Source organism: Pantoea ananatis PA13, from assembly GCF_000233595.1.
GTDB classification, from domain to species: Bacteria; Pseudomonadota; Gammaproteobacteria; order Enterobacterales; family Enterobacteriaceae; genus Pantoea; species Pantoea ananatis.
On the sequence record NC_017554.1, the window covers coordinates 3,614,278 to 3,671,948 of the forward strand.

Genomic DNA, 57,671 nt, shown 5'->3' on the forward strand with positions numbered 1-57,671 from the left:
ATCACCGATGCCGCGGTGGCGCGTGGCGTTGTCCAGAAGCTGGGCGACCGCATCCAGATATCTTCCACGACGCTCATCTATCCCGTATTAAACGGTTTCGGCGTGAAGAAGGACAATACGGAGGTGAAACAGGCCCTGGTTGCGGCGCTGGAAGCCTACAGTAAAACGCCAGAGTATGCCGCACTGCTCAAAAAATACCATTTTGAAGCGCCGACGGCGGACGATCTCAAGACCTTGATGCCTAAGCCTTAATCTCAAACGCGTGCCGGGCACGCGTTCATTTTCTGGAGGTAATATGGCGCTTTCTTTCGAAGAACAAACGCGTATCGATCTGGCGGCAGCCTTCCGCATTATTGCCCACCTGGGCATGCATGAGGCGGTAGCGAATCATTTCAGTGCCGCTGTCTCACCGGATGGTAAGCAGTTTCTGATGAACCCAAAGTGGAAACACTTTTCACGCCTTCGCGCCAGCGATTTACTGCTGCTCAATGCTGAGGATGCATCCTGTGCAGAGTGGGATGATGTTGATGCCACCGCCTGGTCCATTCATGGGCAAATTCATCAGCGGCTGCCAGAAACCCGGGTCGTGATGCATCTGCATCCGGTTTACACCACCAGCGTTGCCTGCCTGGCGCAGCCGCACATTCCGCCTGTCGATCAAAACAGCGCGCGCTACTTCAACCGCATCGCGGTAGATACGTTATACGGTGGCATGGCCGATACGAAAGAGGAAGGCGCACGTCTGGCCAGCCTGCTGACCGATAAGCGTCGCCTGTTAATGGGCAATCACGGCGTCATGGTTACCGCCCAGACCATTGGCGAGGCCTTTGATGACATCTGGACGCTGGAGCGCGCCTGCCAGATTTTGGTCACCGCCTGGTCTACCGGGCAACCCTTGAAAGTCCTGAGCGATGAGGTTGCGGAAAAAACGGCCCGCAACTGGGAAGGTATTCCCGACTTCTCTCTGCGGCATTTCGAGGAGATGAAGAAGTTGATGATTGAGGCCGATCCCGCCCTGTGCGACTGAGCGCTTCCACGCACGGCCGTCACGCAGGTGACAGCAACAGAGACAGCACGTGGCGACAGCCTTTTGCCGCCACGCGCTTGCCGCCCGAAAGCGATTACGCTTCTGAAGCGGGATGCGTTTTTATCCAGTGCTCGGCAATCTGCTGCCGGGTACAGATCCACACATCCTTATGCTGCTGAATGTGGTCAAGGAAGTTTTGTAGCGCGCGGAATTTTCCCGGGCGCCCTAACAGGCGGCAGTGCATCCCCACCGACATCATTTTGGGCGCGGTCTCGCCTTCTTCATACAGCACGTCGAACGTATCGCGCAAATACGTGAAGAACTGCTCTGCGGTGTTAAAGCCCTGGGGCGATGCAAAGCGCATATCGTTACATTCGAGCGTATAGGGAATGATCAGATGCGGTTTTACCGTACCATCCTGACAGGTAACCTGCGTCCAGAAGGGCAGATCGTCGCCATAATAGTCGCTGTCGTAACTGAATCCGCCCTGTTCGACCACCAGACGACGCGTATTCGGGCTGTCGCGTCCGGTGTACCAGCCCGTCGGCGCCTGACCAAACAGATCCGTTAACACATCCACCGCCTGCTGCATGTGCTGACGCTCGGTTTTAGCATCGATGCCCTGATAGTGGATCCAGCGCCAGCCGTGACTGACCACGTCGTACTTCGCCTGTTTAATGGCGTCTACGATTTCCGGATGACGCGCCAGGGCCATCGCCACACCGAACACGGTGAGGGGCAATCCCCGTTTCTGAAACTCGTTATGAATGCGCCAGAAACCGGCTCGGGAACCGTATTCATACAGCGATTCCATCGACATGTGACGATCGGGATAGCTGGCGGCACCAATGATGTCAGACAGGAACTGCTCTGAACCCGTGTCGCCATGTAACACGCTGTTCTCGGCCCCCTCCTCGTAGTTGAGCACAAACTGCACCGCCACCCGCGCTTTTTTGGGCCACGCCGCATGAGGAGGATTCGCGCCGTAACCGATTAGATCGCGCGGGTAATTTTTATTGAAGCTGTAGGTTTTCTTATCCTGGCTTTCAGTCATAACTTGCATCCTGTCGGTGAACGGGAACATCTGCTTAGTTTAGGTGCTGAAAGGCACCCGAGAGGGGTTTATGTAAAGGATAAGCCAAATCGCCCTGTTTGCTGGTGCCAAATCCCAGCGCCACCAGCGATTCCACCATTTTTACCGCCGCACTGACGCCATCAATCACCGGCATCTCCAGCTCCTGTGTGAGCGACGCCGCCAACGTTGCCATGCCGCCGCAGCCTAAAACAATCGCCCCACAGCCATCTTCCCGTTTTGCCTGTATACAGCGCTGGCGCACTTTCTCCTGTGCCAGCCCGCTGCCATCCTCCAGCGCCAGCACGGGTAAATCGATAGCATGTAAGGCCGCACAATGGTGGGTAAAGCCATACTGCTGAAGTAAATGTCGTGCGATGACCAGCGTGCGCGGCAACGTGGTGACGATCGAGAAACGCGTTGCCACCAGTGTGGCCGTATGCATGGCCGCTTCTGCGATGCCGATGACCGGACCGCTGGCCAGTTCACGTGCCGCCAGCAGTCCCGGATCGCCAAAACAGGCAATCACGTGGCCACTGACGCCCTGTGCTCTGCCAAGTTTCACCTGCTCCAGTACGCCTATCGCCGCAATCGCCTCATCGAAATGCCCTTCAATGGAGGGCACGCCCTGCGAAGGGCACACGGCGAGGATGTCCGTACCGGGCGCGGCAACGGCGCGGGCGGCCTGACCGATGGTTTCCGTCATCGCCTGGCTGGTATTAGGATTGATAACCTGAATCAGGCTCATGATACGGCTCCTTTGTGACCCGAAAATAGCCGGGTGAAATCGGGCAAGGTTTCGCCGCCGCGTTCGAAATGCAGGCTGGAAACAATGTGTTCAAAGTGGTGCTGCAGTGAGTCAGTGAGCGGCACCAAGGCCTTTTCACGTAGCAGCTGTAACAAACGATCGTGATCATCACAGCGACAACCGCGTTGCCACGGCGCGCCCCATGCGGCAATCACCAGAGACGATCGCTGCGCCAGGCGCGTAACAAGATCGGTTAACACCTGATTGCCGGAAATCGCCTGCAGCTGAATATGAAATGCCGCCGAGAGACGAATCGCCGCAGGGCCATCGTGATGTTCGATGGCCGCCTTTTCCTGGGCGACCAGCGCAGCCAGCCCGGCAAGGTGAGGCGGCTGCATATGTTCCAGCACAGCGGGAAGGTTGGCGCACTCGAGTAAACTGCGGGTACGAAAAATATCACGGGCTTCATCAACGCCGGGCGTAGCAACATGTGCACCACGTTTGGGCGTAAGCGTAACCATTTGCACCGCAGCAAGGCGCTGCAACACTTTACGGATGCCCGTGCGGCTGACGCCAAAGACCTCTGAAAGCGCCTCTTCCGGCAATTTGCTGCCGGGCGGCAGTTGGTGTTCAACAATGGCGTTCATTAACGCCTGATAGATAGGTTCATCTTTATCATGCAGATCGGCCGCCGTTCTCTGGCCCTTTTCACTCTTCATTACCTGCTCCGGTAAACAGCGTTGCGTCACTTATCGTATACGTTAAAAATAAATTTTGTATACAAAAAACAAATTTGGCCTGGATCCTGCAAAGTCATTTCACAAGGTTATTTTATTCATGTCTTTGAGAGGAGCAGGTTTCATGCCAAATCATTCAACGGTGAGTAGCACATCGGCCTCTGAAGCCGGGAAAGCATACAGTCCAAAGCTATGTAATGAAGACCTGGCGCCTACGCGCCATCAAAACTGGTCCTGGTACAACATCTTTTCTTTCTGGATGTCGGACGTACACAGCATGGGCGGCTATGTGGTAGCGGCGAGCTTCTTCACGTTGGGCCTGGCGAGCTGGCAGGTGCTGCTCTGCCTGTTGGCGGGGATCTGCATTGTTCAGCTCTGCGCCAACCTGGTCGCTAAACCGAGCCAGATGGCCGGTGTGCCTTATGCGGTTATTTGTCGTCAGGCATTCGGTGTTTTCGGGGCTAATATTCCGGCGGTAATCCGCGGCCTGATTGCATTTGCCTGGTACGGTATTCAGACCTGGCTGGCGGCAAACGCGCTGATGCTGGTGCTGCTGAAGTTTTACCCGTCGCTTGAAAGCCTGACCCACAGCCACTGGCTTGGTTTATCGCAGCTGGGCTGGTACTGCTTTGGCGTGATGTGGGTTCTGCAGGCAATGGTGTTCTGGCATGGCATGAGTGCGATTAAGCGCTTTATCGATATCGCAGGCCCCGCAGTGTATGTGGTGATGCTGGCACTGGCGGGCTGGATTGTATACAAAACCGGTTTCGACGGTATCTCCTTTACGCTGGCCAGCAAGTCGCTGTCGGCAGGCGAACAAACCTGGCAGATGATTACGGCAACGGCATTAGTGGTGTCTTACTTCTCAGGCCCGCTGCTGAACTTTGGTGACTTTTCCCGCTATGGCAAAAGCATGGGCGAGATCCGCCGGGGTAACCGCTGGGGACTGCCGTTCAACTTTCTGCTGTTCTCCATCGTGACCGTTGTCATTGTATCGGGCACTCAATCCCTGTTTGGCAAAATGATTACCGATCCTATTGAAACCGTCAGCATGGTCGGCAGCGATTTAGCCGTGGCGATTGGCTTACTGACCATGATCACCGCAACGATCGGTATCAACATCGTGGCGAACTTTGTCTCGCCTGCTTTCGATTTTTCAAACTGTTCGCCGCAGAAAATCAGTTTCCGCACCGGTGGCATGATTGCGGCAGTCGGATCGGTCCTGCTCACACCGTGGAATCTGTTTCAGTCTCCTGAACTGATTCACTACACGCTCGACGTACTGGGTTCGTTTATCGGCCCGCTGTTTGGCATTCTGTTAGCCGATTTTTATCTGATTAAGGGCGGCCGTATTTCAGTAGACGATCTGTTTGATGCCACACCGCAGGGGCGCTACTGGTATCGCGGTGGATTTAACCCGAAGGCCATTATCGCTTTGCTGCCCTCAGTCGCTATCTGTCTGGTGATCAGTTTTATCCCTTCCCTGCATCAGGTGGCCAACTTTAGCTGGTTTATCGGCGTGGCGCTGGCGGCAAGCTGCTACTGGTTAGTGGCGCGAGAAAAGCAGACCGAGCAGAAAGACCTCACTATGCCTGCCGGCACGGTGGTCATGCAGAAGGAATAACGCCCTGTTCAGACGCAGTATGACTGTACAATAACCATATAAACGACTCTGACTGGAGTCGTTTTTTTTAATAGCCGAACACCGGATCGCCTTGATGGCGAATACTGCCGACTGTTTGGCGCGCCAGCCCTGACCGCCCCAGATAATGTTCGTGGGTGAATACGCGCTCATCCTGTTTGCCCCCCTCTCCCTTTCGTGCAAAAGCGCCGTGTGCCCGTTACCCCCTGTCTTGACCTGCTAGAAATTTGCAGTGACAAGGCATTTAAAATCAGCGAGATAAGTCATTAAACCCTCTGCGTATCCCGGCGTCGCGGTAACGAAAGAACGCGGGATTCCCACACCCGATAACATTCATTTCAAAATAAAAAAGATTCAAAATGAAAGTTAAATGATTTATTTGTGATCTATATAAAATATTTATGCTTTTTAAACGACTATATTTTCTGCGTGTTAAGACCTAACCAACGTGAAAATCCGGGCAACCTTAAAAGGAGCGGCACATGATTGATGCAATCACCTTTGGTGCGGAATGGTTTATTGGACTGTTCCAGAAAGGAGGTGAAGTTTTTGTCGGCATGGTGACAGGAATTTTACCTTTGTTAATTAGTTTATTAGTCGTAATGAACGCGTTAATCCGATTCGTAGGGCAACATCGAATTGAACGGCTGGCACAGAAATGTGCGGGAAATTCTGTATCACGCTATTTGCTTTTACCGCTTATTGGCACCTTTGTTTTTTGTAACCCGATGACACTCAGCCTGGGGCGATTTATGCCCGAGAAATATAAGCCAGGATATTACGCGGCCTCGTCATACAGTTGCCATTCAATGAATGGGTTATTTCCGCACGTGAATCCGGGTGAACTCTTCGTTTATTTAGGGGTTGCCAGTGGCCTGACAACCCTGGGCTTACCCCTGGGCCCTCTTGCTGTCAGCTATTTTCTGGTTGGGCTTTTTACTAACTTTTTTCGCGGCTGGATTACCGATCTCACCACCAGCCTGTTTGAAAAAAAGATGGGCATCAAACTCGATAAAAACGTTCAGCTCTAATAAAGGCGGAAAATAAAATGACGACACAAATCCGTATCGAAAAAGGAAGCAGCGGTTGGGGCGGCCCTTTACAACTTGATATAACACCCGGGAAAAAAATTGTTTACATCACCGCCGGCGCCCGACCGTCAATCGTGGACAGGATTAGTGAAATCACCCATTGGGAAGCCGTAGATGGTTTCAAACAAGGGGAACCGCCAGCCGATGAAATTGGTCTGGCCATCATCGATTGTGGTGGCACGCTGCGTTGTGGTCTTTATCCCAAACGCGGTATCCCCACCGTGAATATCCATGCGACAGGAAAGTCCGGACCGCTGGCACAATATATCCTGGAAGACATTTATGTCTCTGGCGTTAAGCCTGAGAATATCAGCATCGTCAATCGCGAGGATCACGGCAGTAAAGACGTCATTCACACCCATGACGAAAAACGTGCTGCCCCCGCGCCCCGTGGCGCGGGCGCGGGCGCGGGGAAAGATTATGACTCGAGTAAAAAAATTACCGAGCAAAGCGACGGTTTACTGGCAAAAATTGGCACAGGAATGGGGACCGTCGTTGCCGAATTTTTCCAGGCCGGGCGGGATACTATTGATACCGTACTCAAGACCATCCTCCCTTTTATGGCATTTGTGGCGGCCATCATTGGCATCATCATGGCCTCAGGTTTGGGCGATATGATTGCCCACGGGCTGACGCCACTCGCCACCAATCCTCTTGGCTTAATCACGCTGGCCTTAATCTGTTCCTTTCCGCTCCTGTCGCCGTTCTTGGGGCCGGGCGCCGTGATAGCCCAGGTTATTGGTGTACTGATCGGCGTTCAAATCGGACTGGGTCATATTCCGCCCCATCTTGCCCTGCCAGCCCTGTTTGCCATCAATGCACAAGCCGCTGCAGATTTTATTCCTGTGGGTTTATCGCTGGCGGAGGCGAAACAGGACACCGTGCGCGTGGGGGTTCCTTCCGTTCTGGTCGGCCGCTTCCTGACCGGTGCCCCTACCGTGCTGATTGCCTGGGCAGTCTCTGCCTTTATTTATCACTAAACGCCCCCCTTCTGGAGAAAAGTCATGACGCACTTTGAAACCGAAATAATCAAAGTGGGCATAAACGCCCACGATGCGCTGCTTGAAAACATGATGATTTTATTTCGGGAAGGCGCACCCGCCGATATTCAGGATTATTGCTTTATCCACCAGCATGGCACGCTGACGGGGCATCCTGTCACGGGTTCAACCCTGCAGCTGGGAGAACGGTGTTATGCCGTGACGGCCATCGGTGAGGTCGCGATCGAAAACTTGCGCGAACTGGGCCATATCACCGTTGTTTTCGACGGGCAGCCAACCGCGCAACTGCCTGGTTCAATCCATGTTAGTGGAAAAGCGCCCGACAGAATTACGACGGAAACATCCGTAAAACTCTTTGCATAGGAGCGAGTTATGTCTGAAGTTGCTGTGGTTATCGGTGGTGGGCAAACGCTGGGGGCATTTCTGGCAAAAGGGCTGGCCGAAGCAGGTTACCGCGTTGCCGTCGCGGATTTGAAAGGGGAAAACGCCCGAAAGGTCGCCTCAGAAATTAACGCCGAATATGGCGCCGATCGGGCCGTGGGTTTTGAGGTTGATGCAACAGATGAGGCGAGTGTTATTGCGCTTGCTGGCAATATCGATAAGGTCTTTAAACAGGTCAATGTGATGATTTACAGTGCCGGCATGGCAAAAGCGTCCTTTGTCACTGATTTCGCCTTAAAAGATTTTGAAATATCTTTGCAGGTCAATCTGGTTGGGTATTTTCTCTGTGCACGTGAATTTTCCCGACTGATGATTCGCGATAATATTCCGGGCCGCATTATTCAGATCAATTCGAAGTCGGGAAAAACAGGCAGTAAACATAATTCGGGCTACAGCGCGGCTAAATTTGGCGGCGTGGGATTAACACAGTCACTGGCCCTCGATTTAGCGGATTATGGCATCAGAGTACATTCGCTGATGCTGGGTAATTTGCTCAAATCGCCGATGTTTCAGTCTCTGCTTCCTCAGTATGCAAAAAAACTGGGCATCTCGCCCGAGGAAGTTGAAGCCAGCTATATTGCAAAAGTGCCACTCAAGCGCGGTTGTGAATACCAGGATGTGCTGAACGTCTTGTTGTTTTATGCAAGTGACAAGGCCTCATATTGCACCGGGCAGTCTATCAATATCACGGGCGGCCAGGTGATGTTCTGATTGCCCCCTTCAATATCGCTGGCCTGGTATGTTGGCCTTGCTCAGGAGACGAAGATGAGTAGCGGGATAATTGCTGTAGCACTGTTGGCATGGCTGGCCCATTCGTTGTTTGGCTGGTATCAGTTACGACGCTTTAACCATATGCTGGAGGGGTTATTTCAGCAAGGTCGGGTTGGCATCGGGCGATCGGCTTCAAACCGCTTCAACGTTAAACCCCGCGTAATTATCGCAGTCGCGGTCAATTCCGAAGGACGAATCCTGGCGGCTGTCATTATGAAAGGCTTCACCGTTTTTGCGCGTCCACATGCTTTGCCTTTGTTAACCGACTGTTATCTTGATGATATCGATGCGAAAAAAATTTTTCCCGAACGTGAAACGTGTCAAAAAGCCTTACTTTCCGCCATATCAATGAAAGAGTGATGTGTTAAATTGAAAGCAGGATGAAAATTTTAGCGCTGCTTTAATTTTGACAAAACCCCTTTCAGATAAGGCGTTACTGATGAAACCGCAACAAAGACAGGAAGCTATCCTTGCCTATCTCCAAAAAAATGGCAAAACCACCATTGGCGATCTGATCGACTATTTCAAAGCAACAGGCACGACGATTCGCAAAGATCTGACCGAAATGGAAAAGCGCAGCGAGGTGATTCGTATTCACGGTGGCGTCATTCTGAGCCATGAAGAAGGCGATCAACCTATCGACCATAAAACGCATATCAACAGTGACAGAAAAAGGCACATTGCTGAATCGGCCATACAGCTGGTTAACGATGGTGATTCGCTAATCCTGGATACCGGCAGCACCGTGCTTCAAATGGTCAGGCATCTCAAACCCTTCAATAACATTACCGTCATGACAAACAGCCTGCACATTGTGAATGCGTTAATGGAATTAGATGGCGATCAGACCATTTTAATGCCCGGCGGAACGTTACGAAAAAAGTCCGCCTCATTTCATGGCGGACTTGCCGAGTCAGCCTTCCGCTCTTTTAACTTCGATAAGTTATTTATTGGCGCCGATGGTATTGATTTGGATATGGGGATCACCACCTTTAACGAAGTTCATGCCGTCAGCACGTCGATGTGCGCGGCGGCTGACAGGATTATTGTTCTTGCTGATTCATCCAAGTTTGGTCGTAAAAGCCCAAATGTGGTGTGTAGTCTGGATAAGGTGGATACCATTATCACGGATGCCGGTATTACGCCTCATTACCTTCAGCGACTCGTGGACAAAAAAATCAACGTCATTGTCGCAGGAGGGGAGGATGAAGAATAAAGAGGTGCTGCTCGAGTATGCCAGAGAGGCGCTGTCGCTTGAAATTGCCGAGGCTCAGAATCTGTTTCACAGCTTAGATGACGCGTTTATCAATGCGTGTGAATTAATTCTGCAATGTCAGGGCAAAACGATTGTTTCTGGCATCGGTAAATCTGGCCATATTGGAAAAAAAATCGCCGCTTCGCTGGCCAGTACCGGCACTCCCGCTTTTTTTGTGCATCCTGCTGAAGCCTTGCATGGCGATCTGGGCATGATCACTTCGCAGGACGTGTTTATTTTTATCTCGAATTCCGGCAGCGCGGCTGAATTACAGATTATTGTTCCTGCCCTTAAGGCGCTCAACGTTCCCATTATTGCGATCACTAATGTCGCCCACTCCTTTCTGGCCCAGCAGGCCAACCACGTACTGCATCTTGCTGTTAATCGGGAAGCCTGCCCGATGGGGCTTGCGCCCACGTCGAGCGCCGTGAATACCCTGTTATTGGGTGACGCTTTGGCAATGGCGCTGATGCGTTCACGTAATTTTAATGAGGAGCAATTTGCCCGCTCCCATCCCGGAGGCAGCCTGGGCGCTGGCCTGCTTAATTCGGTTGCGCAATGTATGCGAAAAGGCGAACGCATTCCTCGCGTAAATAAAAACGCCTCCGTGTTAGATGCCATGGAAGAACTGACCCGTACCGGTATGGGGATTGTGATTGCCTGTGATGACGACAACGCTATCGAGGGTATTTTTACTGACGGCGATCTGCGCCGCGCGCTGTTAGCTGGTAAAAAGCTGGACGATCGGCTTGATCCTCTCCTGACGCGCCCCGGCTACAAACTGGCCGAACACCTTAGCGTTGCGGCCGCTACGCAGAAATTATATGACCGACGCATTAGCGCGGCGCCAGTCGTCAATCAACAGGGTCAGTTAGTTGGAGCCATCAATCTCTATGATTTGCATAAATAACATTTATTTAGCCCGTTTTTAATCTATCAGCCACCTGGGAGGGAATATGGAATTGTATATCGATAGTGCAGATACGTTAGCTATTCACGATCTGGTCAACGTTTTACCCGTTAATGGCGTGACCACCAACCCTTCGCTCGTCGCCAAATCTGGCGTCGAACTGACGAAGTTAATCAGCGAGCTACGCACGATTTTAGGGGAAGAGAAGCTTATCTTTGCTCAGGTTCTGGCAAAGGATACACCAACGATTATTCGCGAGGCGCAGTACCTCCATGAGCTGTGCGCCAATATGGTCGTGAAAATCCCCGTCGACCGGGCCGGACTCGCCGCGATTACCCAGTTGAAACAACGTAACATTCCTACTTTAGGCACGGCGATTTACTCTACCTCACAGGCGATGTTGGCGGCCTTTGCTGGCGCTGATTATATTGCGCCCTATTTCAACCGTATGGAAAATAATAATATCAATGCAAAGCAGGCCGTTTCAGATATGCAGCAATTTATTCAACTGCATAAGATGGAGTGCAAGATATTAGCAGCCAGCTTTAAAAACACGACGCAGGTAGCGGACTGCATGCTCTCTGGCGCGGCGGCTGTCACCTTACCTGTCGATGTGATGTGCGAAATGTTTAACTCCCCTCTGGCAAAGCATGCCATTGATGATTTCAGTCATGACTGGAATCGGGCGTTCAACCGTTTGCAGTTAATGATTTAGTGGTGCGAAGATGTTAATCGTGCTGGCGTGAGACAACGTTTTTATTTGGCAGCATTAATACTTTGGTTGCCTGAATGAAAGGAAATTGTTTCGGAGTTTTCGACGCTAGAAAACTAAAAACGCCATGCTGATAACCAGCATGGCGTCGAAATTTGGCGGAACGGACGGGGCTCGAACCCGCGACCCCCTGCGTGACAGGCAGGTATTCTAACCAACTGAACTACCGCTCCGCGCTTTGTTCCCCGTCGGGAACGAGGCGAATATTAATCACAACAAGAGTACGCGTCAACGCTTTTCCCCGTGCAATATTCTGTTTGCTGCTATTTTCGCCCCAATGTTGATTTTACACACAAATCTTTGCGACTCAGGCGCGCCACAGACAGCTGCCGCCCTTCTTCATAATGAGATCTAACCGGGACTCATGCTGGTTAACTTCCTCATCGCTGGCGGTAACCACACGCAATCCCGAGCTGGGGCGAGCAATACGCTGAATACCTTCGCTCTGCTGCTGACGTGCTCGTTCCTCTTCCGATGAGAACGACAGCGAAGTTTGCCCGCCGGTCATCGTTAAGAAAACTTCGGCCAGTATCTCGGCATCCAGCAGTGCGCCGTGCAGCGTACGCTTGCTGTTATCTATTTCGTAACGTGAGCACAGCGCATCAAGGCTGTTGCGCTTGCCGGGAAACATGCGGCGCGCCATTGCCAGGCTGTCGGTAATCTTGCAGAAGGTTTCGGTTTTCTCAATACCGCGCTGCAGTTTACCGAATTCGTAATCCATAAAGCCGATATCAAACGACGCGTTATGAATCACCAACTCCGCACCGCGGATGTAATCGAGAAACTCATCGGCAATATCGCTGAAGGTCGGCTTATCCAGCAGGAATTCATCGGCGATACCGTGAACGCCAAACGCTTCAGGATCCACCAGCCTGTCGGGCTTGAGATACATATGGAAGTTATTGCCCGTCAGGCGGCGGTTAATGACTTCGACGGCACCAATCTCAATGATGCGGTGACCTTCATAATGTACCCCGATCATATTCATACCGGTGGTTTCAGTATCGAGAACAATTTGACGGTTATTTGCAGTGCTCATAGGCCTCGTTTTATGTCAGACTTGGCGTTTTGTCAGAAGGAAGTCTACCAGAGATGCGTAAACAGGTAGAGATTTTCACCGATGGATCTTGTCTCGGCAACCCGGGCCCCGGTGGTTATGGCGCAATTTTGCGTTACGGGCAGCATGAAAAAACCTTCAGTGCGGGTTATCGCCTGACGACCAATAATCGCATGGAGTTAATGGCGGCCATCGTGTCACTGGAAGCCCTGACGCAACCCTGCGATGTGGTGTTAAGTACCGACAGTCAGTATGTGCGCCAGGGTATTACACAATGGATACACAACTGGAAAAAGCGTGGCTGGAAAACAGCTGAGAAGAAGCCGGTTAAGAACGTCGATTTGTGGCAACGGCTGGATACCGCGCTCAGCACACACCAGATTCAGTGGGAATGGGTTAAAGGTCATGCCGGCCATCCCGAAAACGAACGTTGTGATGAACTGGCGCGCAGCGCAGCGAACAACCCGGCCTTTGATGATATTGGCTATCAGCCAGAATCCTGATCTTTGACGTGTCGGAACTGGCGCGTCGCGTTGACCGTCTGGGGCAATTGTCTTTTGCTCAGGCTCATCCGCGCCTTGGTGGGCGTAAGGGGAAAACTTCGTTTACGCGCCACAACAATGTTCAGGCAACCTAACGCGGGAAGATGGGCGCTGATCATTTTCCCCCCCTGCCGATGCCAGGGCAGCACCTGGAAACGCGTGCGGTAAACCACTTCGTAATTCAGTAAGCCCAGCCAGTCCAGTAATCGCATCTGACTAAACATCCGGCTGCTCCAGGGCGCTTTACGCTGGATGCCCGGCACCATCTTACTGATGCCCAGCAGACTGAACGGATTAAAGCCACTGATGATCATCCAGCCGTCATCGATCAGAACGCGATCAACCTCGCGCAATATCCGGTGCGGATCCTGACTCCAGGATAACGTGTGGGCCAGTAAACAGGCATCAACAGACTTCGATTCAAACGGCAGCTGTGCCGGATTTGCCAGCACCTGTAGCTGTTCCCCTTCAGTGCCTACACTGACCTGATGTGAGATAGCACAATTTTCTGTATTGATTTCTGCGCTGAGGTTGCCAAGCTTAAGCATATGAAAGCCGTACAGCTTTCCCAGGTAAGGCTGAAGCTGCTGTGTAAGCGCATCGCGGAAATAGACGCCCCAGGGCATATCGTGCCATGAGCGTGGCGCGTTCAGGATTTGGCGTGTTTTAGCGGGCTTCATGCTTTACCATTTTCCTTTTTATACGGCCAGCGAGAGGTATCTATGAATCTTACCAGTATTCCTGCATTACAAGATAACTACATCTGGACGTTAACAGATGACAACGGAAAATGCCTGATTGTCGATCCCGGTGAAGCTCAGCCGGTACTGGAGAAGATCAAAGCTAACGGCTGGCAGCCTGAAGCGATTTTGTTAACCCATCATCATAATGACCACACAGGCGGTGTTAAAACCCTCTGCGAACATTTTCCTGACATTGCCGTTTATGGTCCGCAAGAAACAGCGGACAAAGGTGCAACCATTCGGGTCAGCGAAGGGGATAAATTCAACGTTCTGGGTCTGTCTTTCGAGGTTATCGCTACGCCAGGACACACTTTAGGACATATCTCATATTACAGTTCGCCTTATCTTTTCTGCGGTGACACTCTGTTTTCGGGCGGCTGCGGTAGATTATTTGAAGGTACGCCAGAGCAAATGTTTGAGTCTTTTCAAAAGCTTAACCAACTCCCAGAGGATACCCTGGTGTGCTGTGCACATGAATACACTTTATCCAATCTGAAGTTTGCTGCTGCAATTTTACCCCACGATCCGCAAATAACGGCTGAATACCATAAAATTAAGGACTTACGGGCCGAAAATCGCATTACTTTACCTACAAAACTGGCTCACGAGCGTGTGATAAATTTATTTCTCAGAACGCAAGATCCTGATTTACAACATGCTTTGAGCGTTGATTCAGAGGTAGAGCCTGTATGGAAGACATTTGCCGTTCTACGCGAGAAGAAAGACCGTTTTTGATTTTTCAGGTTGTGTTGTGAAGGACCGTCACGTATAGTTGCTCGTCTTTTAAGCGAACTATTGACACACACATGAAGGCTAAAGCGATATTACTCGCCTCGGTCTTGCTGGTAGGATGTCAGGCATCACGGAATGACGCCAATATCCCCGAACAGCATGCACAGAGTCTGTCTTCAGCTGGTCAAAGTGAAAATGGAAAGTACGGTGATCGACTTTTATCGCCGCGATGGCAGGAAGATGGAACTGGCCTCGCAGAAGATAGTGATCTCTGGAGTTTCATTAGTGACGAGTTGAAGATGGGGATTCCGGAAAACCCCCGGATCCGCGAACAGAAATTAAAGTTTTTAAAAAATAAGAGCTATCTCCACGATGTAACATTACGGGCAGAGCCGTACATGTACTGGATAGTCGAGCAGATTAAGAAACGTAAGATGCCGATGGAACTAGTACTGCTACCCATAGTGGAGAGCGCTTTTGATCCTCACGCAACGTCATCTGCAAATGCCGCTGGCATCTGGCAGATTGTTGGCAGTACGGGTCGAAACTATGGTTTAAAACAAAACCGTTACTACGATGGTCGTCGCGATGTTGTCGCTTCAACCAAAGTAGCGCTGGATATGATGCAGCGTCTAAATACCATGTTCGGTGGTGACTGGCTTCTGACAGTTGCGGCCTACAACAGTGGCGAAGGACGTGTGCTCAAAGCGATTAAGCAGAACAAGGCACGCGGTAAGCCTACCGACTTCTGGCATCTTTCGCTTCCACGTGAAACGACGGTTTATGTTCCAAAAATGTTGGCCTTGAGCGAGTTGCTTAAGAACAACAAGCGTTACGGTATCAAACTGCCGACACCTAACGAAAACCGTGCACTGGCACGTGTTGAAGTGGGTCAGCAGATAAAACTGACGCAAGCCGCTGAAATGGCCGGTATGTCGCTCACAAAGTTGAAGAGCTTCAATACCGGGTATAAAGGCGGTGCGACAGCACCTAATGGGCCACACTACATTATGGTGCCGAAAGCTAACGTCGCACAGTTGCGGGATTCACTGGCTTCCGGTGATATCTCTGCAGTGCAGCCCACCCAACTGGCAAAGGCCAGTAATGATGGTGGCTACAAAGTGCGAAGCGGCGATACCCTGTCGGGCATTGCCAATAAGTTAGGCGTCAGCGTTGCAACACTGAAGCAGCAAAATAACCTGCGCAGTGCCAGCATTCGTCCGGGCCAGATACTGACCGTCGGATCGAGCGGCACGAGCCTGGCGGATAATGGCAACAGCATCACCTATCGTGTTCGTAAGGGTGATTCTCTTGACAGTATCGCCCGTCGTCACGGCGTGAATATTAAAGACGTGATGCGCTGGAACAGTGTTGTGAGTAATGCAAAAGATATTCAGCCTGGCGATGAGCTAACGTTGTTTGTTAAGAATAACGCAACGCCAGATACCTGATACGTTGAAAAGGCTGACAAATGTCAGCCTTTTTTCTTATTCGATTCTTCTGCACTTTGCATGATCTCCCGGCGTTTCGCCCTCTCCTCCTGACAGAACGCCTCTCCGCGATTCTCCTCACCGACTGGCGTTAAATTCGACCAGTAAGGGATTATGATCGGATGCGCGCGTCACCAGCACTGACGCCTCACTAACGTGCATGTCGCGATAGAAGACGAAATCTAACGGCCGGCCAAAGGCTTTACGTCGATGATCCGCGGTGAACATCACCTCTTCCAGCTGCATCTGATGAGCAAACCGGTAAAGCGCGTTAATCCGTTGACGACTCCACGCATTGAAATCGCCAGCCATGATAACCGGACCACGGTGGTGAACGATCTGTTCGCCAATAGGCCCAAGTTGTTTACTGTAGACATCCACGCCCAGACTAAAGTTTACGGCATGAATGTTGACTACCATAAGCGTTTCACCCGTGGGTAACGGATAGGCCGTGACTAAAGCCGATTTAGAGAGCCTCAGAAGCGGCTCTCGCTCACGCAAAGGGCAACAGTAGACTGGGTGAGCGGAAGCCAGTGTCATCACGCCAGAGGGATGCTGAGGCAACACGAATGCCGGAACCTGATCGGCCGCCAGATAGTTGCTGGTCGCAAACCGGATAAGCTCTGGCGTGGTTTGCGCTTCCTGGAGCAGAACCAGATGCGCATCTTTACCAAAGCCTTCCAGTACGGACATCCAGTCGGCACGCTGCTGTTTAAAGATATTCCATACCAGCACTTTAAGATTGGGGTGAGCGGGGAGCGGCGCGCCGGGAGGCAGCGCCTGGCCGAGATGAAACATTGCACCCGGGGGAAAGATCCTCTCCGCTGGCTGTCCGGCTACATATCTCATCGCGTAGGTTTTTTTGCGCACTTTCCCGCCTGGCTAATCGTTCAAAAAGTCGTATGACTTATCTGTTATAGGGATTTTAGTACGCGGTTTCAATAGATGCTGCCGATTGTTCCAAACCCACTCTGTTTATTTTAATCATAACGGGCTGTATTGATACGCTGTCTTGTGGGCCGGTCTGCTCAAGCGCGGCATAATTTATCATCTGTCTTATCGGGAAAAAGCCTTTCGCGCCAAGGGGCCAGGTCAGTGCTGTGCTTTAATAACAGTTCTATCGGCCTACAGGCTATTTGGCGTGAAGAGACACCATGAAGGCATCGTCTGAAGAACTGAAAGTATTTGTGAGCGTGGTTGAAAGTGGAAGCTTCAGCCGGGCTGCCGAGACGTTAGAGATGGCCAACTCTGCCGTAAGCCGTACGATTAAGAAGCTGGAAACTAAGCTGGGGCTGGCCTTACTTACGCGAACGACCCGCAATCTTGCATTAACGCAGGAAGGGGAACGTTATTTTCAGCAGGTCCAACATTTTCTTCAGGTGATGACCGCGGCGGAAAACGAGTTGATGGAAAGCCGTGATGTGCCCAAAGGGCTGTTGCGGATAGACGCAGCTACGCCAGTCATATTGCATCTCATCATGCCGATGATAAAGTCCTTTCGGGAACGCTATCCGGACATCGCGCTTTCGCTGATTTCTTCTGAAAACTTTATCAACCTGATTGAGCGAAAAGTCGATGTGGCAATTCGGGCAGGCAGCCTGACGGATTCTGGCCTCAGAGCGCGACTGCTTTTTATTAGCTATCGCCGTCTCATTGCCTCTCCCGACTATTTGAAAAAACACGGTATACCTTTGCGGGCGGCCGATCTGGATAATCATCAGTGTCTTGGTTTTATTGATGCACCGCGCCTTAATCGTTGGCCTGTGGCCTGTGAAGGCGGCGAACTTTATGGCATTCGTTCTGAGCTCGATTCAAATAGCGGAGAGACCATCAAGCAGCTTTGCCTGGAAGGGAATGGTATCGCCTGTCTGTCAGATTACATGGTGCATAAAGAAATTGAAGAAGGCAGCCTGGTGGAGATCATGGCCGATCAGCGTTTGCCGGTTGAGATGCCCTTTAACGCCGTGTATTACAGCGATCTCGGCGTAACCCAGCGCGTGCGTGCCTTTATTGATTTTCTCAGTGAGTGGGTGGTCAGACAGCCCTGGCATGTGCAAAACGATTTGCAGCAACACCTCTCTATAAAGCCCTGAAGGGCTGTGCTCGCTACAGCCTGTGAGACGTTGCCGTGTGGAAGAGTAATGGCAATTATTTTGGCTCAGAAATGGAAAAAGCCCTGACCGTTAAGTCAGGGCTTTCCAATTAAGTGGCGGAACGGACGGGGCTCGAACCCGCGACCCCCTGCGTGACAGGCAGGTATTCTAACCAACTGAACTACCGCTCCACCGATTCTGTACTGACGTCAGAAAAACGTTCTGATATCAGGTATATCGCCCTTCCGCGTCACCGGTAAGGTCACGACCAGCGTGCTGGTCTTAATTTGATGCCTGGCAGTTTATGAATCATGCTGTGATTCACCCTTCGGGCCGCTGCCTCGCAGCGTTCAAAAGCGTTCGCTTTTGTCCTACTCTACCGAGTAGTGAACTGCCCGAGGTTACGTGCAGGTCCTTCAATTTGATGCCTGGCAGTTCCCTACTCTCGCATGGGGAGACCCCACACTACCATCGGCGCTACGGCGTTTCACTTCTGAGTTCGGCATGGGGTCAGGTGGGACCACCGCGCTAAAGCCGCCAGGCAAATTCTTTGTGCTCCGTCCTGCGTCTTTCACGCTGCTGCCGCGTTGGCTTCCCTCGCGCCGCTCAGTCACATACCTCAGTATGCTCCTTCACCCCGTCTCGGTTGCCGCCTTGCACTCAGCGCAAAATCCTTCGGACTCACGTCCGCAGAACAGAACTAAATTCTTTATCCGGTAAACAATGCTGAAAATTTAAATCGTCTCTCAACCAAAACGCCTCTGGCGTTGTAAGGTTAAGCCTCACGGGTCATTAGTACCGGTAAGCTCAACGCATCGCTGCGCTTACACACCCGGCCTATCAACGTCGTCGTCTTCAACGTCCCTTCAGGAGCCTTAAAGGCTCAGGGAGAACTCATCTCGGGGCAAGTTTCGTGCTTAGATGCTTTCAGCACTTATCTTTTCCGCACTTAGCTACCGGGCAGTGCCACTGGCGTGACAACCCGGACACCAGCGGTGCGTTCACTCCGGTCCTCTCGTACTAGGAGCAACCCCCCTCAATTCTCCAGCGCCCACGGCAGATAGGGACCGAACTGTCTCACGACGTTCTAAACCCAGCTCGCGTACCACTTTAAACGGCGAACAGCCGTACCCTTGGGACCTACTTCAGCCCCAGGATGTGATGAGCCGACATCGAGGTGCCAAACACCGCCGTCGATATGAACTCTTGGGCGGTATCAGCCTGTTATCCCCGGAGTACCTTTTATCCGTTGAGCGATGGCCCTTCCATTCAGAACCACCGGATCACTATGACCTGCTTTCGCACCTGCTCGAGCCGTCACTCTCGCAGTCAAGCTGGCTTATGCCATTGCACTAACCTCCTGATGTCCGACCAGGATTAGCCAACCTTCGTGCTCCTCCGTTACGCTTTGGGAGGAGACCGCCCCAGTCAAACTACCCACCAGACACTGTCCGCAGCCCGGATTACGGGCCTACGTTAGAACACCAAACATTAAAGGGTGGTATTTCAAGGCCGGCTCCACGCAGACTGGCGTCCACGCTTCAAAGCCTCCCACCTATCCTACACATCAAGGCTCAGTGTTCAGTGTCAAGCTGTAGTAAAGGTTCACGGGGTCTTTCCGTCTTGCCGCGGGTACACTGCATCTTCACAGCGATTTCAATTTCACTGAGTCTCGGGTGGAGACAGCCTGGCCATCATTACGCCATTCGTGCAGGTCGGAACTTACCCGACAAGGAATTTCGCTACCTTAGGACCGTTATAGTTACGGCCGCCGTTTACCGGGGCTTCGATCAAGAGCTTCTCCTTGCGGATAACCCCATCAATTAACCTTCCGGCACCGGGCAGGCGTCACACCGTATACGTCCACTTTCGTGTTTGCACAGTGCTGTGTTTTTAATAAACAGTTGCAGCCAGCTGGTATCTTCGACTGGCTTCAGCTCCGGGAGCAAGTCCCTTCACCTACGCGCCAGCGTGCCTTCTCCCGAAGTTACAGCACCATTTTGCCTAGTTCCTTCACCCGAGTTCTCTCAAGCGCCTTGGTATTCTCTACCTGACCACCTGTGTCGGTTTGGGGTACGATTTTGTGTTACCTGATGCTTAGAGGCTTTTCCTGGAAGCAGGGCATTTATCACTTCAGCACCGTAGTGCCTCGTCGTCACGCCTCAGTGTAAAGTGAACCGGATTTGCCTGGAACACACACCTACACGCTTAAACCGGGACAACCGTCGCCCGGCTGATATAGCCTTCTCCGTCCCCCCTTCGCAGTAACACCAAGTACAGGAATATTAACCTGTTTCCCATCGACTACGCCTTTCGGCCTCGCCTTAGGGGTCGACTCACCCTGCTCCGATTAACGTTGAACAGGAACCCTTGGTCTTCCGGCGACAAGGTTTTTCACCTTGTTTATCGTTACTTATGTCAGCATTCGCACTTCTGATACCTCCAGCATGCCTCACAGCACACCTTCGACGGCTTACAGAACGCTCCCCTACCCAACAACACATAGTGTCGCTGCCGCAGCTTCGGTGCATGGTTTAGCCCCGTTACATCTTCCGCGCAGGCCGACTCGACCAGTGAGCTATTACGCTTTCTTTAAATGATGGCTGCTTCTAAGCCAACATCCTGGCTGTCTGGGCCTTCCCACATCGTTTCCCACTTAACCATGACTTTGGGACCTTAGCTGGCGGTCTGGGTTGTTTCCCTCTTCACGACGGACGTTAGCACCCGCCGTGTGTCTCCCGTGATAACATTCTCCGGTATTCGCAGTTTGCATCGGGTTGGTAAGCCGGGATGGCCCCCTAGCCGAAACAGTGCTCTACCCCCGGAGATGAGTTCACGAGGCGCTACCTAAATAGCTTTCGGGGAGAACCAGCTATCTCCCGGTTTGATTGGCCTTTCACCCCCAGCCACAGGTCATCCGCTAATTTTTCAACATTAGTCGGTTCGGTCCTCCAGTTAGTGTTACCCAACCTTCAACCTGCCCATGGCTAGATCACCGGGTTTCGGGTCTATACCCTGCAACTTAACGCCCAGTTAAGACTCGGTTTCCCTGCGGCTCCCCTATACGGTTAACCTTGCTACAGAATATAAGTCGCTGACCCATTATACAAAAGGTACGCAGTCACCCCCATAAAGAAGGCTCCCACTGCTTGTACGTACACGGTTTCAGGTTCTGTTTCACTCCCCTCGCCGGGGTTCTTTTCGCCTTTCCCTCACGGTACTGGTTCACTATCGGTCAGTCAGGAGTATTTAGCCTTGGAGGATGGTCCCCCCATATTCAGACAGGATACCACGTGTCCCGCCTTACTCATCGAACTCACAGCCTGTGCACCTTTGTGTACGGGAGTATCACCCTGTACCCTGCGACTTTCCAGACGCTTCCACTGATGCACAAGCTGGTGATGGTTCTGGGCTCCTCCCCGTTCGCTCGCCGCTACTGGGGGAATCTCGGTTGATTTCTTTTCCTCGGGGTACTTAGATGTTTCAGTTCCCCCGGTTCGCCTCATACAGCTATGTATTCACTGCATGATAGTGTGTCGGAACACACTGGGTTTCCCCATTCGGGTATCGCCGGTTGTAGCGGTTCATATCACCTTACCGGCGCTTATCGCAGATTAGCACGCCCTTCATCGCCTCTGACTGCCAGGGCATCCACCGTGTACGCTTAGTCGCTTAACCTCACAACCCACAGGCGTTTATCTGTTTTACCGTAACGGCTTCACAGTTAGCTTGTAAGCTGTAAGCTTTTGAGAGACTCGAACGCGTTGTACTGTGTTCCTTATTACGGAGGAACACGACAATGCGTCGTTTCAAATTTTCAGCTTGTTCCGGATTGTTAAAGAGCAGAATACTTCGCAGCACACCGTTGCCGGTACGCTCTGAAGTATTTTCAGAAAAAATACAGTAGTGAGTATGGTGGAGCTAAGCGGGATCGAACCGCTGACCTCCTGCGTGCAAGGCAGGCGCTCTCCCAGCTGAGCTATAGCCCCATACAGTTACTGCAGAGACCACTACTACCACTCAACCGAGTAAACATCCTTCATCAAGAAGGATGCCATTTCGTCTCAGGCAAGGCATGCGGAAGGGACGTTTACGTCTGTAAACGACCGCGCGCATAACGCAGCATAAGAAGAAATTTGGTAGGCCTGAGTGGACTTGAACCACCGACCTCACCCTTATCAGGGGTGCGCTCTAACCACCTGAGCTACAAGCCTGTAGAGGTTTTTTCTGCTCGTGACTTTCTATCAGACAATCTGTGTGAGCACTTCGCGGGAAAGTATCTTCAGGTAAGGAGGTGATCCAACCGCAGGTTCCCCTACGGTTACCTTGTTACGACTTCACCCCAGTCATGAATCACAAAGTGGTAAGCGCCCTCCCGAAGGTTAAGCTACCTACTTCTTTTGCAACCCACTCCCATGGTGTGACGGGCGGTGTGTACAAGGCCCGGGAACGTATTCACCGTGGCATTCTGATCCACGATTACTAGCGATTCCGACTTCACGGAGTCGAGTTGCAGACTCCGATCCGGACTACGACGCACTTTATGAGGTCCGCTTGCTCTCGCGAGGTCGCTTCTCTTTGTATGCGCCATTGTAGCACGTGTGTAGCCCTACTCGTAAGGGCCATGATGACTTGACGTCATCCCCACCTTCCTCCGGTTTATCACCGGCAGTCTCCTTTGAGTTCCCGACCGAATCGCTGGCAACAAAGGATAAGGGTTGCGCTCGTTGCGGGACTTAACCCAACATTTCACAACACGAGCTGACGACAGCCATGCAGCACCTGTCTCACGGTTCCCGAAGGCACTAAGGCATCTCTGCCAAATTCCGTGGATGTCAAGAGTAGGTAAGGTTCTTCGCGTTGCATCGAATTAAACCACATGCTCCACCGCTTGTGCGGGCCCCCGTCAATTCATTTGAGTTTTAACCTTGCGGCCGTACTCCCCAGGCGGTCGACTTAACGCGTTAGCTCCGGAAGCCACTCCTCAAGGGAACAACCTCCAAGTCGACATCGTTTACGGCGTGGACTACCAGGGTATCTAATCCTGTTTGCTCCCCACGCTTTCGCACCTGAGCGTCAGTCTTCGTCCAGGGGGCCGCCTTCGCCACCGGTATTCCTCCAGATCTCTACGCATTTCACCGCTACACCTGGAATTCTACCCCCCTCTACGAGACTCAAGCCTGCCAGTTTCAAATGCAGTTCCCAGGTTAAGCCCGGGGATTTCACATCTGACTTAACAGACCGCCTGCGTGCGCTTTACGCCCAGTAATTCCGATTAACGCTTGCACCCTCCGTATTACCGCGGCTGCTGGCACGGAGTTAGCCGGTGCTTCTTCTGCGGGTAACGTCAATCGACGCGGTTATTAACCACATCGCCTTCCTCCCCGCTGAAAGTACTTTACAACCCGAAGGCCTTCTTCATACACGCGGCATGGCTGCATCAGGCTTGCGCCCATTGTGCAATATTCCCCACTGCTGCCTCCCGTAGGAGTCTGGACCGTGTCTCAGTTCCAGTGTGGCTGGTCATCCTCTCAGACCAGCTAGGGATCGTCGCCTAGGTGGGCCGTTACCCCGCCTACTAGCTAATCCCATCTGGGTTCATCCGATAGTGAGAGGCCCGAAGGTCCCCCTCTTTGGTCTTGCGACGTTATGCGGTATTAGCCACCGTTTCCAGTGGTTATCCCCCTCTATCGGGCAGATCCCCAGACATTACTCACCCGTCCGCCACTCGTCACCCGAGAGCAAGCTCTCTGTGCTACCGTCCGACTTGCATGTGTTAGGCCTGCCGCCAGCGTTCAATCTGAGCCATGATCAAACTCTTCAATTTAAGTTTGATTTGCTGAAACAAGTCCAGCGGTGCTCATCTGTAAAACGTCATAATGAATTTCATTATGTGTTCACTCGTGAGGCTTTGATATTTTTTACGTCCGGAGACGCTGATATCAATCCTGCGAGTGCCCACACAGATTGTCTGATAAATTGTTAAAGAGCAGTGCGAACAGCGGGTTAACCGTCTGTCGCGAGGTGGCGTATATTACGCTTTCCTCCTTCAGAGTCAACCTCTTTTTCAGAAGTTTTTCTCCGGCGGAAACTCCTGGGAGCCTCCTGCTGAACACCGCGTTACGTAAGCCGTTGTGCCGTGTCAGTGGAGGCGCATTATAGGGAAGCTTTCACAGAGCGCAAGTGCAAATTTGAACTTTTTTGCTGTTCGTCTGAAATTTGCACAAAGGGGCTGTTTTACGCGCTTTTAATACGGGCAGGTAACTCGGCAAGACTCTTTATTACCCAGTCAGCCAGCGCTTCACCTTCAGCCGTGACCGGCTTACCGCTGCGCACGAGGACTTTCTTACCTACGCCGGCTGCCTCGGCGGCCTGCATATCTTCCAGTTTGTCACCCACCATATAAGAGGCCGCCATATCGATGTGCAACTCTTGTTGCGCGGACAGTAACATCCCGGGCTGAGGCTTACGGCAGTCACACTGCTGGCGATATTCTTCAATCGTCGCGTCGGGAAGGTGCGGGCAGAAATAGATCCCATCAAGGTCAATATCCCGATCGGCCAGCGACCAGTCCATCCACTCGGTAAGCCGCATAAACTGATCTTCGCTAAACATACCGCGAGCAATACCAGACTGGTTAGTCACGACAACCAACGCAAAGCCCATCTTCTTTAATTGTTGCAATGCTTCAATGACGCCATCAATAAACTGGAAATTATCGATTTCGTGGACGTAGCCGTGATCAACATTGAGGGTGCCATCGCGATCGAGAAAAATGGCCGGGACTTTATTCGTCACGTAAAAACTCCTGCTATAAAAATTGCCGATCAGTATCGCACGATTGCGATTAAAGGGAGAATGTCTGATTGAATCACTTCCATTGATTTAGACGTCTGGATGCCTTACCATCCATCCAGCTTATGCATGCTTTCAGTGATGAGAGCACACCAGACCACGGACAATGCAAGACGATAATAAATAACGTAATGATTAAATTAGAAAATATTACCAAAGTGTTCCAGCAAGGTTCGCGATCGATACAGGCATTATCGAATGTCAGCCTGCACGTACCTGCCGGGCAAATCTATGGCGTCATCGGTGCATCCGGTGCCGGTAAAAGCACGCTCATTCGTTGCGTGAATCTGCTTGAACGCCCGACTTCCGGCCGCGTGCTGGTTGACGGTGCAGACTTAACGGCGCTGGGCGAACGGCAACTGACTCAAGCCCGCCGTCAGATCGGCATGATTTTCCAGCACTTTAACCTGATGAACTCACGCACGGTTGCGGGCAACGTTGCGCTGCCGTTAGAGCTGGGTCAGCTCTCTCGTGAGGAAATTAAAAAGCGTGTGACCGAGCTGCTGGATCTGGTCGGCCTGGCTGATAAACACGACGCCTGGCCAGCCAATCTTTCCGGTGGTCAGAAACAGCGCGTCGCTATCGCGCGTGCGCTGGCAAGCAACCCTAAAGTCCTTTTGTGTGATGAAGCCACCAGCGCGCTCGATCCGGCAACAACCCGTTCGATTCTTGAATTGCTCAAAGATATTAACCGTCGTCTTGGCCTGACCATTCTGCTGATTACGCATGAGATGGATGTCGTAAAACGCATCTGCGATCAGGTCGCAGTGATAAGCCAGGGCGAGTTAATTGAAAAGGACAGCGTGAGCGAAGTCTTCTCGCATCCTAAAACGCCGCTGGCACAACAGTTTATCCAGTCAACGCTGCATCTGGATATTCCGGACGATTATCAACAGCGCCTGTCACCTGAAGCAGGCCCAGAGAGCATGCCCTTACTGCGTATGGAATTCACCGGGCAGTCTGTCGATGCACCTTTACTGTCTGAAGCCGCGCGTCGTTTCAATATCAACAACAACATTATTAGTGCGCAGATGGATTATGCCGGCGGTGTGAAGTTCGGCATCATGCTGGCGGAAATTCACGGCAGCGAAAGCGATACACAGGCCGCGATTCAGTGGCTGCAGGAACATCACGTAAAAGTAGAGGTACTAGGTTATGTCTGAAGCGATGATTGCGTTGCTGGGGCGCGGCGTGTGGGAAACGTTGATGATGACCTTTGTCTCTGGCTTTTTCGGTTTCGTACTGGGATTACCGGTAGGCGTCCTGCTCTATGTGACCCGTCCGGGTCAGATTCTGGAAAACAAAGGTTTGTATCGGGTGCTGTCGGCGCTGGTCAACATCTTCCGCTCTATTCCCTTTATTATCCTGCTGGTCTGGATGATTCCGTTTACCCGCATCATTGTTGGCACCTCTATTGGCTTGCAGGCCGCCATTGTGCCACTGACCGTGGGTGCGGCGCCCTTTATTGCCCGTATGGTTGAGAACGCCCTGCTGGAACTGCCAACCGGACTGATCGAAGCGTCACGCGCCATGGGTGCCACACCGATGCAAATCGTGCGAAAAGTGCTGCTGCCCGAAGCCCTGCCCGGCCTCGTCAATGCGGCCACCATCACGTTGATTACGCTGGTCGGCTACTCTGCAATGGGCGGAGCCGTGGGCGCGGGCGGTCTGGGACAGATTGGCTACCAATACGGTTATATCGGATATAACGCGACAGTGATGAATACGGTATTAGTGTTATTAGTCGTTTTGGTGTATCTCATACAATTCTGTGGCGACCGCATCGTGCGTGCTGTGTCCCATAAATAAGCAAGCAATATCACTATTAAGGAAAGGATATGTCTTTCAAATTTAAAAAAATTGCCGCTGTGGGTGCATTAATTGGCGCGATTGCGCTGGCAGGATGCGATCAAAAAGCCAAAGATCCAAACCACATTAAAGTGGGCGTGATTGTCGGCGCAGAACAGCAGGTTGCGGAAGCGGCGGCTAAAGTCGCTAAAGACAAGTATGGCCTGGATGTTGAGCTGGTCACCTTTAACGACTACGTGCTGCCTAACGAAGCACTGAGCAAAGGTGATATTGATGTGAATGCCTTCCAGCATAAACCGTATCTGGATCAACAAATCAAAGATCGTGGTTACAAGCTGGTATCCGTTGGTAACTCTTTCGTTTATCCGATTGCGGGCTACTCGAAAAAGATCAAATCACTCGACCAACTGCAGGACGGCGCGCAGGTTGCCATTCCTAATGACCCAACTAACCTTGGTCGTTCGCTGCTGCTGCTGCAGAAAGTGGGCCTGATTAAGCTGAAAGACGGTGTGGGCCTGCTGCCAACCTCACTGGATATCGTTGAGAATCCAAAACATCTGAAGATTGTTGAGCTGGAAGCGCCACAGCTGCCACGTTCACTGGACGATCAGCAAATCGCACTGGCGGTCATCAACACGACTTACGCCAGCCAGATCGGCCTGACACCGGCGAAAGATGGCATCTTTGTTGAAGATAAAGACTCACCGTACGTGAACCTGATTGTTGCGCGTGAGGACAATAAAGACGCAGAAAACGTGAAAAAATTCGTGCAGGCTTATCAGTCTGACGAGGTCGCGGATGCGGCGAACAAAGTCTTTAACGGTGGTGCAGTTAAAGGCTGGTAATTCAGCCTCCCATCTCTCCTCAGGGCGGCTTATAGCCGCCCTTTCTGATATTGCGCTTTGCTGACTTGTTATTTATCCGTGTCCTTGTTTCAATAACGCCACTTTTTGAAACTTGAGGATGTTGCCATGCGTTTTTTACCGCTCTGCTTGTTAGCATTGATGCTGACAGGGTGTGTTCGAGAGTACCACCCAATAAGCAGCGCACCTTCTCATCCGCAGCAATCCAGCGAACCGACACGTAAGCCAACGTATCGTCCCGCGCCTGTTAAGGTTTACACCGATGCGGCCGATCTGGTGAGCAAACCCTTCCGCGATTTAGGCGAAGTGTCCGCTGAAGATTGCCAGGTGAGCAATCAGAGCTCCCCCCCAAATATCGCTACCGCACGTAAACGTATGCAGATTAAAGCGTCACAGATGAAAGCCAATGCTGTGCTGCTGCATAAATGTGAAATCGTCAGCAGCACGCCGGGCTGCTACCGTCAGGCTGTTTGTCAGGGATCGGCGTTGAAAGTCACCAGTCAATGAGTGAATTCGCCTTTGCGCAAATCGGCGTGATCCGTTCACCCTGGAAAGAGAAGTTCGCCGTGCCGCGTCAGCCTGGGCTGGTACAGGACGGCGGCGGCGAACTGCATCTTTTGCCGCCTTATAACCAGGCGGATGCCGTGCGCGGCCTGGAAGACTTCAGCCACCTCTGGATTCTGTTTGTTTTTCATCAGACCATGGAAGGCGGCTGGCGCCCTACCGTACGGCCTCCACGGCTGGGCGGTAACGCGCGCATGGGCGTTTTTGCCACCCGCTCCACCTTTCGCCCCAATCCCGTCGGCATGTCGCTGGTTGAGCTCAAAGGCATTCGCTGCGAGAAGCAGCAGGTCATTCTGCAACTGGGCAGCCTGGATTTAGTGGACGGTACGCCGGTTGTCGATATTAAACCTTACCTGCCTTTTGCCGAGGCCCTGCCCGAAGCGCGCGCCGGTTTCGCGCAGGCCGCGCCGGAAAGCACTATGCCGGTCCGGTTTTCAGCGCTTGCCCAACAGCAGTTGCAACAGCACGCCCGCTATCCGCATCTGGCACGCTTTATCAGCGACGTTCTCGCTCAGGATCCGCGGCCCGCTTACCGTAAAGGTGAAATCCAGGACAGGGAATATGCCGCCTGGCTAATGGAGTTTAACGTGCGCTGGCGCATTGATGACGCAGGGACGGAAGTGGTGGCTATCGATCCGCGTTAAAACCCGCTTTTTAGCCAGTGATCTCACTGGTACACTAGCCGCCAGCAAATTTTGTCTGTGAATTTCCGATCAACTGGAATCGTAATCAATGCGTACTACTCAATATCTGCTCTCTACTCAGAAAGAGACACCTTCTGACGCGGAAGTGATCAGCCACCAGCTGATGCTGCGTGCCGGGATGATCCGTAAACTGGCTTCAGGCTTATATACCTGGCTGCCAACCGGACTGCGCGTATTAAAAAAGGTCGAAAACATCGTCCGTGAAGAAATGAACAATGCCGGTGCCATTGAGATTTCAATGCCTGTGGTGCAACCCGCCGATCTGTGGCAGGAGAGCGGTCGCTGGGAACAGTACGGTCCAGAGCTATTGCGTGTTGCCGATCGCCATGAGCGCCCGTTTGTGCTCGGTCCGACGCACGAAGAAGTGATCACCGATCTGATTCGTAATGAGCTGAGCTCCTACAAACAGCTGCCGCTGAATCTGTATCAAATCCAGACTAAATTCCGTGATGAAGTGCGCCCGCGCTTTGGCGTAATGCGTTCGCGTGAATTCATTATGAAGGATGCTTACTCCTTCCATACTTCTCAGGAATCGCTGCAGGAAACCTATGACGCGATGTATCGCGCCTACAGCCAGATTTTCAATCGTATGGGGCTGGATTTCCGTGCAGTGCAGGCTGATACCGGCTCAATTGGTGGTAGCGCATCTCACGAATTCCAGGTGCTGGCGCAGAGCGGTGAGGATGACGTGATTTTCTCAACGGCGTCTGACTTCGCCGCCAACATTGAATTTGCTGAAGCCGTCGCGCCCGCGGGCGATCGTCCTGCGCCTGCAGAAGAGATGCGTGAGGTGGATACGCCGAATACCAAAACCATCGCAGAACTGGTGAGCCAGTTCCAGCAGCCGATTGAGAAAACCGTGAAAACCCTGATGGTGAAGGGCGCAGAAGAAAGCGGTCACGCGTTGGTGGCGTTGCTGGTTCGCGGCGATCACGAACTGAACGAAATCAAGGCAGAGAAATCGCCTCTGGTTGCTTCTCCGCTGACCTTTGCCACCGAAGAAGAGATCCGCGCAGCGGTTGGTGCGGGTCCTGGTTCGCTCGGCCCAGTGGGGCTGAATATGCCAGTTATCGCAGACCGTACCGTGGCGAAGATGAGCGATTTTAGTGCCGGTGCCAACATTGAGGGTAAACACTATTTCGGCATCAACTGGGAACGCGATCTGCCAATGGCGCAGGTAGCCGATCTGCGTAACGTCGTGGAAGGTGACCTGAGCCCGGATGGCAAAGGTACGTTGCAGATTAAACGTGGTATCGAAGTCGGCCACATTTTCCAGCTGGGCACCAAATACTCTGAAGCGATGAAAGCCTCCGTACAGGGCGAAGACGGTCGTAACCAGATCATGACCATGGGCTGCTACGGCATCGGCATTACCCGCGTGGTTGCGGCGGCCATCGAGCAGAACCATGACGACCGCGGCATCATCTGGCCTGCTGCGCTGGCGCCGTTCGAAGTGGCGATTCTGCCGATGAACATGCAGAAATCGTTCCGCGTGAAAGAGTTAGCGGAAGAGCTTTACAACACGCTGCGCGCCAAAGGCGTAGAGGTGATTCTGGACGATCGTAAAGAGCGTCCGGGCGTGATGTTTGCGGATATGGAGCTGATTGGCGTACCGCACACCATCGTGATTGGCGATCGCAATCTTGATAATCAGGAGATTGAGTATAAAGCCCGTCGTGCCGGTGAGAAGCAGATGATCAAGCAGGATGAGATTGTCGAATTTCTGCTTAACGCGCTTAACAAGTAACCGCACTATAACGCCCCTTAAGGGGCGTTTTTTTTGCTGAATAACGCGCGGCTATCAGGCTTGTTCCCGCATTCTGTTCCTGTCTGACTTGTCATAACGCCCCATGTACATACCCCTTATTGCACCTTACCGCGCAGCGCTTTGGTATTGCTGCGCCGTGACTTGCCTTCCAGCCTGCGCTCTTTCGAGGCGCGCGTAGGTCGTGTTGAGCGCCGGACTTTCTCTACCGTAGTAAGTTCGCGGATCAGGTTGACCAGCCGCTGCAGTGCCGCCTCCCTGTTCATCTCCTGACTTCGGTACTCCTGCGCCTTGATGATCACGGTTCCGTCACCGGTAATTAAGTGGTGGCTGGCATTTAGCAGTCGCTCTTTATAGAACGGTGGCAAGGACGAGGCGGCAATGTCGAAACGTAGATGAATGGCTGTGCTGGTTTTATTCACATGCTGACCGCCAGAACCCTGCGCCCGAATAGCCGTCAGTTCAATTTCACTGTCCGGCAGCTCAACGTTGCGTGACAGCATAATCATCTGTCACCTGCCTGCGTGCAGTACGCGTTTTTTTGTATCGGGCTATCCATTCACTGAACCTTTCGTGCTTTATCCTGAGTCGTCTTAGACGGCGTAGCCAGCTACTTTAGCAGTGATTTGCGCGCGGTTCCTGTTTTTGCCTGGCTGATTTTCTGGAAATGCCTGTGATATAGTCGCTAATCAACCAGAGTGTTTCTGCTCTGCTGAGGAGGTGCCTGTGCAAAAATATTGTGAGTTAGTTCGCCAAAAATATGCCGAAATCGGCAGCGGAGATCTGGGATATGTACCCGATGCCATTGGCTGCGCCTTAAAAGCGCTGGATGATATTGCCGCGAATGTTGCGCTAAACGCTTCTCTCAGGGAACAGGCGGCCTATGCCGCCGCAAACTTATTGGTGAGCGACTATGTTGATGAATGAAGCTTATAAACCCATCAATTGCGATGACTACGATAATCTGGAACTCGCCTGCCAAAAAAACTGGATGCTGTCGCTGGAGTTAAAAGACGGTGAACAGCTTAAGGCCAAAGCCAAAGATATTCTTTCACGTAAAAACGTTGAATATCTGGCGATTGACCTTTCCGGTGAAACGCGCGAGTTACGCCTCGATCACATTGCCAGCTTCAGCCATCCTGAACTCGGCACCGTTGTTGTCAGCGAAGAGTAATTCACTTCCCGTCGGGCGGGATGCACTCCCGCCCACCTCATTCAGGTTTCAACGAACTGTAATAGGCGGCTAAATTCGCCATATCCTCATCATTTAAGCCTGCCACAAATGCCTTCATGACTTCAGCCTGTCCCCCGCTTCGTTCCCCTTTCTTATAGGCATGTAATGCCTGGTTAAGATAGGCCGCATTTTGGCCAGCCAGATTGGGATAGAGAGGCGTGGTTGCTTTACCCTGTGCCCCGTGGCAGGCCATACAGGCGGCCGCGCGTTGCTCACCCGCTTTCACATCGCCTGCGGCGTGGACCGGTAAAACAGTTATCAGCAGCAAGGCTGCTATGCGTTGCATTATTCCGGCTCTCCCGTCGTTTTCTGCCAGTTGACTTGCCAGCCAGCGGCATCCTCGCTGGCACCTTCGCGGGTAACAAACAGCCCGGGCGCGCAAATCAACGTCTGATTAAAATAAATTAATGGAATGCGCGCGCGTTGCCAGGGCGGGATATTCAGCCTCTGCCAGATTTTTTTTATGTCTCGTCCGCCTGGGCGATTCACGATATGCACATAGCCTGTTGCGTGAAACCGCACGAATACCTGCTCCTGCGGTTGTGGGCAGCGAAGCGTACTCGTGCTTTTTTCGGCCGTCAGTACGCCCAGGTTTTGTGGCAAATGCAGAGGTTGTTCGACGTCATTCCAGGCGATTTCACAGTCAGCTAAAGAGGCGCTGAGCGGCAAGTGGTAAAGCTGCTGCCGGTAGCGACGGATCTCGTGGTTGCCCAGCTTCAGGCGCGGCTGCGCATCTTCACGGCACAACATGATCTCCTGACGGATTCGACGTAATGCTTCGCGCGACGGCATTTTCTCGCCCTGAGCGGCCAGCCAGCGGCGCAGCAGGGCGTTGCCTTTTACCTCACTCATGGTCAGCAAAGGTGTGAAGCACAGGCTACCGTCGGGTTGAATAAGCTCGCTAAGCGGCTCAGCCAGTAACTCATCCAGCAGTTGCTCCTGCTCGCCACACAAGGCGGCACTGCGCGCCGACGCCTCGGCAAAATGCGGCCAGCGGCGCAGAACCGTCGGCAACAGCTGCTGACGCAGAAAGTTTCGGTCATAGCGCTGATCCTGATTGCTTTCATCTTCAACCCAGACCAGTTGATGCGCCTCGGCATACTGCTCCAGGCTCAGGCGGGAATGGTTTAACAAGGGTCTGAGTAAGGCATGTCCGGCAAACGTCGTCGCCGCCGGCATGGCCGCCAGGCCTGCCGGTCCACTGCCGCGCTTCAGCGCCAGGAGCAGCGTTTCACACTGATCGTCCAGATGTTGCGCGGTTAGCAGCTTTTCATCCGCGCACAGTGCCTGCCCCAGAGCCTGATAGCGCACCTGCCGCGCTGCCGCTTCAATGCCTTGTCCCTGATCCGTTACCTGCACACGCAGGACTTCACAAGGAATCTGCCACCGTTCGCACAGGCACAGGCAGTGCGCTGCCCAGCTATCGGCATTCGGGCTGAGGCCATGATGCACATGCAGCGCACGCAGCCGTGACTGCGGGCGCGCTTGCTGCCAGGCCCGCAGTTGATGAAGCAGAACGGTAGAATCCAGACCACCGCTGAACGCCACGACCAGCGCGTCATTTTCCTTTAACAGTGCGTCAAAATCAGACATGTTCTCAATCCATACCGCGGCCAGTGGAGTCGCCCAAAGCCGCCATTTTACGCCTGATAGAGTTCCAGCGGCAAACCATCCGGATCGGCAAAGAACGTGCAGGGCTTTCCGGTTAGCTCATCGATGCGGATCGCTTCACATATCACGCCCTGCGTTGCCAGATAGCGCATCGCCGCTTCAACGTCCGGCACGCTGAAGGCCAGATGACGCAGGCCACAGGCTTCCGGTTGACTGACGCGTGCGGGCGGTTTGGGAAACGAAAACAGCTCAATCGTATACTGACCGTTCAGTGCCAGATCCCCTTTCCACGAATCACGCGCTTCACGATAGTGTTCGCTTTGCAGTTCAAACCCCAGAATGTCGCAGTAAAACGCTTTGCTGCGCGAATAGTCTGATGCAATGATCGCGATATGATGGATGTGCGTTAGCTGTAGCATCGTTGCTTCCTGTTAAACATGACGTCCTGTTAGCCGGCCTGTTTCAGCACACGTACCCGATATTCCCCCTCTTCGGTGAGGATCGCGCCGTGAATATCCGTCTCAAAGCCAGGATAGTGGCGTCCAATGCTACACAGCATTAACAGGAAGTCGAGTACGGCGCGGCTTTGTTCTGTGATCATTTCACCAGGCATCACCAGAGGAACGCCCGGAGGATAAGGCAGGATCATGTTGGCAGAGATGCGGCCCACCAGCTCATTGATGTTCACGGTTTCAATATTGCCCTTCACCTGTTGCTGAAAAGCCTGATGCGGCGTCATTTTCATCTCGGGCAACACGTCAAACGCCTTCAACATGAGCTGCGGTAAATCATGTTGCTGGATAAGACGGTGGATCCCCTGCGCCAGCGTCTGAATACGCATGTTGCGATAAAAATCGGGATCCTCCGCATAGAGATCCGGCAACATATTTTTGACCCGGAGATTGAGATCGTAGGCGCGCTTAAATTCCGTTAACCCTCGCAGCACGCTCATCGCTTTGGTTTTATCAATGCCGATACTAAACAGGAATAACAGATTGTAAGGGCCGGTTTTTTCAACCACGATGCCGCGCTCATCCAGGAACTTCGCCACCAGCGCCGCCGGAATGCCCTCTTCCGCCATCACGCCCAGCTCGCTCATGCCGGGTGTCAGGATCGTTACCTTGATCGGATCAAGATACATGTGGTCGCGATCGGCCTGGGTGAATCCGTGCCAGTCCTCTTCCCCCGGCTGTATCGGCCAGCACTGGGCTTCATCAACGTGTTCAGGCTGCCAGATATCAAAAAACCAGCTGTCGCACTCTTCTCGCAACCGCTGTATCTCACGACGGAAATGCAGGGCGCGTTCCACTGACCGGTTAATGAGCCTTTTGCCCGGATTTCCCCGCAGCATCGCCGCCGCTGTCTCAATGGATGAGACGATGGCATAGTTCGGTGAGGTGGTGGTGTGCATCATGTAGGCTTCATTAAACGTCTGCTCGTCATAGTCGCCTTTAATATGAATCAGCGAAGCCTGGGAAAAAGCCGCCAGCAGTTTATGGGTGGACTGCGTTTCATAGAAGACTTTACCCGGCACCCGCTCACCGCTCATGCCGCTTTTCCCCTCATAGATGGGATGAAAGTTGGTATAGGGAACCCAGGCAGAATCAAAGTGGATCGACGGCACCTCAAGGGTTTGCTTGATGTACTGAGTGTTGTAGAGCAAACCGTCGTAGGTCGAATTGGTAATCACCGCATGTACCGGCCAACTGGCGCGCGGCGTGACCGCCACTTTTTGCTCGATGCTGGCACGGGTGAACTCTTTTTGCGGAATACCGCCCAAAATACCCAATGCGTTGCGTGTTGGCTTGAGCCAGATGGGGATCAAATCGCTCATCATCAACAGATGCGTGAGCGACTTATGGCAGTTGCGGTCCACCAGAATCGTGCTGCCTGCCGGGGCAGCATACATTCCGACGATTTTATTCGAGGTCGAGGTGCCGTTGGTCACCATGTAGCTCTGTTCCGCACCAAAAGTGCGGGCGATATACTCCTCGGCTTCCAGATGCGGCCCTGTGTGGTCCAGCAGCGATCCCAGTTCCGTTACCGAAATCGAGATATCCGACTTCAGCGTATTGGCACCAAAAAAGTCATAGAACAAGCAGCCGACCGGGCTTTTCTGGAAGGCCGTACCGGCCATATGGCCTGGGGTACAGAAGGTGTATTTCCCCTCTTTCACATAGGTAAACAACGCTTTGGTCAACGGCGGCGTGATGTTGTCGAGGTAGTCATCTGTGTACTGTCGGATGTGAAGAGCAATATCGTCGGCGGCATTCAGCGCATATTCAAAGAAATGCAGCGGCATACGCATTTCATTGATACTGATATCCATCTGGGAATGGGTATTGATAAAGGCATACAGCGGCAGGTATTCATTAAGCTGATTGATTTCACCACACAGCTCCGGGCTGTTGTGTTCATCCCAGTCAAAAATGACGCCGCTGATACGGGGATTGTGTTCAATGAGTTTTAGCAGATCGTCATTGTTTTTCGGCCGGATGAGTTGAAAACCTTGCTGACTCAGCGCGACTTCCAGTTCGCGCAAGGGTTCATCTTTGTAAAACACGCCATGCGCGCCCATGATCGCCAGAATATTCAATGCACATCTCCCTGATAGTTGAGGCATTAAGTAAGCATAGCGAATGATGCCACTCAACTGCAGTCAGATTAATGGCATAAAAAAAGCGGACCGAAGTCCGCTTTATCGTCATGAAGCACAATCAGGCGTAGCCGTAGCTCATCAGACGTTGATAACGGCGATCGAGCAGTTCTTCGGTGCTGAGCCCTTCCAGATCGGCCAGATCGGCCAGCAGTTGCTGTTTCAGCGACTGCGCCATTTCGACAGGATGACGATGCGCCCCGCCCAGTGGCTCAGGGATAACCGAGTCAATCAGCTTCAGCTCTTTCAGACGCGGCGCGGTAATACCCATCGCTTCGGCTGCCAGAGGCGCTTTATCGGCGCTTTTCCACAGAATAGAGGCACAGCCTTCCGGAGAGATAACAGAGTAAGTGCTGTACTGCAGCATGTTAACTTTATCACCCACACCAATGGCCAGCGCACCACCGGAACCGCCTTCACCGATGACCGTACAGATCACAGGCACCTTCAGACCGGACATTTCCCGCAGATTACGGGCAATAGCCTCAGACTGACCACGCTCTTCCGCACCAACGCCAGGATAAGCGCCAGGCGTGTCGATAAAGGTCAGGATTGGCATCTTGAAACGCTCAGCCATTTCCATCAGGCGCAGCGCTTTGCGATAGCCTTCTGGTGCTGGCATGCCAAAATTACGGCGAATCTTCTCTTTGGTTTCACGTCCTTTCTGGTGACCAATGATCATGACCGGGCGACCATCAAGGCGCGCAATCCCGCCCACAATGGCTTTGTCATCCGCATAAGCACGGTCACCCGCCAGCTCATCGAAATCGTCAAAGGCATTGCGCACGTAATCAAAGGTATAAGGACGTAGCGGATGGCGTGCCAGTTGTGCAATTTGCCATGCGCCCAAATCGGCGAAGATTTTACGGGTCAGCTCAACGCTTTTCTCGCGCAGTCGCTTCACTTCTTCGTCGAGATTGACGTGTTTATCGTCCTGACGACCAATCGAGGTTAGCGAATCAATCTTCGCTTCCAGTTCTGCAATTGGCTGTTCAAAATCCAGGTAATTAAGACTCATAATGTTCCTGTTTTAGTCAAACTCCAGTTCCACCTGCTCCGATCCAATTAACGACCGCAAATCGTTGAGTAAACGATCGCTGGGCGAAATTCGCCACGCTGCACCAAAGCGTAGCTTCGCTCGCGCGTCGGCTCTCTGATAGTAGAGATGCACCGGAATTGTCCCTGAACGATGAGGTTCCAGGGACTGACGGAGTCGGTTTAATAGCTGGTCATCAATTTGCCTGTCCGTCAGCGAGATAGCAAGTCCACGGGCGTATTTTTCGCGCGCTTCGTCGATGTCCATGACTTCCCGGGCGGTCATTTTAAGCCCACCACTGAAGTCATCAAAGCTGACCTGTCCGCTGACGATCAGGATACGGTCTTTCTCCAGCAGTTGCTGGTATTTATCTAACGCATCGGTAAATAACATGACTTCGAGACGGCCGGAACGATCGTCAAGTGTACAAATACCAATTCGGTTGCCGCGTTTGGTCACCATTACACGCGCAGCAATCACCAGACCTGCCGCAACGGTAATCTTACCACGATCGGTAGGATGCATATCTTTCAAACGCATCCCGCCAACGTAACGCTCAATTTCTTTTAAATACTGATTAATAGGATGGCCGGTAAGATACAACCCAAGGGTTTCGCGTTCACCATCCAACTGCACCTGTTCCGGCCAGGGCGTCACGCTGGCATAGGACTGTTCTACCTGTTCAGGCTCGTCGGCCAGTACGCCAAACATGTCCGCCTGGCCGATCGCTTCGGCTTTCGCATGCTGATCCGCCGCCTTCAGCGCATCGTTAAGGGCACTCATTAAGGCAGCGCGATGCGGGCCGAGACGATCAAAGGCACCTGACATGATCAGTTTTTCCATGACCCGACGGTTGATCTTTTTGGTATCGGTGCGCGCACAGAGATCGAACAGCTCCCGGAAATAACCGCCCTCGTTACGCGCATCGATGATCGCTTCGATCGGCCCTTCACCGACGCCTTTAATGGCGCCGATGCCGTAAACGATCTCGCCCTCATCATTGACGTGGAACTGATACAGGCCCGAGTTAATATCCGGCGGCAGGACCTTTAGCCCCATGCGCCAGCACTCATCCACCAGGCCAACCACTTTTTCCGTGTTATCCATATCCGCCGTCATGACCGCAGCCATAAATTCGGCCGGATAATGCGCTTTCAGCCACAGCGTTTGATAGGACACCAGCGCATAAGCCGCAGAGTGCGATTTGTTAAAACCGTATCCGGCAAATTTCTCTACCAGATCGAAGATTTTCATCGACAGTTCGCCGTCGATGCCCATGCTTTCAGCGCCGTCTTTAAAAACGGAGCGCTGCTTGGCCATCTCTTCGGGTTTCTTTTTACCCATGGCGCGACGCAGCATATCCGCCCCGCCGAGCGTATAGCCAGACAGGACCTGGGCGATCTGCATCACCTGTTCCTGATACAGGATAATGCCGTAGGTCGGCTCGAGAACAGGCTTCAGGCTTTCATGCTGCCACTGGATATCAGGATAGGAGATGGCTTCCCGACCGTGCTTACGGTCGATAAAGTTATCCACCATGCCCGACTGCAACGGGCCAGGGCGGAACAGCGCCACGAGGGCGATCATGTCTTCAAAGCAGTCAGGTTTCAGACGCTTGATCAGATCTTTCATGCCGCGCGATTCAAGCTGGAAAACCGCCGTGGTTTCCGCGCGCTGCAGCATATCAAAGCTTTTCTTGTCTTCAAGCGGAATGGTGGCGATATCGATCGGCGGCAACCCCTGCTTTTCACGGCGCGGGTTAATCATCTTCAGTGCCCAGTCGATAATGGTCAGCGTACGCAGCCCCAGGAAGTCAAACTTCACCAGGCCGGCATATTCCACATCATTTTTATCAAACTGCGTCACCGGATACTGGCCGTTTTCGTCACAGTACAGTGGCGCAAAATCGGTAATTTTGGTGGGCGCGATCACTACCCCACCCGCGTGCTTACCGGCGTTTCGCGTAACACCTTCCAGCTTGCGCGCCATATCAATTAGCGCTTTGACTTCCTCATCGGCCTCATAAATTTCCGGCAGTTGCGGTTCTGCAGCAAAGGCTTTTTCCAGCGTCATGCCCGGATCGGGCGGCACCAGCTTTGAAATACGATCGACAAAACCATAGGGATGGCCCAGAACGCGTCCCACGTCACGAATGACCGCCTTAGCCGCCATCGTACCGAAAGTAATAATCTGAGACACCGCTTCGCGGCCGTACATGTCGGCCACGTGTTCAATCACCTGGTCACGTTTCTCCATGCAGAAATCGACGTCGAAGTCGGGCATGGAAACACGTTCTGGGTTCAGGAAACGTTCGAACAGCAGGTCGAACTCGAGCGGATCAAGGTCAGTGATCTTGAGCGCATAGGCGACTAAGGATCCCGCACCAGAACCACGGCCCGGCCCAACCGGCACGCCGTTATCTTTCGACCACTGGATAAACTCCATCACGATCAGGAAGTAGCCAGGGAACCCCATCTGGTTAATAACGTTGAGTTCCACTTCCAGACGTTCATCGTATTCCGGCCGCTTTTCGGCCCGTACGGCTTCGTCCGGAAACAGCATCGCGAGGCGCTCTTCCAGCCCCTCGCGGGATTTCATCACCAAAAAGTCTTCTGTGGTCATATCCCCTGTCGGGAACTGGGGCAGAAAGTACTCACCCAGCCGGACCGTGACGTTACAGCGCTTAGCAATCTCTACGCTGTTTTCCAGCGCTTCCGGGATGTCCGCGAACAGCTCGCACATCTCCTCTTCGCTGCGCATGTATTGCTGAGGACTGTAATGACGGGGACGTTTCGGATCGTCGAGCGTGTAACCATCATGAATGGCAACGCGGATTTCGTGGGCGTCGAAATCTTCTTCATTGATGAAGCAGACTTCATTCGTGGCAACAACGGGGATCCCTTCTGCAATCGCCAGCTCAACCGCCGCATGCAGATAGCTCTCCTCATCAGGACGACCGGTACGGACCAGCTCCAGGAAGTAGCGATCGGCGAAATGCTGTTGATAGAAAGCCAGGCAGTCAGACACCAGCGCGCTGTTACCTCGTAGCAGGCTGCGGCCAACATCCCCTCGACGGCCCCCGGACAGCAGAATCAGCCCTTCCTGCAGTTCGGCCAGCCAGTCGCGATCGATAATCGGGCCAGCAATACCGTAACCCCGTTGGTAAGCACGGGAAATCAGCAGTGTCAGATTCTGATAGCCGGTATTATTTGCCGCCAGCACGGTAATCTGGGTCAGTTCATCGCCCATCAACTCGCTGGCAACGTTAAAATCTGCCCCGATAATCGGTTTAACCCCTGCCCCGTGCGCACTACCGTAAAATTTCACCAGCCCGCAAAGGTTGGTGAAGTCGGTAATCGCGATGGCTGGCATACCCAGCGCAGCCGCTTTCTTGATCAACGGGCCGGTTTTCGCCAGGCCGTCGACCATGGAATAGTCGCTGTGTACGCGCAGATGTATAAAACGGGGTTCGGCCATATCAGTTTCCGGTTAAAACAGGTTCGGATTAGCGCAGCGTGGTCAGGCTGCTCGCCAGTACATCGGCATCAATCAGCGCATTACGCACCGGCGCAAAGCTGCGGCGGTGATGAGGGGTTGCTCCGTACTGCGTCAATTTTTCCATGTGTAACGCCGTAGGATAACCTTTATGCTGCGCAAAACCATACTGCGGAAACAACAAATCCAGCTCTGCCATTTCACGATCGCGCGTGACCTTGGCGATGATGGAGGCGGCACTGATTTCGGCGACCAGGCTGTCGCCCTTCACCACCGCCAGAGAAGGCATCGGCAACGCCGGACAGCGATTGCCGTCAATCAGCACAAAGTCTGGCGTGATGGACAGGCCAGCGACCGCGCGCTGCATCGCCAGCATCGTGGCGTGCAGGATATTAAGATTGTCGATCTCGTCCGGTTCTGCGCGCCCCAGGCTCCAGGCGAGCGCTTTCTCTTTGATTTGATCAAACAGCGCGAGACGGCGTTTTTCTGACAGTTTTTTGGAGTCTGCTAGGCCGGGAACAGGATTCGCGGGATCGAGGATCACGGCGGCGGTCACAACGGCCCCGACTAATGGCCCGCGCCCGACTTCGTCCACCCCGGCAATACAACCGGCGGCAGGATAGATAAAATCAGCCATTGGCAAGCTCCAGCACCGCATCTGCGGCTTGTTCGTCAGCGTTCCAGCGGATCTGCTGGTGCAGTTCATAAAAGGTGTTCAGCAGCGTTTCACGTTCACGACTGGCATGCAGCAACGGATCCAGCGCCGCGGCCAGCGCCTCAGGCTGACATTCATCCTGCAACAGCTCTTTGACCAGTTCGCGCCCGGCCAGCAGATTCGGCAAAGAGACGTAATCCGTTTTGACCAGTCGTTTAGCCAGCCAGAAGGTAAACGGCTTCATGCGGTAGCCAACCACCATCGGGCATTTTGCCAGCATGCACTCCAGCGCCGCCGTTCCCGAAGCCAGTAGCGCAGCATCACTTGCCACCATGGCTTCCCTGCCCTGACCATCCAGCAGGTGCATCGGCAGCTCAGGCGCGACCTCCGCTTTAATTTTTTCAAACTGTTCGCGGCGCTTAGCGTTAACCAGGGGCACGACAATTTCCAGCGCCGGATAGTGCGTACGCAGACGCTGTGCGGTTTTAAGGAAATCCGCACTCAGCATTTCGACTTCGGCACCCCGGCTGCCGGGAAGCAGTGCCAGACAGAGCGCGTGCTCGTCTATGCCAAGATGGCGGCGAGCGGCGGCCTTATCGGGCTGTAACGGCATGGCATCCGCCATGGTATGACCAATAAAGCGACAGGGAACGTTGAAACGGTCGTAGAAGGCTTTTTCAAACGGCAGAAACGCCAATACCAGATCGGTATTGCGGCCGATTTTAAAGACGCGCTTTTGTCGCCAGGCCCAGACAGAGGGGCTGACGTAATGAATGGTGCGAATGCCTGCGCGTTTGAGATGGCCTTCCAGCGTGATGTTGAAATCCGGCGCATCAATACCGACAAAGACGTCAGGCTGAAGCGCGGTAAAGCGCTGCGTAAGATCGCGACGAATACTTAATAAACGCCGTAACCGCCCCAGCACCTCCACAATGCCCATCACCGCCAGCTCTTCCATCTCGTACCAGGCTTCGCAACCTTCGGCCTGCATTAGCGGACCCGCGACGCCAACAAAACGGGCATCAGGATGACGCGCTTTTAATGCCCGAATCAGGCCTGCGCCAAGGATATCGCCAGAGGTTTCTCCGGCGACCAGGGCAATCGTAAGGGGACGCGCTGACATGAATTAGCGAATTAATCCACGAGTTGAACGAGCAAAGAAATCAAAGAAAGGCTGCACTTCGCTGTGCTGCTGAGCAATCGCCTCGATTTCCGGTTTGACTTCATCCAGCGTTCTGCCGCTGCGATAAAGTAACTTGTAGGCGTTGCGGATAGCGTGCAGTGCTTCTTTGCTGAAGCCACGGCGCTTCAGGCCTTCAATGTTGATACCGAATGGCGTGGCATGGTTGCCTTGCGCAATGACATAGGGCGGCACATCCTGAGCCACGCCTGAACAACCACCAACCATCACATGTGCGCCAATGGTGCACCACTGGTGCACGGCCGTCATGCCGCCAATAATGGCGAAATCGTCGACAGTGACATGGCCGCCTAGTGTCGCATTGTTGGCCATAATGCAGCGGTTGCCAATGACACAGTCATGCGCGATATGGACGTTAACCATCAACAGATTGTCACTGCCGACAACCGTGACATTTGTGCCCTGAGTCGTGCCACGATGAATGGTCACGCTTTCACGAATACGGTTACGATCGCCAATGTCAACACGGGTGGGTTCACCCGCGTATTTCAGATCCTGATTCACTTCACCGATAGAAGCAAACTGATAGATCTGGTTGTCTTTACCGATACGCGTATGGCCGTTTACCACCACGTGTGACTTAAGGACGGTTCCCTCACCAATCTCGACATTCGCCCCGACAAAACAGAAAGGACCAATATGAACGCCGGGGCCGATAACAGCCCCGTCTTCGATGACTGAACTGGGATGGATGTTGGCGGTTGGATCAATCACGAGTTATGCCTCCCGGCTACGGGCACACATCATGGTCGCTTCACAGACGATTTTACCGTCGACAGTCGCTACGCCATTGAAGCGAGTCAGACCACGGCGGGTTTTCTCGAAGGTCACTTCCATAATCATTTGATCGCCCGGTACGACCGGACGCTTGAAACGGGCATTATCAATGCCAGCAAAATAATAAAGCTCGCCTGGCTCCAGTTTACCCACGCTTTTAAATGCCAGAATGCCGGTGGCCTGTGCCATCGCTTCCAGAATCAGAACGCCGGGAAAAATCGGTTTACCAGGGAAATGCCCCTGGAAAAACGGCTCGTTAAAGGAGACATTCTTTACGGCGCGCAGATATTTGTTTTCTTCAAAATCCAGCACGCGATCTACCAGCAGAAACGGATAACGGTGCGGCAGCAGCTCTAAAATCTCTTCAATTTGCAGAGTATGAGTTTCAGTAGTCAAAATACTCTTCCTGTCCTAAAAATCTGATGACATCAATAACACGGCCTGCACCGATCATCATGATCGTTGGCAGGCCGCAAATAGGTTCCGTGGCGCCTGGCTTCCCTGCTTAACACTGTTATTATGAAAGCCGGTCTGTCATGGGATGGCGTCTAGTCGTCTTTGCCGACTTTCCGCTCGATTGCTTTTAAGCGTTTGCTTAGTTCATCGATATTCATCACCAACGCTGCAGTTTTGCGCCAGGTTTTGTTGGGCTGTAATGGAATGCCTGAGGAGTATACACCAGGTTCTGTTATCGGACGCATAACCATGCCCATGCCGGTTACGGTTACTTTGTCACAGATTTCCATATGGCCATTAATGACGCTGGCACCGCCAATCATACAATAACGACCAATTTTCAAACTACCCGCCATGATCACACCGCCAGCAACCGCAGTATTGTCGCCAATAACCACGTTGTGAGCAATCTGACATTGGTTATCTATGATAACACCATTGCCGATCAGAGTGTTATCCAGCGCACCACGATCGATGGTGGTACAGGCACCGATTTCGACCCGATCGCCAATGATGACCGAACCCAACTGCGGGATTTTCACCCAGTTGCCACGATCGTTAGCATAACCGAACCCATCTGAACCTATCACTGTGCCGGACTGAATCAGACAATCCTGACCAATCTGCACCTCATGGTAAACCGAGACGTTAGCCCATAAACGCGAGCCGTTGCCGATACGGGTTTTTTTGCCCACAAAACAGCCTGGGCCGATGACCACGTTGTCACCGAGTACCACGTCGGACTCAATAACGGCATTGGCGCCGATGGACACATTCTCACCCAGTCTGGCGCTGGAATCGATCACGGCGCTCGGCGCAATGTGCTGCGCAGGCTGCGGCGTCGTATCCAGTAACTGCGCCATTCGCGCATAGGTAAGATAGGGGTTTTTAACAACCAGCGCGGCGGTTTTACACCACTCCAGATCCGCTTCCGTCAGCACCACGGCTGAAGCCTGGATCAGGGCGAGCTGCTCGCGGTAACGGCTGTTGGCAAGAAACGTGATTTGACCAGTGGTGGCGGATTGCATAGAAGCAATGCCGGAGATGACGATATCGCCATCTCCGTGCAATTCTGCATCCAACTGCTGGGCTAAATCAGCCAGTCGAATTGATGACATCGATTATTTAACCTGCTTCGCAACTTCATCGGTGATGTCTTTAACATCAGAACCCGAATACAGCACAGCCTGAGAATTCAGCACCAGGTCATAGCCGCCGCTCTTGGCAACCGACTGAACAGCAGTCTGGATTTTTTCCAGCAGCTTGTTACGCTCCTGAACCTGGCGGGTCTGGTTGTCTTTCTCAAACGCGTCGGCTTTTGCCTGGAAAGCATTACGCTCAGAGTCAATCTGCTTCTCTTTCTTGCTGCGCTCGCTCGCCTTCATGGTTGGCGCATTACGCTGCAGATCCTGCATTTCCTGCTGGATTTTGTCGTGCTGAGAACGGAGTTCTGCCGCGCGTCCCTGGAATTCACTCTCGAGCTGCTTGGTGATAGTCGCGCGCTGAGGTGATTTCTGGAAAACCTGGCTCAGATCCACAGTTGCGACTTTATCCGCCGCCTGTGCGCCAGCAGAAGCAGCCAATGCAACACCCAGAGTAACTGCACATAACAACTTTTTCACTATAAACTCCTTACCCTCAACATGTATGTTTGCAGCGTGGAGCATAGCAATGCCCCACGTGTGCAAGCTAATTTTTTAACATCCCTGTACAGAACATTACCAGGTTTTACCAATGTTAAACTGGAACTGCTCTGACTTATCTCCCTCAACTTTCTTAACCGGCTGGGCATAGGAGAAGACTAACGGCCCCAGCGGTGACATCCACTGTAAAGACACACCGGTCGAAACGCGAATGTTGTTCGGATCGCTGTAGTCAGGAATACCGGCCGCGCGCGTCTCCGCCGTGTTCTGCCATTTAGTATCCCAGACCGTACCCGCATCCACAAACAGCGAAGTGCGGACGGAATTCGAATATTTCTCACTCAGGAACGGTGTTGGCGTGATCAGCTCAAGGCTGGCAATCGCCATCGCGTTACCCCCGATTGCATCGCTCGACTTACAGATACCGTTCGGATCGCTCAGGTTACAGTATGACGAACCATTGTTCAGGTAAGCGGCTTTCGGACCGATGGTATTGGACTGGAACCCGCGCACGGTACTCGAACCGCCGGCGTAGAAGTTCTCATAGAACGGCATCTCTTTACCGCTAATGCCGTCACCGTAGCCCACACGACCGCGACCTAACACAACCCAGGTATGATCTTTATTGATCGGAACATACTGCTGGCTGTCCAGGGTCATTTTGTAGAACTGGTTATCTGAACCTGGAATCGTGACTTTGCCGTTCAGGTTAGTACGGTTACCTGAGGTGGCAAAGAAACCACGATCGAGCGTGTTATAGGTCCAGCCATAGTTAAAGGTGAAGTCGTCAGCAGAGAAGTCGCCGTTGCTGTTCAACTGCTGTGGCTTACCGACCGAGTCAAGATAACGCCACATCGCAACCTGTGGACGCATGTCAGACAGGTCGTTATGGACATAGCCCAGACCGACGCGCAGCGAGTTGTTCTCGTTGATTGGGAAGCCCAATGTACCGTCTGTACCGTAACTTCTGTTGGTATAGCCGGAGAGATCGGCGTTGCTGGCCTTAAAGTTGTTGTAGAACACCCGGCCGCCCAGACTCACACCGTCAACGGTAAAGTAGGGATCGGTCAGGGAGAATTCTGCATAGGTCTGGTAATCGTTTTTAGTGCCGCTAATCCCCACGGTATTACCGGTGCCGAGCCAGTTATCCTGGGTAACACCGACCTGGAAACTCACGCCACTTTCTGTACCGTAGCCGACGCCAAAGTTAAAGGTACCGGTATTGCGTTCTTTAACTTTATAGACCACGTCAACCTGGTCAGGTGAGCCGGGAACGCGCTGCGTATCCACGTCAACGGTTTCAAAATAGCCCGTACGATTCAGACGCTCTTTGCCCTGATCGACCAGGTCGCTGCCCAGCCAGGCGCCTTCCATCTGACGCATTTCACGACGCAGTACGGCATCTTTTGATGTATCGTTTCCTTCGAAGCGCACTTTACGCACGTAGTAGCGGTTACCCGCATCGACGTTGATGTGCAGCTTAACGGTTTTATCCGCATCGTTAATTTCAGGCTGTGTCACAACACGTGGATAGGCATAGCCGTAGCGACCCAGCAGTTTCTTAATGTCATCTTCCATCGACGTGACTTTCGTGCCGTTATACAGCTCGCCCGCCGGGATTTTGGTCAGATGTTCGATTTCGGCCGAATGACCCGCCATGCTGCCGTTAACGATTACGCCAGCAATCTTGTACTGATCGCCTTCGGTAATGTTCACGGTGATGTAGATGCCTTTCTTATCCGGCGTCAGGCTGACCTGGGTCGAATCAATGTTGAAACGCGCATAACCCCGATCCAGATAGAAGCTGCGCAGGGTTTCAAGGTCGCCCGCCAGTTTCTGCTTCTGGTATTTACGGTCGCCCACCACGTTCCACCACGGCACTTCGTCACGCAACTGGAAGCGGGAAATGAGCTCGTCGGAGCTAAAAGCTTTGTTACCGACGATATTGATCTGCTGAATTTTGGCAGAAACACCTTCGGTAAACACCAGTTTCAAATCGACGCGGTTACGCGGCAGCGGTGTGACTACGGCTTTAACGCTGGCGGTGTATTTGCCCACGCTGTAGTAGAAGTCTTCCAGGCCCTTCTCAATCGAAGAGATGGTGGTGCGGTCCAGCGCTTCGCCGACGCGCACGCCTGAGGCTTCGAGGTTTTGTTTGAGCTGATCGTCTTTAACCGCTTTGTTACCGCTGAAGGTAATGCTGGCGATGGTGGGACGTTCTTTGACCTGAACAATCAGCGTATTACCATCTCGCAGGACCTGAACATCCTCAAAGTTGCCAGTTGCGAACAGGGAGCGAATGGTATTTCTGACGTCATCGTCATTCACCGTATCGCCAACCCGAACTGGCATGCTCAGCAGAGCCGCGCCGACGGCGACTCGCTGCAGCCCTTCGAAATGAATGTCCTTCACCACGAAATCGTCTGCACCGTAAACGGTGGCGCTGCTAAACAGCAGCGACGCTATGAGCAACTTTTTCATCGCCATCGTTATTATGCGTTTTCCTAACACATCCCACGTAAGCTCGCGTTCCAGCGGTTACAAACGTGAGAAATCATTGAAAAGTGCAAGCCCCATTAACATCACCAGCAGTATTGAACCGATGCGGTAACTAAAGTCTTGAACTCGCTCGGACACCGGTCCCCCTTTGATCTTTTCAATCGCAAGGAAGAGCAAGTGCCCACCATCTAAAACCGGTAGCGGGAACAGGTTGATGATCCCTAAGTTGACGCTAATCAACGCCAGGAACATCAGGTAGTAAATCATTCCATACTCGGCTGACAAACCTGCACCTTGCGCAATCGAAATCGGGCCGCTCAGGTTGTTCAGCTTCACATCGCCGGTTATTAACTTGCCCAACATAGAGACGGTCAGCTTCATTAACTGCCAGGTTTTTACACTGGCTTCACCAATGGCTGAAAACGCACCATATTGTCTTACCGTTTTATACTCGTCTGGCAGCGGTACGACTCGGGGAATCACCCCCGCAAACCCTTGTGCTTTGTTCCCAGGTTTCGCTTCGGGCGTCAGGGTTAAGTGCACCGCCTCACCGTTGCGATCGACCTCAAGAGCAATACTTTTTCCTGGGTTATCCCGAACCTGGGTAGCAAAAGGCTGCCACTGCGATAATAACTGACCATCGACTTTAACGATCCTGTCGCCAGCTTGCAAACCGGCTGCACTGGCAGGCGAATTCTTTTGCACTTCAGCCAGGGTCGTTTCAATCTGCGGGCCCCGGGGACGAATTCCCAGCGCGACGACAGGGTCCTGCTTATCAGGTTCGAACTGCCAGTTGCGCAAATCGACCTGTTTTTGCTGCGTCCCCTGTTCGCCAAAACGACCCACTGTTAACGTTGTGCTGGCATCACCGATTTTACCGATCAATGCCATGCGCACAGCTTCCCAGTCAGGCGTTTCGATACCGTCAACGGCCTTAAGTTCCGTCCCGGGTGTAATTTGCGCTTCTGCGGCGACCGAACCGTTCAGAATTTCACCAACTACCGGTTTAATACCCGGCACGCCGTGGATGAACACGACCCAGTAGGCAAAGATAGCAAACAGGAAATTGGCAATCGGGCCGGCAGCAATAATAGACGCGCGCTGCCAAATCGCTTTATTGTTAAACGCCTGGTGCCGAAGCTCGGCGGGAACGCTTTCTACCCGCTCGTCCAGCATTTTGACATAACCGCCAAGGGGAATGAGCGCAATCACAAATTCGGTGCCGTGACGATCGCGGCGTTGCCATAACGCCTTGCCAAAGCCGATAGAAAAGCGCTCTACTCTCACACCGCAACGCCGCGCCACCCAAAAATGGCCAAACTCATGCACGGTGATTAACACGCCCAGTGCAATGATAAATGCGGCAAAACTCCAGATTACGCTTAACATCGTCGCTTGCCCTTAAAGTGTCTGAAACACCAACAGCAATAAACAGGCAAATACCGGCACTGCTGCTGTCAGGCTGTCGATGCGGTCAAGAATACCGCCATGTCCGGGAATCAGGCTCCCGCTGTCTTTGATACCGGCCTCGCGTTTAAACATGCTTTCCGTCAGATCGCCCAGTACCGAAGCAAGGGTGGAAATCACGGCGCAGATCACCAGCGTGCCGGTGGGAACGGAAAGCGGCGCAAAACTGGCGAACAGGACGGCAATCAGCGCAGAAGAGATCAGTCCGCCCAGAAAACCTTCCCATGTTTTACCGGGCGACACTTTTGGCGCCAGCTTATGTTTGCCAAACAGTTTGCCGAACATGTAGGCACCGGAATCGGCGCCCCATACCAGAAACATAACAAACAGCAGCCACCAGGCACCGGCAAAGTGATCGGCTTCGTAATGATACTGGCGGAGCGCCATCATGCCCCAGAAGAAAGGAATGACCGTTAACGCACCAAACAGCAGACGCAAGGGTCGGGAAGTCCGCCATAACGCAGCAGAGGCAGGATAGAACAGAACCAGTAACAGCGCAGCAATCCACCAGGCCAGTGAGGCCCACAGCCAGCCCGCCACCTGCGGCAGGTGCGCGTTATGTTCGTAGGGAGGAAGCGTAAACAGCATCAGCGTCAGAGCCAGACCGCATATCAGCGCGAGCCAGATCCGTTGCTGACGCGATGCCATACCAGACAGCTGCCCCCATTCCCAGGCGGCCAGCATGCAGATAATAATCGTAATAATTGCAAAGCCAACAGGCGGTAACCAGAACAATGCAGCGATCACCAGCGGGATGAGAATCAGCGCGGTGATCAGACGAGACTTCAGCAAAGGTTACCCCCAGATTGCTCAGGCGCCGCCTGGTGCAGCGCCGCCAAAGCGTCGCTCCCGCAGAGAGAATGCATTCAGTGCACCTTCAAAAACGTGTTCATCAAAATCCGGCCAGAGCACATCAGTAAAATAGAATTCCGCATAGGCAATTTGCCACAACAGGAAGTTGCTAATCCGATGCTCTCCCCCGGTCCTTATCACTAAATCCACTGGCGCCAACTGGTTCATGCACAGTTGCGACGTCAGGCTCTCTTCGGTTATCTGATCAGGGCGTAACAAGCCTTCCTGAACCTGTTCAGCCAACTTTTTAACGCCTTCGATAATATCCCATCGCCCGCCGTAGTTCGCAGCAATGTTTAGCGTGAGTCGATCGTTATTCTCCGTCAGCGCTTCTGCCCGACGGACACGTTCCTGAATGCGGGGGCTGAAGCGGCTGATATCGCCAATGATGCGTAAGCGAACATTATGCTTGTGCAGGCTTTTCACTTCACTGTCCAGCGCCCAGACAAACAGCTCCATCAAGGCAGTGACTTCCTGCGCAGGACGGCTCCAGTTTTCGCTACTAAAGGCGTAAAGCGTTAACGCTTCAAGATTATTACTGACGGCAAAGCTAACGGCGCGACGTACTGATTTCACGCCCGCTTTGTGACCGGAGATACGCAGTTTTCCCTGGTTCTTAGCCCAACGGCCATTGCCATCCATAATGATAGCAACGTGGCGTGGACCGGTTCCCTGTTGGTCATCGGTGTTGTTGTGATTTTCAGACGACATAACGCGTAATCAATTCCTTTCATCAGAAATGCTGTGGTTTCTGAATACATTGCGCCCGGTACAAATCCCGGCACTGTCTGCCAGGCCACACCGAATTTGGTGACAGACCGTTAAACGCGAGCCAGCGACTATAACATTTTCACCTGAAGCGAACAAATAGCCTCAACGCAATCGTTGTTATGCCGTGAAGCGTGGCAACATTTCGGTCGCAGCGGCGCGTGCCATACGATCGATTTCGATGACAGCGTCCACTGAATCCGGTTCCTGGCCGTGCTGCGATGACAGCACTGCGCTGTTTAACGCTGCGATATCGGTAAAACGAATTCGCTGATTCAGGAACGCCGCCACGGCGATCTCATTGGCAGCATTAAGCGTGGTGGTGGCCGCCTGCCCGGCCTCGCAGGCATCAATTGCCAGTTTAAGACAGGGGTAACGGCCAAAATCAGGTTCTGAGAACGTCAGCGCCGACATGCGGGTAAAGTCCAGCGGTGTGACCCCAGCGTGAATACGCGCTGGCCAGGCCATACTGTGGGCGATAGGGGTTCGCATGTCAGGTGAACCTAACTGTGCCAGCACGCTGCCATCGCAGTAACGCACCATGGAGTGGATCACCGATTGGGGGTGCAAAATCACTTCCATCTGCGCGGCACTGGCGTTGAACAGCCAACGAGCTTCAATGTATTCAAGACCTTTATTCATCATGGTGGCCGAATCAACCGAGATTTTACGCCCCATTGACCAGTTCGGATGTGCACAAGCCTGATCTGGCGACATATTGCGCAGATCCGCTAAATTTGTGTCACGAAAAGGGCCACCCGATCCCGTAAGAATAATCGACTCAATGCCGTTATTCTGCAGGTCAGCGTAACCTAACTGATGCTGGATGGTAGCGGGCAAACTCTGAAAAATCGCATTGTGCTCGCTGTCTACCGGCAACAGCTGCGCCTTATGCTGGCGCACCGCCTCCATAAATAAACGGCCGCACGTCACCAGGGATTCTTTATTCGCCAGCAGGACGGTTTTACCCGCGCGAATCGCTGCCAACGTGGGCAGTAAACCTGAGGCGCCCACAATCGCCGCCATCACCTGGTCAACCTCATCCAGCGCGGCCAGTTCACAGGCTGCCTGAACGCCGGAGAGCACTTCAGTCTTCACCTTCAATGCTCTCAGTCGCTCACGTAGCGCAACAGCGGCTTCTTCGTCTGCCATCGCCGCATAGCGGGGTTGGAACTGTACGCACTGCTCAGCCATCAGGGCCACGTTTTTACCGGCAACCAGCGCGGTGATCTGATAGCGCGTAGGATTGGCACTGACGACTGCCAGCGTGCTGGTGCCTATCGAACCGGTTGAACCGAGCAGAGTTAATCGCTTCATAATGCTGTCCATGTAGAGGTGAAAGCGTGGGGCACAATGTAAAACGCCGCCAGAGGTGACATTCTGTCAGAATGCCTCTCTGTACGGCGTTTTGGTCGGCGATGATGGAATCAGAAGTCCATCAACTCCGCTTCTTTTTCGGCCAGTGCCGCATCAACTTTCTTGATGTGCGCATCGGTCATTTTCTGGATTTCATCCTGCGAACGACGTTCGTCGTCTTCGCTGATTTCTTTATCTTTCAGCAACGCTTTGATTTTATCGTTGGCGTCGCGACGAACGTTACGTACAGACACACGTCCCTGCTCGGCTTCACCGCGTACGATTTTAATCAGATCTTTACGACGCTCTTCCGTCAGCGCAGGGAGCGGAACACGAATGTCCGAACCCGCTGAGTTTGGATTGAGGCCAAGATCGGACGCCATAATCGCTTTTTCAACGGCCGGGCCGAGAGAGCGATCAAACACGTTGATTTTCAGCGTGCGGGAGTCTTCAACGGTAACGGAAGCCAGCTGACGCAGTGGCGTCGGCGTACCGTAATATTCAACGATAATGCCGTCGAGCAGAGAAGGTGAAGCACGGCCTGTGCGTACCTTGCTGATAGTGGTTTTGAATGCCTCGACGCATTTGTCCATGCGCGTATCAGCATCTTTTTTAATGTCGTTAATCACGTTAAAACCCTTGGATTCGGTTTGACCTGGCCAGTTCCGGCATCACCGGAAGCGGGATCGATAATCATCGATAATCCTGACTGGTGCACGGCTAAACATTACCGCACTGACAGAATATACCTTATTTTATCTCGCCTCGGGTATTAATGCGTAATCAGGGTACCTTCTTTTTCACCCATCACTACGCGACGCAATGCGCCAGGTTTGTTCATATTGAAAACGCGGATTGGCAGTTTGTGATCGCGCGCCAGCGTAAACGCGGCGAGATCCATCACTTTAAGCTCTTGATCCAGCACTTCCGCATAAGTCAGTTTTTCATACAGCGTTGCATCAGGGTGCTTCACCGGGTCGGCCGAGTAAACACCGTCAACTTTCGTGGCTTTCAGCACCACATCCGCTTCGATTTCAATACCACGCAGACAGGCGGCTGAATCCGTCGTGAAGAAAGGATTGCCCGTACCCGCAGAAAAGATAACCACACGGTTATTACGTAACAGGCTGATGGCTTCTGCCCAGCTGTAGTTATCGCAAACGCCGTTGAGGGGAATCGCGGACATCAGACGGGCATTGACGTACGCGCGGTGCAGTGCATCACGCATCGCCAGGCCGTTCATTACCGTAGCAAGCATCCCCATGTGGTCACCCACAACGCGGTTCATGCCCGCCTGCGCCAGGCCGGCTCCGCGGAACAGGTTACCGCCGCCAATCACAACGCCCACCTGGATACCCAGCTCGACCAGTTCTTTGACTTCCTGAGCCATGCGGTCAAGCACGCTCGCGTCGATACCAAAACCCTCTGCACCTTGAAGTGCTTCGCCACTGAGTTTTAGCAGGATACGTTGATAAACAGGTTTTGCGTTGGTCGCCATGGTCAATTCGTCCTGGAAGATATGATGAATAAGAAGTAATTCCGATCAATCATCCGCTTAGAGCAAAAGAATTACTATTGGGATGAAACTGAAAACGTATCTTTTGCCTGTGGCAGACAAAAAAGAACCGCCATCTGGCGGTTCTTTCAGATCATTAAGACTGTTTGGACATTGCTGCAACTTCAGCAGCAAAATCAGTCTCAACTTTTTCGATGCCTTCGCCCACTTCAAAGCGGATGAAGTTGATCACGTCAGCGCCCTGCTCTTTCAGCGCCTGGCCAACGGTTTTGCTTGGATCGATAACGAATGCCTGACCGGTCAGAGAGACTTCACCGGTGAATTTCTTCATACGGCCTTCAACCATCTTCTCTGCGATCTCTTTTGGCTTACCAGACTGCATCGCGATGTCCAGCTGAACCTGGTATTCTTTATCAACCACTTCCGCAGAAACGTCTTCTGGCTTAACAAACTCAGGTTTGCTTGCCGCAACGTGCATTGCGATCTGTTTGATCAGATCTTCGTTAGCGCCTTTGGCAGAAACCAGAACGCCGATACGTGCGCCGTGCAGGTAGCTGCCCAGTTCTTCGCCTTCCAGAAGAGCAACGCGACGAATGTTGATGTTCTCGCCGATTTTAGCAACCAGGGCAACACGTTCTTCTTCGAACTGTGCTTTCAGCACTTCAACGTCGGTGATGCGGTCAGCCGCAGCAGCGTCAAGAACTTTATCAGCAAACGCCTGGAAACCACCGTCTTTTGCTACGAAGTCAGTCTGGCAGTTCACTTCCAGAATCACACCGTAGTTACCAACGATTTTGGTTTTGATTACGCCATCAGCAGCAACGTTACCCGCTTTTTTCGCTGCTTTAATTGCGCCAGACTTACGCATGTTTTCAATCGCCAGCTCGATGTCGCCGCTCGCTTCAGTCAGCGCTTTTTTGCAGTCCATCATGCCTGCGCCAGTACGCTCACGCAGTTCTTTTACCAATGCAGCGGTAATTTCAGCCATTCCAGAATCCTCGGTTCGTACCTGAGCACAAGTGCGTCAGAAGGTACTTATTTGCGGAAAATTTACTCTGTCCCGCCGTCCTGAACAGGGGCGTAACAGACTTGGATAAAATAAAGGGGCCATGTTTGGCCCCTTACAGATCACATCTGAATGCTAAGGGCTCTTATGCAGAGCAAACCTTAATTAAGCGTTTTCTAAAGACGCTTCTTCAGCCTGCTCAGCCAGATCCTGAGAGCGGCCTTCGCGAACGGTGGTCGCAACGGCAGTCAGGTACAGGTTGATAGCACGGATCGCATCGTCGTTACCTGGGATAACGTAATCAACGCCATCTGGATCAGAGTTAGTATCAACGATAGCAAATACTGGGATACCCAGGTTGTTTGCTTCTTTGATTGCGATGTGTTCGTGGTCAGCATCGACAACAAACAGTGCATCCGGCAAACCGCCCATGTCTTTGATACCGCCCAGGCTGTTTTCCAGCTTGGCCAGTTCACGAGCGCGCATCAGCGCTTCTTTCTTGGTCAGTTTGTCGAAAGTGCCGTCCTGAGACTGCGTCTCAAGCTCTTTCAGACGTTTGATAGACTGACGAACGGTTTTCCAGTTGGTCAGCATGCCACCCAACCAGCGGTGGTTTACGAAGAACTGGTCGCAGCTCAGTGCAGACTCTTTGATCGCTTCGGCAGCAGCGCGCTTAGTACCAACGAACAGAATCTTACCTTTACGGGAAGAGATTTTGGTCAACTCAGCCAGAGCGTCGTTGAACATTGGTACAGTTTTCTCAAGGTTGATGATGTGAACTTTGTTACGCGCACCGAAAATGAATGGCTTCATTTTTGGGCACCAGTAACGGGTCTGGTGACCGAAGTGAACACCAGCCTTGAGCATATCGCGCATGGAAACAGTTGCCATGATTACTACCTCTAGTTTAATTGGGGTTGGGCCTCCATGTATCCCATACAACCGACCTCTTTCAAGGCACCCCGGCGTATGTGTCGATACATGTGTGTTTTATTACACATAGTGAGATTATTGCGTTTCCCGCTGACCTTAACGGCCATACAGAGAATCGTCGGCGCGCTTTATACCACAATCACGCTTTGGACGCCAATAAATGTTCGCTTACGGCCTGTGGTGCGTTCTCTGTTTGGCAGCCCTTTTGGCTTACTGTTAACATGAGAGCACAGCATTCATTATCGCTGAAAATTTCAGCAGCAGCGGAATAATTTAATGGCAATCTCAATTAAAACCCCCGAAGAAATCGAAAAAATGCGCGTCGCTGGCCGCCTCGCCGCCGAAGTGTTAGAAATGATCGAACCCCATGTGCAGCCTGGCGTGACCACGGGTGAACTGGATCGTCTCTGCCACGAACACATTACGCAGCATCAGCAGGCGATTTCTGCCTGCCTGGGTTACCACGGTTTTCCGAAATCCGTCTGCATCTCGGTAAATGAAGTGGTCTGTCACGGTATTCCGAGCGACGATCGTCCGTTGAAAGATGGCGACATCGTTAACATCGACGTGACCGTGATTAAAGACGAGTACCACGGCGATACCTCGAAAATGTTTATCGTCGGCAAGCCGACGATCCAGGGTGAGCGCCTGTGCCGCGTGACTCAGGAAAGCCTTTATTTATCACTGCGTCTGGTGAAGCCGGGTATTCGCCTGCGCGAGCTGGGCCGCGCTATCCAGAAATATGTTGAAGCGAATGACTTCTCAGTGGTGCGTGAATACTGCGGTCATGGCATCGGCAAGGGCTTTCATGAAGAGCCACAGGTTCTGCACTACGATGCAGACGACAGCGGTGTCGTCCTGCAGGCCGGCATGACCTTTACCGTGGAACCGATGGTGAACGCCGGTGATTATCGCATTCGTACCATGAAAGACGGCTGGACGGTGAAAACCAAAGATCGCAGCTTGTCGGCGCAGTACGAGCATACTATTGTGGTGACGGATAACGGCTGTGAGATTTTAACCCTGCGTAAAGACGACACCCTTCCCGCGGTGTTAGTTAACCAGGCGTAATTCCTCCCCTGATAAAAGGCCGGCGCTCTGCCGGTTTTTTTATGGTTACTGATGAGAACGCTGCATGAGCCTGTCGCAAGAAGTGAAAAACGGTCTGAATGATTCGCCTGGCGAGTGGCAGGACGATCAGCTATCACGTGAAATACTCAAGCAGCGCCTGGAGTGCTTTCAACAGCACCTGGCGGCGGCCTTTGATAGCGGTGAGGCGGCAGAGAATCTGATTCATGCCCGAACCCTGTTTATCGATCGCCTTCTGCGTCGCCTGTGGCGTTACTTTGGCTTCGACAGCATGAAATCCATCGCTCTGGTTGCTGTCGGGGGTTATGGTCGGGGTGAGCTTCACCCGCTTTCCGATATTGACATATTGATTCTCAGCCGCCAGCCGCTTAACGAAGAGGCCGCCCAAAGCGCCAGCGCGCTGCTGACGCTGATGTGGGATCTCAAACTGGAAGTGGGCCACAGCGTGCGTAGCCTTGAAGAATGCCTGCTGGAAGGCCTATCCGACCTGACGGTGGCGACCAACCTGATTGAAGCGCGGATGCTGGCCGGTGATGTCGCGCTGTTCCTCGAACTGCAGAAAAATGTCTTTAGCGATGGCTTCTGGCCGTCGTCCCGCTTTTTTGCCGCCAAAATTGAAGAGCAACAAGAGCGTCATACGCGCTATCACGGTACCAGCTACAACCTGGAACCGGATATTAAAAGCAGCCCGGGCGGTTTACGTGATATTCATACGTTACAGTGGGTTGCGCGACGGC

Annotated in this window: 54 protein-coding genes, 4 tRNA genes and 3 rRNA genes (2 of these 61 only partly in view); 25 read left to right on the forward strand and 36 right to left on the reverse strand. The window is 52.7% G+C overall.

Annotated features, from left to right (window positions below; all coding sequences use genetic code 11):
- Both PAGR_RS17195 and PAGR_RS17200 read left to right on the forward strand, forming a co-directional pair.
- Positions 1–252 carry the final stretch of an ABC transporter substrate-binding protein gene (locus PAGR_RS17195; protein ID WP_013024736.1) on the forward strand. Its footprint begins 564 nt before the window's first position, so 252 of the gene's 816 nt are visible here — the last part of the coding sequence; its start codon lies beyond the left edge, outside the window; the stop codon is at positions 250–252.
- A gap of 43 nt (positions 253–295) precedes the next feature.
- Positions 296–1,027, forward strand: a complete 732-nt coding sequence (locus PAGR_RS17200) for a class II aldolase and adducin N-terminal domain-containing protein (RefSeq protein WP_014606527.1) — start codon at positions 296–298, stop codon at positions 1,025–1,027.
- A 94-nt stretch (positions 1,028–1,121) separates the two neighbouring features.
- On the opposite strand, the gene puuE is transcribed toward PAGR_RS17200, so the two are convergent.
- The 3 genes from puuE to PAGR_RS17215 are packed head-to-tail and all read right to left on the reverse strand — an operon-like array spanning position 1,122 to position 3,566.
- A complete protein-coding gene (puuE, locus tag PAGR_RS17205; protein WP_014606528.1) occupies positions 1,122–2,081 on the reverse strand; it encodes an allantoinase PuuE in 960 nt (319 codons plus the stop codon).
- A gap of 34 nt (positions 2,082–2,115) precedes the next feature.
- Positions 2,116–2,847: an allantoin racemase gene (gene hpxA / locus PAGR_RS17210; protein WP_014606529.1), complete on the reverse strand. Its 732-nt coding sequence runs from the start codon at positions 2,845–2,847 to the stop codon at positions 2,116–2,118.
- A complete protein-coding gene (locus tag PAGR_RS17215; protein ID WP_014592984.1) occupies positions 2,844–3,566 on the reverse strand; it encodes a GntR family transcriptional regulator in 723 nt (240 codons plus the stop codon). The genes hpxA and PAGR_RS17215 overlap by 4 nt, the downstream gene beginning before the upstream one ends.
- Before the next feature lie 142 nt (positions 3,567–3,708).
- Here PAGR_RS17215 and PAGR_RS17220 point away from each other — a divergent pair, with 142 nt between their 5' ends.
- The 9 genes from PAGR_RS17220 (at position 3,709) to PAGR_RS17260 (ending at position 11,410) form a co-directional block, all read left to right on the forward strand.
- Complete coding sequence (locus tag PAGR_RS17220) at positions 3,709–5,208, forward strand: NCS1 family nucleobase:cation symporter-1 (protein ID WP_014606530.1); 1,500 nt, start codon at positions 3,709–3,711, stop codon at positions 5,206–5,208.
- Between the two features lie 500 nt (positions 5,209–5,708).
- The gene (srlA, locus tag PAGR_RS17225) at positions 5,709–6,257 is read left to right on the forward strand and encodes a PTS glucitol/sorbitol transporter subunit IIC (RefSeq protein WP_014606531.1); all 549 of its coding nucleotides are present in this window, start codon (positions 5,709–5,711) and stop codon (positions 6,255–6,257) included.
- A 17-nt stretch (positions 6,258–6,274) separates the two neighbouring features.
- Complete coding sequence (gene srlE / locus PAGR_RS17230) at positions 6,275–7,297, forward strand: PTS glucitol/sorbitol transporter subunit IIB (RefSeq protein WP_014606532.1); 1,023 nt, start codon at positions 6,275–6,277, stop codon at positions 7,295–7,297.
- Positions 7,298–7,321: 24 nt separating this feature from the next.
- Positions 7,322–7,681, forward strand: coding sequence for a PTS glucitol/sorbitol transporter subunit IIA (locus tag PAGR_RS17235; RefSeq protein WP_014606533.1), 360 nt, complete (start codon positions 7,322–7,324; stop codon positions 7,679–7,681).
- A 9-nt stretch (positions 7,682–7,690) separates the two neighbouring features.
- Positions 7,691–8,470 (forward strand): sorbitol-6-phosphate dehydrogenase, encoded by a 780-nt coding sequence (srlD, locus tag PAGR_RS17240; protein WP_014606534.1) that lies wholly within the window; start codon positions 7,691–7,693, stop codon positions 8,468–8,470.
- A 54-nt stretch (positions 8,471–8,524) separates the two neighbouring features.
- Positions 8,525–8,890, forward strand: a complete 366-nt coding sequence (locus PAGR_RS17245; protein WP_014606535.1) for a transcriptional regulator GutM — start codon at positions 8,525–8,527, stop codon at positions 8,888–8,890.
- Between the two features lie 79 nt (positions 8,891–8,969).
- Positions 8,970–9,746: a glucitol operon DNA-binding transcriptional repressor SrlR gene (gene srlR / locus PAGR_RS17250; RefSeq protein WP_014606536.1), complete on the forward strand. Its 777-nt coding sequence runs from the start codon at positions 8,970–8,972 to the stop codon at positions 9,744–9,746.
- Positions 9,736–10,695, forward strand: a complete 960-nt coding sequence (locus PAGR_RS17255; RefSeq protein WP_014606537.1) for a KpsF/GutQ family sugar-phosphate isomerase — start codon at positions 9,736–9,738, stop codon at positions 10,693–10,695. Before srlR ends, PAGR_RS17255 begins: the two co-directional genes overlap by 11 nt.
- 46 nt (positions 10,696–10,741) lie before the next feature.
- Positions 10,742–11,410, forward strand: coding sequence for a transaldolase family protein (locus tag PAGR_RS17260; RefSeq protein WP_014606538.1), 669 nt, complete (start codon positions 10,742–10,744; stop codon positions 11,408–11,410).
- A 153-nt stretch (positions 11,411–11,563) separates the two neighbouring features.
- On the opposite strand, the gene PAGR_RS17265 is transcribed toward PAGR_RS17260, so the two are convergent.
- Positions 11,564–11,640 (reverse strand) — tRNA-Asp (locus PAGR_RS17265).
- 134 nt (positions 11,641–11,774) lie between these two features.
- Positions 11,775–12,506: a DNA polymerase III subunit epsilon gene (gene dnaQ, locus PAGR_RS17270; protein WP_014606539.1), complete on the reverse strand. Its 732-nt coding sequence runs from the start codon at positions 12,504–12,506 to the stop codon at positions 11,775–11,777.
- 53 nt (positions 12,507–12,559) lie between these two features.
- Here dnaQ and rnhA point away from each other — a divergent pair, with 53 nt between their 5' ends.
- Positions 12,560–13,027, forward strand: a complete 468-nt coding sequence (rnhA, locus tag PAGR_RS17275; RefSeq protein ID WP_014606540.1) for a ribonuclease HI — start codon at positions 12,560–12,562, stop codon at positions 13,025–13,027.
- On the opposite strand, the gene PAGR_RS17280 is transcribed toward rnhA, so the two are convergent.
- Entirely contained in the window at positions 13,012–13,746 is a 735-nt protein-coding gene (locus PAGR_RS17280; RefSeq protein WP_013024720.1) for a class I SAM-dependent methyltransferase, read from the reverse strand. The two genes, rnhA and PAGR_RS17280, sit on opposite strands and share 16 nt — an antisense overlap.
- A 42-nt stretch (positions 13,747–13,788) precedes the next feature.
- Here PAGR_RS17280 and gloB point away from each other — a divergent pair, with 42 nt between their 5' ends.
- Together gloB and mltD are read left to right on the forward strand one after the other, a co-directional pair.
- Positions 13,789–14,544 carry a hydroxyacylglutathione hydrolase gene (gene gloB / locus PAGR_RS17285; RefSeq protein WP_014606541.1) on the forward strand — a complete coding sequence of 252 codons (756 nt, stop codon included), beginning with the start codon at positions 13,789–13,791 and terminating at the stop codon, positions 14,542–14,544.
- Between the two features lie 71 nt (positions 14,545–14,615).
- Positions 14,616–15,992, forward strand: a complete 1,377-nt coding sequence (mltD, locus tag PAGR_RS17290) for a murein transglycosylase D (protein ID WP_013024718.1) — start codon at positions 14,616–14,618, stop codon at positions 15,990–15,992.
- Between the two features lie 117 nt (positions 15,993–16,109).
- Here the strand turns inward: mltD and PAGR_RS17295 are convergent, their stop codons facing one another.
- A complete protein-coding gene (locus PAGR_RS17295) occupies positions 16,110–16,901 on the reverse strand; it encodes an endonuclease/exonuclease/phosphatase family protein (protein ID WP_014606543.1) in 792 nt (263 codons plus the stop codon).
- Positions 16,902–17,185: 284 nt separating this feature from the next.
- Here PAGR_RS17295 and yafC point away from each other — a divergent pair, with 284 nt between their 5' ends.
- Positions 17,186–18,124, forward strand: a complete 939-nt coding sequence (gene yafC / locus PAGR_RS17300) for a DNA-binding transcriptional regulator YafC (protein WP_014592977.1) — start codon at positions 17,186–17,188, stop codon at positions 18,122–18,124.
- Between the two features lie 114 nt (positions 18,125–18,238).
- Here yafC and PAGR_RS17305 read toward each other — a convergent pair.
- The 7 genes from PAGR_RS17305 to gmhB all read right to left on the reverse strand — a co-directional run bounded on the left by PAGR_RS17305 (position 18,239) and on the right by gmhB (position 24,922).
- A tRNA-Asp gene (locus PAGR_RS17305) sits at positions 18,239–18,315 on the reverse strand.
- 235 nt (positions 18,316–18,550) lie between these two features.
- Positions 18,551–18,666, reverse strand: a 5S ribosomal RNA gene (gene rrf / locus PAGR_RS17310).
- Positions 18,667–18,895: 229 nt separating this feature from the next.
- Positions 18,896–21,802 (reverse strand): 23S ribosomal RNA (locus PAGR_RS17315).
- 235 nt (positions 21,803–22,037) lie between these two features.
- Positions 22,038–22,113: transfer RNA gene (locus PAGR_RS17320), tRNA-Ala, on the reverse strand.
- Between the two features lie 148 nt (positions 22,114–22,261).
- A tRNA-Ile gene (locus tag PAGR_RS17325) sits at positions 22,262–22,338 on the reverse strand.
- Positions 22,339–22,411: 73 nt separating this feature from the next.
- Positions 22,412–23,951, reverse strand: a 16S ribosomal RNA gene (locus PAGR_RS17330).
- Together the 16S, 23S and 5S rRNA genes with 3 tRNA genes alongside form the textbook arrangement of a ribosomal RNA operon.
- Positions 23,952–24,361: 410 nt before the next feature.
- A complete protein-coding gene (gene gmhB / locus PAGR_RS17335; RefSeq protein WP_014606544.1) occupies positions 24,362–24,922 on the reverse strand; it encodes a D-glycero-beta-D-manno-heptose 1,7-bisphosphate 7-phosphatase in 561 nt (186 codons plus the stop codon).
- Positions 24,923–25,110: 188 nt separating this feature from the next.
- On the opposite strand from gmhB, the gene metN reads away from it, so the two are divergent.
- The 6 genes from metN (at position 25,111) to proS (ending at position 30,666) form a co-directional block, all read left to right on the forward strand.
- Positions 25,111–26,142 (forward strand): methionine ABC transporter ATP-binding protein MetN, encoded by a 1,032-nt coding sequence (gene metN, locus PAGR_RS17340; RefSeq protein WP_020693764.1) that lies wholly within the window; start codon positions 25,111–25,113, stop codon positions 26,140–26,142.
- Positions 26,135–26,788: a methionine ABC transporter permease MetI gene (locus PAGR_RS17345; RefSeq protein WP_013024713.1), complete on the forward strand. Its 654-nt coding sequence runs from the start codon at positions 26,135–26,137 to the stop codon at positions 26,786–26,788. The genes metN and PAGR_RS17345 overlap by 8 nt, the downstream gene beginning before the upstream one ends.
- Before the next feature lie 29 nt (positions 26,789–26,817).
- On the forward strand, positions 26,818–27,633 hold the full coding sequence (locus PAGR_RS17350) for a MetQ/NlpA family lipoprotein (RefSeq protein WP_014592975.1): 816 nt from the start codon (positions 26,818–26,820) through the stop codon (positions 27,631–27,633).
- A gap of 126 nt (positions 27,634–27,759) precedes the next feature.
- Positions 27,760–28,158, forward strand: a complete 399-nt coding sequence (gene rcsF / locus PAGR_RS17355; RefSeq protein ID WP_014592974.1) for an envelope stress sensor lipoprotein RcsF — start codon at positions 27,760–27,762, stop codon at positions 28,156–28,158.
- Positions 28,155–28,859, forward strand: a complete 705-nt coding sequence (tsaA, locus tag PAGR_RS17360) for a tRNA (N6-threonylcarbamoyladenosine(37)-N6)-methyltransferase TrmO (RefSeq protein ID WP_013024710.1) — start codon at positions 28,155–28,157, stop codon at positions 28,857–28,859. Before rcsF ends, tsaA begins: the two co-directional genes overlap by 4 nt.
- 88 nt (positions 28,860–28,947) lie before the next feature.
- A complete protein-coding gene (gene proS / locus PAGR_RS17365; RefSeq protein WP_013024709.1) occupies positions 28,948–30,666 on the forward strand; it encodes a proline--tRNA ligase in 1,719 nt (572 codons plus the stop codon).
- Positions 30,667–30,782: 116 nt separating this feature from the next.
- Here proS and arfB read toward each other — a convergent pair whose 3' ends face one another.
- Positions 30,783–31,193: an alternative ribosome rescue aminoacyl-tRNA hydrolase ArfB gene (gene arfB / locus PAGR_RS17370; protein WP_013024708.1), complete on the reverse strand. Its 411-nt coding sequence runs from the start codon at positions 31,191–31,193 to the stop codon at positions 30,783–30,785.
- A gap of 217 nt (positions 31,194–31,410) precedes the next feature.
- Here arfB and PAGR_RS17375 point away from each other — a divergent pair, with 217 nt between their 5' ends.
- Both PAGR_RS17375 and rof read left to right on the forward strand, forming a co-directional pair.
- Positions 31,411–31,611 carry a YaeP family protein gene (locus tag PAGR_RS17375; protein ID WP_014606545.1) on the forward strand — a complete coding sequence of 67 codons (201 nt, stop codon included), beginning with the start codon at positions 31,411–31,413 and terminating at the stop codon, positions 31,609–31,611.
- On the forward strand, positions 31,598–31,858 hold the full coding sequence (rof, locus tag PAGR_RS17380; RefSeq protein WP_013024706.1) for a Rho-binding antiterminator: 261 nt from the start codon (positions 31,598–31,600) through the stop codon (positions 31,856–31,858). Before PAGR_RS17375 ends, rof begins: the two co-directional genes overlap by 14 nt.
- Positions 31,859–31,895: 37 nt before the next feature.
- Here the strand turns inward: rof and PAGR_RS17385 are convergent, their stop codons facing one another.
- The 21 genes from PAGR_RS17385 to rpsB form a co-directional block, all read right to left on the reverse strand.
- On the reverse strand, positions 31,896–32,204 hold the full coding sequence (locus tag PAGR_RS17385) for a c-type cytochrome (RefSeq protein ID WP_014606546.1): 309 nt from the start codon (positions 32,202–32,204) through the stop codon (positions 31,896–31,898).
- On the reverse strand, positions 32,204–33,511 hold the full coding sequence (gene tilS, locus PAGR_RS17390) for a tRNA lysidine(34) synthetase TilS (protein ID WP_013024704.1): 1,308 nt from the start codon (positions 33,509–33,511) through the stop codon (positions 32,204–32,206). Before tilS ends, PAGR_RS17385 begins: the two co-directional genes overlap by 1 nt.
- A 47-nt stretch (positions 33,512–33,558) precedes the next feature.
- Complete coding sequence (locus PAGR_RS17395; protein ID WP_013024703.1) at positions 33,559–33,948, reverse strand: VOC family protein; 390 nt, start codon at positions 33,946–33,948, stop codon at positions 33,559–33,561.
- 29 nt (positions 33,949–33,977) lie between these two features.
- Positions 33,978–36,125, reverse strand: coding sequence for a lysine decarboxylase LdcC (locus PAGR_RS17400; RefSeq protein WP_014606547.1), 2,148 nt, complete (start codon positions 36,123–36,125; stop codon positions 33,978–33,980).
- Between the two features lie 121 nt (positions 36,126–36,246).
- A complete protein-coding gene (accA, locus tag PAGR_RS17405; protein WP_013024701.1) occupies positions 36,247–37,203 on the reverse strand; it encodes an acetyl-CoA carboxylase carboxyl transferase subunit alpha in 957 nt (318 codons plus the stop codon).
- A 12-nt stretch (positions 37,204–37,215) separates the two neighbouring features.
- Positions 37,216–40,698, reverse strand: coding sequence for a DNA polymerase III subunit alpha (gene dnaE, locus PAGR_RS17410; RefSeq protein ID WP_013024700.1), 3,483 nt, complete (start codon positions 40,696–40,698; stop codon positions 37,216–37,218).
- A 28-nt stretch (positions 40,699–40,726) separates the two neighbouring features.
- Positions 40,727–41,353, reverse strand: coding sequence for a ribonuclease HII (gene rnhB / locus PAGR_RS17415; RefSeq protein ID WP_014606548.1), 627 nt, complete (start codon positions 41,351–41,353; stop codon positions 40,727–40,729).
- On the reverse strand, positions 41,346–42,494 hold the full coding sequence (gene lpxB / locus PAGR_RS17420; protein ID WP_013024698.1) for a lipid-A-disaccharide synthase: 1,149 nt from the start codon (positions 42,492–42,494) through the stop codon (positions 41,346–41,348). The genes rnhB and lpxB overlap by 8 nt, the downstream gene beginning before the upstream one ends.
- A gap of 3 nt (positions 42,495–42,497) precedes the next feature.
- Positions 42,498–43,286, reverse strand: a complete 789-nt coding sequence (gene lpxA / locus PAGR_RS17425; RefSeq protein ID WP_013024697.1) for an acyl-ACP--UDP-N-acetylglucosamine O-acyltransferase — start codon at positions 43,284–43,286, stop codon at positions 42,498–42,500.
- 3 nt (positions 43,287–43,289) lie between these two features.
- Positions 43,290–43,745, reverse strand: coding sequence for a 3-hydroxyacyl-ACP dehydratase FabZ (fabZ, locus tag PAGR_RS17430; RefSeq protein WP_006117769.1), 456 nt, complete (start codon positions 43,743–43,745; stop codon positions 43,290–43,292).
- A 152-nt stretch (positions 43,746–43,897) separates the two neighbouring features.
- Complete coding sequence (gene lpxD / locus PAGR_RS17435) at positions 43,898–44,923, reverse strand: UDP-3-O-(3-hydroxymyristoyl)glucosamine N-acyltransferase (RefSeq protein ID WP_013024695.1); 1,026 nt, start codon at positions 44,921–44,923, stop codon at positions 43,898–43,900.
- Positions 44,924–44,926: 3 nt separating this feature from the next.
- Complete coding sequence (locus tag PAGR_RS17440) at positions 44,927–45,427, reverse strand: OmpH family outer membrane protein (RefSeq protein ID WP_014606549.1); 501 nt, start codon at positions 45,425–45,427, stop codon at positions 44,927–44,929.
- Positions 45,428–45,523: 96 nt separating this feature from the next.
- Positions 45,524–47,935: an outer membrane protein assembly factor BamA gene (gene bamA / locus PAGR_RS17445; RefSeq protein WP_014592965.1), complete on the reverse strand. Its 2,412-nt coding sequence runs from the start codon at positions 47,933–47,935 to the stop codon at positions 45,524–45,526.
- A gap of 51 nt (positions 47,936–47,986) precedes the next feature.
- The gene (rseP, locus tag PAGR_RS17450) at positions 47,987–49,336 is read right to left on the reverse strand and encodes a sigma E protease regulator RseP (protein ID WP_014606550.1); all 1,350 of its coding nucleotides are present in this window, start codon (positions 49,334–49,336) and stop codon (positions 47,987–47,989) included.
- 12 nt (positions 49,337–49,348) lie between these two features.
- Positions 49,349–50,206, reverse strand: a complete 858-nt coding sequence (cdsA, locus tag PAGR_RS17455) for a phosphatidate cytidylyltransferase (RefSeq protein ID WP_013024691.1) — start codon at positions 50,204–50,206, stop codon at positions 49,349–49,351.
- Between the two features lie 18 nt (positions 50,207–50,224).
- Positions 50,225–50,977 carry a (2E,6E)-farnesyl-diphosphate-specific ditrans,polycis-undecaprenyl-diphosphate synthase gene (gene ispU / locus PAGR_RS17460; RefSeq protein ID WP_013024690.1) on the reverse strand — a complete coding sequence of 251 codons (753 nt, stop codon included), beginning with the start codon at positions 50,975–50,977 and terminating at the stop codon, positions 50,225–50,227.
- A gap of 177 nt (positions 50,978–51,154) precedes the next feature.
- A complete protein-coding gene (gene ispC / locus PAGR_RS17465; protein WP_024472048.1) occupies positions 51,155–52,351 on the reverse strand; it encodes a 1-deoxy-D-xylulose-5-phosphate reductoisomerase in 1,197 nt (398 codons plus the stop codon).
- Positions 52,352–52,461: 110 nt separating this feature from the next.
- A complete protein-coding gene (gene frr / locus PAGR_RS17470; RefSeq protein WP_013024688.1) occupies positions 52,462–53,019 on the reverse strand; it encodes a ribosome recycling factor in 558 nt (185 codons plus the stop codon).
- A gap of 143 nt (positions 53,020–53,162) precedes the next feature.
- Positions 53,163–53,888 carry a UMP kinase gene (pyrH, locus tag PAGR_RS17475; protein WP_006117760.1) on the reverse strand — a complete coding sequence of 242 codons (726 nt, stop codon included), beginning with the start codon at positions 53,886–53,888 and terminating at the stop codon, positions 53,163–53,165.
- 154 nt (positions 53,889–54,042) lie between these two features.
- Positions 54,043–54,894 carry a translation elongation factor Ts gene (gene tsf / locus PAGR_RS17480; RefSeq protein ID WP_013024686.1) on the reverse strand — a complete coding sequence of 284 codons (852 nt, stop codon included), beginning with the start codon at positions 54,892–54,894 and terminating at the stop codon, positions 54,043–54,045.
- 183 nt (positions 54,895–55,077) lie between these two features.
- A complete protein-coding gene (gene rpsB / locus PAGR_RS17485; protein WP_014592960.1) occupies positions 55,078–55,803 on the reverse strand; it encodes a 30S ribosomal protein S2 in 726 nt (241 codons plus the stop codon).
- Between the two features lie 318 nt (positions 55,804–56,121).
- Here rpsB and map point away from each other — a divergent pair, with 318 nt between their 5' ends.
- Both map and glnD read left to right on the forward strand, forming a co-directional pair.
- On the forward strand, positions 56,122–56,916 hold the full coding sequence (gene map / locus PAGR_RS17490) for a type I methionyl aminopeptidase (RefSeq protein ID WP_013024684.1): 795 nt from the start codon (positions 56,122–56,124) through the stop codon (positions 56,914–56,916).
- Positions 56,917–56,980: 64 nt separating this feature from the next.
- Positions 56,981–57,671, forward strand: the beginning of a protein-coding gene (glnD, locus tag PAGR_RS17495; protein ID WP_013024683.1) for a bifunctional uridylyltransferase/uridylyl-removing protein GlnD. Its footprint extends 1,958 nt past the window's final position; the window shows 691 of its 2,649 coding nt (coding positions 1–691); it begins with the start codon at positions 56,981–56,983; the stop codon falls past the right edge of the window.

Coding starts and splice junctions, on each gene's coding strand:
- PAGR_RS17345 (WP_013024713.1), top strand. CDS start 26,135: ATGTCTGAAGCGATGATTGCGTTGCTGGGGCGCGGCGTGTGGGAAACG.
- dnaE (WP_013024700.1), bottom strand. CDS start 40,698: ATGGCCGAACCCCGTTTTATACATCTGCGCGTACACAGCGACTATTCC.
- srlA (WP_014606531.1), top strand. CDS start 5,709: ATGATTGATGCAATCACCTTTGGTGCGGAATGGTTTATTGGACTGTTC.
- ispC (WP_024472048.1), bottom strand. CDS start 52,351: ATGAAGCGATTAACTCTGCTCGGTTCAACCGGTTCGATAGGCACCAGC.
- tsf (WP_013024686.1), bottom strand. CDS start 54,894: ATGGCTGAAATTACCGCTGCATTGGTAAAAGAACTGCGTGAGCGTACT.
- map (WP_013024684.1), top strand. CDS start 56,122: ATGGCAATCTCAATTAAAACCCCCGAAGAAATCGAAAAAATGCGCGTC.
- rnhA (WP_014606540.1), top strand. CDS start 12,560: ATGCGTAAACAGGTAGAGATTTTCACCGATGGATCTTGTCTCGGCAAC.
- PAGR_RS17235 (WP_014606533.1), top strand. CDS start 7,322: ATGACGCACTTTGAAACCGAAATAATCAAAGTGGGCATAAACGCCCAC.
- PAGR_RS17215 (WP_014592984.1), bottom strand. CDS start 3,566: ATGAAGAGTGAAAAGGGCCAGAGAACGGCGGCCGATCTGCATGATAAA.
- PAGR_RS17220 (WP_014606530.1), top strand. CDS start 3,709: ATGCCAAATCATTCAACGGTGAGTAGCACATCGGCCTCTGAAGCCGGG.
- srlR (WP_014606536.1), top strand. CDS start 8,970: ATGAAACCGCAACAAAGACAGGAAGCTATCCTTGCCTATCTCCAAAAA.
- tilS (WP_013024704.1), bottom strand. CDS start 33,511: ATGTCTGATTTTGACGCACTGTTAAAGGAAAATGACGCGCTGGTCGTG.
- rseP (WP_014606550.1), bottom strand. CDS start 49,336: ATGTTAAGCGTAATCTGGAGTTTTGCCGCATTTATCATTGCACTGGGC.
- puuE (WP_014606528.1), bottom strand. CDS start 2,081: ATGACTGAAAGCCAGGATAAGAAAACCTACAGCTTCAATAAAAATTAC.
- srlE (WP_014606532.1), top strand. CDS start 6,275: ATGACGACACAAATCCGTATCGAAAAAGGAAGCAGCGGTTGGGGCGGC.
- rpsB (WP_014592960.1), bottom strand. CDS start 55,803: ATGGCAACTGTTTCCATGCGCGATATGCTCAAGGCTGGTGTTCACTTC.
- bamA (WP_014592965.1), bottom strand. CDS start 47,935: ATGGCGATGAAAAAGTTGCTCATAGCGTCGCTGCTGTTTAGCAGCGCC.
- tsaA (WP_013024710.1), top strand. CDS start 28,155: ATGAGTGAATTCGCCTTTGCGCAAATCGGCGTGATCCGTTCACCCTGG.
- dnaQ (WP_014606539.1), bottom strand. CDS start 12,506: ATGAGCACTGCAAATAACCGTCAAATTGTTCTCGATACTGAAACCACC.
- srlD (WP_014606534.1), top strand. CDS start 7,691: ATGTCTGAAGTTGCTGTGGTTATCGGTGGTGGGCAAACGCTGGGGGCA.
- arfB (WP_013024708.1), bottom strand. CDS start 31,193: ATGATTATGCTGTCACGCAACGTTGAGCTGCCGGACAGTGAAATTGAA.
- PAGR_RS17260 (WP_014606538.1), top strand. CDS start 10,742: ATGGAATTGTATATCGATAGTGCAGATACGTTAGCTATTCACGATCTG.
- lpxD (WP_013024695.1), bottom strand. CDS start 44,923: ATGTCATCAATTCGACTGGCTGATTTAGCCCAGCAGTTGGATGCAGAA.
- yafC (WP_014592977.1), top strand. CDS start 17,186: ATGAAGGCATCGTCTGAAGAACTGAAAGTATTTGTGAGCGTGGTTGAA.
- hpxA (WP_014606529.1), bottom strand. CDS start 2,847: ATGAGCCTGATTCAGGTTATCAATCCTAATACCAGCCAGGCGATGACG.
- mltD (WP_013024718.1), top strand. CDS start 14,616: ATGAAGGCTAAAGCGATATTACTCGCCTCGGTCTTGCTGGTAGGATGT.
- PAGR_RS17280 (WP_013024720.1), bottom strand. CDS start 13,746: ATGAAGCCCGCTAAAACACGCCAAATCCTGAACGCGCCACGCTCATGG.
- rnhB (WP_014606548.1), bottom strand. CDS start 41,353: ATGGCTGATTTTATCTATCCTGCCGCCGGTTGTATTGCCGGGGTGGAC.
- PAGR_RS17395 (WP_013024703.1), bottom strand. CDS start 33,948: ATGCTACAGCTAACGCACATCCATCATATCGCGATCATTGCATCAGAC.
- rcsF (WP_014592974.1), top strand. CDS start 27,760: ATGCGTTTTTTACCGCTCTGCTTGTTAGCATTGATGCTGACAGGGTGT.
- PAGR_RS17350 (WP_014592975.1), top strand. CDS start 26,818: ATGTCTTTCAAATTTAAAAAAATTGCCGCTGTGGGTGCATTAATTGGC.
- PAGR_RS17255 (WP_014606537.1), top strand. CDS start 9,736: ATGAAGAATAAAGAGGTGCTGCTCGAGTATGCCAGAGAGGCGCTGTCG.
- lpxB (WP_013024698.1), bottom strand. CDS start 42,494: ATGTCAGCGCGTCCCCTTACGATTGCCCTGGTCGCCGGAGAAACCTCT.
- proS (WP_013024709.1), top strand. CDS start 28,948: ATGCGTACTACTCAATATCTGCTCTCTACTCAGAAAGAGACACCTTCT.
- PAGR_RS17200 (WP_014606527.1), top strand. CDS start 296: ATGGCGCTTTCTTTCGAAGAACAAACGCGTATCGATCTGGCGGCAGCC.
- rof (WP_013024706.1), top strand. CDS start 31,598: ATGTTGATGAATGAAGCTTATAAACCCATCAATTGCGATGACTACGAT.
- gloB (WP_014606541.1), top strand. CDS start 13,789: ATGAATCTTACCAGTATTCCTGCATTACAAGATAACTACATCTGGACG.
- PAGR_RS17385 (WP_014606546.1), bottom strand. CDS start 32,204: ATGCAACGCATAGCAGCCTTGCTGCTGATAACTGTTTTACCGGTCCAC.
- PAGR_RS17245 (WP_014606535.1), top strand. CDS start 8,525: ATGAGTAGCGGGATAATTGCTGTAGCACTGTTGGCATGGCTGGCCCAT.
- pyrH (WP_006117760.1), bottom strand. CDS start 53,888: ATGGCGACCAACGCAAAACCTGTTTATCAACGTATCCTGCTAAAACTC.
- accA (WP_013024701.1), bottom strand. CDS start 37,203: ATGAGTCTTAATTACCTGGATTTTGAACAGCCAATTGCAGAACTGGAA.
- ispU (WP_013024690.1), bottom strand. CDS start 50,977: ATGTCGTCTGAAAATCACAACAACACCGATGACCAACAGGGAACCGGT.
- metN (WP_020693764.1), top strand. CDS start 25,111: ATGATTAAATTAGAAAATATTACCAAAGTGTTCCAGCAAGGTTCGCGA.